43 protein-coding genes are annotated in these 47,189 nt (G+C 67.5%); 23 read left to right on the top strand and 20 right to left on the bottom strand.

All coding sequences use genetic code 11. The features are described 5' to 3' along the window. Positions 1 to 140 precede the first annotated feature (140 nt). From AAC997_RS03875 to rlmN, 3 genes are all read right to left on the bottom strand, one after another. Complete coding sequence (locus tag AAC997_RS03875) at positions 141 to 974, bottom strand: serine protease (RefSeq protein ID WP_340644384.1); 834 nt, start codon at positions 972 to 974, stop codon at positions 141 to 143. Positions 975 to 982: 8 nt separating this feature from the next. Continuing rightward, entirely contained in the window at positions 983 to 1,411 is a 429-nt protein-coding gene (locus AAC997_RS03870) for a DUF350 domain-containing protein (protein ID WP_340644383.1), read from the bottom strand. Positions 1,412 to 1,480: 69 nt separating this feature from the next. Next, a complete protein-coding gene (gene rlmN, locus AAC997_RS03865) occupies positions 1,481 to 2,659 on the bottom strand; it encodes a 23S rRNA (adenine(2503)-C(2))-methyltransferase RlmN (RefSeq protein WP_340644382.1) in 1,179 nt (392 codons plus the stop codon). Positions 2,660 to 2,831: 172 nt separating this feature from the next. On the opposite strand from rlmN, the gene AAC997_RS03860 reads away from it, so the two are divergent. From AAC997_RS03860 to AAC997_RS03845, 4 genes are all read left to right on the top strand, one after another. Then, positions 2,832 to 3,833, top strand: coding sequence for an NADPH:quinone oxidoreductase family protein (locus AAC997_RS03860; RefSeq protein ID WP_340644381.1), 1,002 nt, complete (start codon positions 2,832 to 2,834; stop codon positions 3,831 to 3,833). A gap of 66 nt (positions 3,834 to 3,899) precedes the next feature. After that, a complete protein-coding gene (locus AAC997_RS03855; protein ID WP_340644380.1) occupies positions 3,900 to 4,754 on the top strand; it encodes a glucose 1-dehydrogenase in 855 nt (284 codons plus the stop codon). 5 nt (positions 4,755 to 4,759) lie between these two features. Continuing rightward, on the top strand, positions 4,760 to 5,476 hold the full coding sequence (locus tag AAC997_RS03850) for a 2OG-Fe(II) oxygenase family protein (RefSeq protein WP_340644379.1): 717 nt from the start codon (positions 4,760 to 4,762) through the stop codon (positions 5,474 to 5,476). A gap of 49 nt (positions 5,477 to 5,525) precedes the next feature. Beyond that, positions 5,526 to 6,395, top strand: a complete 870-nt coding sequence (locus AAC997_RS03845) for a DMT family transporter (RefSeq protein WP_340644386.1) — start codon at positions 5,526 to 5,528, stop codon at positions 6,393 to 6,395. On the opposite strand, the gene AAC997_RS03840 is transcribed toward AAC997_RS03845, so the two are convergent. After that, positions 6,392 to 7,693, bottom strand: coding sequence for a cation:proton antiporter (locus AAC997_RS03840; RefSeq protein WP_340644378.1), 1,302 nt, complete (start codon positions 7,691 to 7,693; stop codon positions 6,392 to 6,394). The genes AAC997_RS03845 and AAC997_RS03840 overlap by 4 nt on opposite strands. A 201-nt stretch (positions 7,694 to 7,894) precedes the next feature. After that, positions 7,895 to 8,317, bottom strand: a complete 423-nt coding sequence (locus AAC997_RS03835; protein ID WP_340644377.1) for a YkvA family protein — start codon at positions 8,315 to 8,317, stop codon at positions 7,895 to 7,897. A gap of 60 nt (positions 8,318 to 8,377) precedes the next feature. Here AAC997_RS03835 and AAC997_RS03830 point away from each other — a divergent pair, with 60 nt between their 5' ends. Together AAC997_RS03830 and AAC997_RS03825 are read left to right on the top strand one after the other, a co-directional pair. Further along, positions 8,378 to 9,160 carry an SDR family NAD(P)-dependent oxidoreductase gene (locus AAC997_RS03830; protein WP_340644376.1) on the top strand — a complete coding sequence of 261 codons (783 nt, stop codon included), beginning with the start codon at positions 8,378 to 8,380 and terminating at the stop codon, positions 9,158 to 9,160. A 114-nt stretch (positions 9,161 to 9,274) separates the two neighbouring features. Then, on the top strand, positions 9,275 to 11,989 hold the full coding sequence (locus tag AAC997_RS03825; protein ID WP_340644375.1) for a PAS domain S-box protein: 2,715 nt from the start codon (positions 9,275 to 9,277) through the stop codon (positions 11,987 to 11,989). Positions 11,990 to 11,992: 3 nt separating this feature from the next. Here AAC997_RS03825 and AAC997_RS03820 read toward each other — a convergent pair whose 3' ends face one another. Together AAC997_RS03820 and AAC997_RS03815 are read right to left on the bottom strand one after the other, a co-directional pair. Then, entirely contained in the window at positions 11,993 to 13,186 is a 1,194-nt protein-coding gene (locus tag AAC997_RS03820; RefSeq protein ID WP_340644374.1) for a DSD1 family PLP-dependent enzyme, read from the bottom strand. Beyond that, a complete protein-coding gene (locus tag AAC997_RS03815) occupies positions 13,183 to 14,685 on the bottom strand; it encodes a helicase HerA-like domain-containing protein (RefSeq protein WP_340644373.1) in 1,503 nt (500 codons plus the stop codon). The genes AAC997_RS03820 and AAC997_RS03815 overlap by 4 nt, the downstream gene beginning before the upstream one ends. 231 nt (positions 14,686 to 14,916) lie before the next feature. Between AAC997_RS03815 and AAC997_RS03810 the strand changes: the two genes are divergently transcribed. Both AAC997_RS03810 and AAC997_RS03805 read left to right on the top strand, forming a co-directional pair. Next, positions 14,917 to 16,038: an AI-2E family transporter gene (locus AAC997_RS03810; RefSeq protein ID WP_340644372.1), complete on the top strand. Its 1,122-nt coding sequence runs from the start codon at positions 14,917 to 14,919 to the stop codon at positions 16,036 to 16,038. Between the two features lie 201 nt (positions 16,039 to 16,239). Next, complete coding sequence (locus AAC997_RS03805) at positions 16,240 to 21,084, top strand: NAD-glutamate dehydrogenase (RefSeq protein WP_340644371.1); 4,845 nt, start codon at positions 16,240 to 16,242, stop codon at positions 21,082 to 21,084. 4 nt (positions 21,085 to 21,088) lie between these two features. Here the strand turns inward: AAC997_RS03805 and AAC997_RS03800 are convergent, their stop codons facing one another. The 4 genes from AAC997_RS03800 to AAC997_RS03785 all read right to left on the bottom strand — a co-directional run bounded on the left by AAC997_RS03800 (position 21,089) and on the right by AAC997_RS03785 (position 26,249). After that, the gene (locus AAC997_RS03800; RefSeq protein WP_340644370.1) at positions 21,089 to 22,396 is read right to left on the bottom strand and encodes an Hsp70 family protein; all 1,308 of its coding nucleotides are present in this window, start codon (positions 22,394 to 22,396) and stop codon (positions 21,089 to 21,091) included. A 90-nt stretch (positions 22,397 to 22,486) separates the two neighbouring features. After that, positions 22,487 to 24,769 carry an NADP-dependent malic enzyme gene (locus tag AAC997_RS03795; RefSeq protein ID WP_340644369.1) on the bottom strand — a complete coding sequence of 761 codons (2,283 nt, stop codon included), beginning with the start codon at positions 24,767 to 24,769 and terminating at the stop codon, positions 22,487 to 22,489. A gap of 119 nt (positions 24,770 to 24,888) precedes the next feature. Then, positions 24,889 to 25,533 (bottom strand): glutathione S-transferase family protein, encoded by a 645-nt coding sequence (locus AAC997_RS03790; protein WP_340644368.1) that lies wholly within the window; start codon positions 25,531 to 25,533, stop codon positions 24,889 to 24,891. A 95-nt stretch (positions 25,534 to 25,628) separates the two neighbouring features. After that, a complete protein-coding gene (locus tag AAC997_RS03785; protein ID WP_340644367.1) occupies positions 25,629 to 26,249 on the bottom strand; it encodes a TetR/AcrR family transcriptional regulator in 621 nt (206 codons plus the stop codon). Between the two features lie 216 nt (positions 26,250 to 26,465). Between AAC997_RS03785 and AAC997_RS03780 the strand changes: the two genes are divergently transcribed. The 3 genes from AAC997_RS03780 to AAC997_RS03770 all read left to right on the top strand — a co-directional run bounded on the left by AAC997_RS03780 (position 26,466) and on the right by AAC997_RS03770 (position 29,528). Further along, positions 26,466 to 27,086 (top strand): glutathione binding-like protein, encoded by a 621-nt coding sequence (locus tag AAC997_RS03780; RefSeq protein ID WP_340644366.1) that lies wholly within the window; start codon positions 26,466 to 26,468, stop codon positions 27,084 to 27,086. A 192-nt stretch (positions 27,087 to 27,278) separates the two neighbouring features. Further along, positions 27,279 to 28,046 (top strand): 4-hydroxy-tetrahydrodipicolinate reductase, encoded by a 768-nt coding sequence (dapB, locus tag AAC997_RS03775; protein ID WP_340644385.1) that lies wholly within the window; start codon positions 27,279 to 27,281, stop codon positions 28,044 to 28,046. 36 nt (positions 28,047 to 28,082) lie between these two features. Beyond that, positions 28,083 to 29,528, top strand: a complete 1,446-nt coding sequence (locus tag AAC997_RS03770; RefSeq protein ID WP_340644365.1) for an amidase family protein — start codon at positions 28,083 to 28,085, stop codon at positions 29,526 to 29,528. Here AAC997_RS03770 and AAC997_RS03765 read toward each other — a convergent pair. From AAC997_RS03765 to coaBC, 3 genes are read right to left on the bottom strand one after another with little or no spacing between them, the layout of a single operon-like run. Beyond that, positions 29,525 to 29,707, bottom strand: a complete 183-nt coding sequence (locus tag AAC997_RS03765) for a hypothetical protein (protein WP_340644364.1) — start codon at positions 29,705 to 29,707, stop codon at positions 29,525 to 29,527. The two genes, AAC997_RS03770 and AAC997_RS03765, sit on opposite strands and share 4 nt — an antisense overlap. A gap of 21 nt (positions 29,708 to 29,728) precedes the next feature. Next, positions 29,729 to 30,178 carry a dUTP diphosphatase gene (gene dut / locus AAC997_RS03760; protein ID WP_340644363.1) on the bottom strand — a complete coding sequence of 150 codons (450 nt, stop codon included), beginning with the start codon at positions 30,176 to 30,178 and terminating at the stop codon, positions 29,729 to 29,731. Further along, complete coding sequence (coaBC, locus tag AAC997_RS03755; RefSeq protein WP_340644362.1) at positions 30,175 to 31,368, bottom strand: bifunctional phosphopantothenoylcysteine decarboxylase/phosphopantothenate--cysteine ligase CoaBC; 1,194 nt, start codon at positions 31,366 to 31,368, stop codon at positions 30,175 to 30,177. The genes dut and coaBC overlap by 4 nt, the downstream gene beginning before the upstream one ends. A gap of 158 nt (positions 31,369 to 31,526) precedes the next feature. Between coaBC and AAC997_RS03750 the strand changes: the two genes are divergently transcribed. The 4 genes from AAC997_RS03750 (at position 31,527) to AAC997_RS03735 (ending at position 34,315) form a co-directional block, all read left to right on the top strand. Beyond that, positions 31,527 to 31,922, top strand: a complete 396-nt coding sequence (locus tag AAC997_RS03750) for a hypothetical protein (RefSeq protein ID WP_340644361.1) — start codon at positions 31,527 to 31,529, stop codon at positions 31,920 to 31,922. Continuing rightward, positions 31,915 to 32,205, top strand: coding sequence for a hypothetical protein (locus tag AAC997_RS03745; RefSeq protein ID WP_340644360.1), 291 nt, complete (start codon positions 31,915 to 31,917; stop codon positions 32,203 to 32,205). Before AAC997_RS03750 ends, AAC997_RS03745 begins: the two co-directional genes overlap by 8 nt. Before the next feature lie 172 nt (positions 32,206 to 32,377). Next, complete coding sequence (locus tag AAC997_RS03740; protein WP_340644359.1) at positions 32,378 to 33,304, top strand: hypothetical protein; 927 nt, start codon at positions 32,378 to 32,380, stop codon at positions 33,302 to 33,304. 162 nt (positions 33,305 to 33,466) lie between these two features. After that, positions 33,467 to 34,315 carry a DUF3800 domain-containing protein gene (locus tag AAC997_RS03735; RefSeq protein ID WP_340644358.1) on the top strand — a complete coding sequence of 283 codons (849 nt, stop codon included), beginning with the start codon at positions 33,467 to 33,469 and terminating at the stop codon, positions 34,313 to 34,315. Between the two features lie 205 nt (positions 34,316 to 34,520). Here the strand turns inward: AAC997_RS03735 and AAC997_RS03730 are convergent, their stop codons facing one another. Further along, positions 34,521 to 35,462, bottom strand: a complete 942-nt coding sequence (locus AAC997_RS03730) for an IS1595 family transposase (protein WP_340644357.1) — start codon at positions 35,460 to 35,462, stop codon at positions 34,521 to 34,523. A 90-nt stretch (positions 35,463 to 35,552) separates the two neighbouring features. On the opposite strand from AAC997_RS03730, the gene AAC997_RS03725 reads away from it, so the two are divergent. Both AAC997_RS03725 and AAC997_RS03720 read left to right on the top strand, forming a co-directional pair. Next, positions 35,553 to 36,101 carry a hypothetical protein gene (locus AAC997_RS03725; protein ID WP_340644356.1) on the top strand — a complete coding sequence of 183 codons (549 nt, stop codon included), beginning with the start codon at positions 35,553 to 35,555 and terminating at the stop codon, positions 36,099 to 36,101. Then, complete coding sequence (locus AAC997_RS03720) at positions 36,094 to 36,591, top strand: cupin domain-containing protein (protein ID WP_340644355.1); 498 nt, start codon at positions 36,094 to 36,096, stop codon at positions 36,589 to 36,591. The genes AAC997_RS03725 and AAC997_RS03720 overlap by 8 nt, the downstream gene beginning before the upstream one ends. Here the strand turns inward: AAC997_RS03720 and ubiB are convergent. After that, positions 36,588 to 38,090, bottom strand: a complete 1,503-nt coding sequence (ubiB, locus tag AAC997_RS03715; protein WP_340644354.1) for a 2-polyprenylphenol 6-hydroxylase — start codon at positions 38,088 to 38,090, stop codon at positions 36,588 to 36,590. The genes AAC997_RS03720 and ubiB overlap by 4 nt on opposite strands. Positions 38,091 to 38,093: 3 nt before the next feature. Then, entirely contained in the window at positions 38,094 to 38,852 is a 759-nt protein-coding gene (locus tag AAC997_RS03710; protein WP_340644353.1) for a class I SAM-dependent methyltransferase, read from the bottom strand. 81 nt (positions 38,853 to 38,933) lie between these two features. On the opposite strand from AAC997_RS03710, the gene mutM reads away from it, so the two are divergent. The 6 genes from mutM (at position 38,934) to dnaA (ending at position 44,510) form a co-directional block, all read left to right on the top strand. Continuing rightward, a complete protein-coding gene (gene mutM, locus AAC997_RS03705; protein ID WP_340644352.1) occupies positions 38,934 to 39,797 on the top strand; it encodes a bifunctional DNA-formamidopyrimidine glycosylase/DNA-(apurinic or apyrimidinic site) lyase in 864 nt (287 codons plus the stop codon). A 79-nt stretch (positions 39,798 to 39,876) separates the two neighbouring features. Beyond that, on the top strand, positions 39,877 to 40,737 hold the full coding sequence (locus AAC997_RS03700) for a TraB/GumN family protein (protein ID WP_340644351.1): 861 nt from the start codon (positions 39,877 to 39,879) through the stop codon (positions 40,735 to 40,737). A 31-nt stretch (positions 40,738 to 40,768) separates the two neighbouring features. Further along, positions 40,769 to 41,545 carry an enoyl-CoA hydratase gene (locus AAC997_RS03695; RefSeq protein ID WP_340644350.1) on the top strand — a complete coding sequence of 259 codons (777 nt, stop codon included), beginning with the start codon at positions 40,769 to 40,771 and terminating at the stop codon, positions 41,543 to 41,545. A 143-nt stretch (positions 41,546 to 41,688) separates the two neighbouring features. Beyond that, a complete protein-coding gene (locus AAC997_RS03690; RefSeq protein ID WP_340644349.1) occupies positions 41,689 to 42,273 on the top strand; it encodes a GDSL-type esterase/lipase family protein in 585 nt (194 codons plus the stop codon). 104 nt (positions 42,274 to 42,377) lie between these two features. Further along, entirely contained in the window at positions 42,378 to 42,647 is a 270-nt protein-coding gene (gene rpsT, locus AAC997_RS03685) for a 30S ribosomal protein S20 (protein ID WP_215337696.1), read from the top strand. Between the two features lie 411 nt (positions 42,648 to 43,058). After that, the gene (gene dnaA / locus AAC997_RS03680) at positions 43,059 to 44,510 is read left to right on the top strand and encodes a chromosomal replication initiator protein DnaA (protein WP_340644348.1); all 1,452 of its coding nucleotides are present in this window, start codon (positions 43,059 to 43,061) and stop codon (positions 44,508 to 44,510) included. Positions 44,511 to 44,618: 108 nt separating this feature from the next. On the opposite strand, the gene AAC997_RS03675 is transcribed toward dnaA, so the two are convergent. The 3 genes from AAC997_RS03675 to pnp form a co-directional block, all read right to left on the bottom strand. Beyond that, a complete protein-coding gene (locus tag AAC997_RS03675) occupies positions 44,619 to 44,981 on the bottom strand; it encodes a VOC family protein (RefSeq protein WP_340644347.1) in 363 nt (120 codons plus the stop codon). Positions 44,982 to 45,020: 39 nt separating this feature from the next. Further along, the gene (locus tag AAC997_RS03670) at positions 45,021 to 45,245 is read right to left on the bottom strand and encodes a DUF6471 domain-containing protein (protein ID WP_340644346.1); all 225 of its coding nucleotides are present in this window, start codon (positions 45,243 to 45,245) and stop codon (positions 45,021 to 45,023) included. A gap of 144 nt (positions 45,246 to 45,389) precedes the next feature. Next, the coding region (pnp, locus tag AAC997_RS03665) for a polyribonucleotide nucleotidyltransferase (RefSeq protein WP_340644345.1) at positions 45,390 to 47,189 on the bottom strand (1,800 nt) is incomplete at its 5' end.

The raw sequence follows: 47,189 nt of genomic DNA, 5'->3' as shown, positions 1-47,189 counted from the left end.
GCAGCCCTCGGCTCGGGCTATGTGGTGTTCTTCGTCTATTCGGCCCTGTTGGGGGTGTTGGGGATCGTGCTGGTCTTCATCGTCGCCGCGCGCACCGCCGACATGCCGGCGGGCGGGGCGGAGCCTGAAGCCGAGGCCGCCTAGGTCGTCGACAGGCAGATCACCTGGGCCACCCGCAGGTCGCGGCGCAGGGCGTCGGCCACGCGGCCGTAGTTGTCGGTGGTGACGGTCTCGCCCACCGCGAAGCTGGCGGGACGTTCGTGGGCCTCGGACATGGCCGCGCCAAGGGTTTCCGGCGCGGTGGTGTAGATGCGGCCCCGGCGCGGCGCCTCGGCCACCGTCACCCCGATCACCCGGCCCGCGCGATCCAGGGCCGGCGCCCCCGAAAGTCCGGCAAGCGTCCCCTTCAGGCCGTCGGTGCGGCCGGTTTCGGCCCAGACCAGCACCGGCTCGGTCCGCGCGCCCCGGCCGCGCACCACCAGGTTTTCACGCCCCAGCAGCCGCGAGGTGGCCTCCCCCGACTGCCCCTGGGGGAAGCCAGGGTGATAGGCGCGGTCGCCGCGGCGCAGCTTCAGGTCCAGGCCCAGCGGCAGGGGCGGCGCCCCGCCCTCGGTGGTGAGGATCGCCGCCTCGCCGCGCTGGTCGATACTGACCTTGGCGGCCACGCCCCGACCCTCGGCCACCACGATGGCGGCCTGGGTGCAGCCGTCCACGACGTGGCGGGCGGTGACCCAGACCCCACGCTCGGCCACCGAGAAGGCGGTGCCCAGGCCCGGCTCGGCCATCGCCGGAACATCCACCACAATGGACGGGTCAAAGGGCGAAGCGGGCCCCAGGGGCACCCCTTCCTCTCCCGGCACCGGCGGCGGGGGCGGCGGGGCGTCGGCGCGCTCCTGCCGGCCCACGGCGGCGATCAGCAGCGCCAGGACCACAGCCGCATAGACCAGCCAGTCCGGCAGCTTGGGGAAATGCATCGGCCCGCTCAGCCCGCCACAGCGGCGGCGAGGATCAGGGCGGTGGCGAGCTTGGCGCCCACCAGCAGGGCGGCGGCGGACATCTCGCCCTCCTGGATTCTCTGGGGCAGGCCGCGCAGGATCATGTCGACGATGCGGAAGATCAGCAGCTGCACCACCACCGTGGACGCGCCCCAGATGCCGATCTCGATCAGCGAGGTCGACGCCGTCAGCGACACGGCCAGCGGAATGGCCAGACCCACCATCACGCCCGAAAGCGACAGGGCGGCGGCGGAATTGCCCTCGCGGATCAGGGCGATCTCGCGGTGCGGCGTCAGCAGAATGTAGAGCGCGCTGCCCAGGAACAGGATCAGGACCGTCATCCCCGCGTGCAGCAGGGTGATGGGAAAGCCGGTGGCGAAGGCCTGGATCTCAGGGGACTGAAGTTCGGGCGGCATCGGGACCCTTGGGCAAGGAACTGGGGGTCGCCATCGTTAGCACGGACTTTTCGCCGAGGCGAAAGTCGTTCAGGCGACGGGCGAGTCCTCGGCCACGGTCTCCTGAACCGCCTTGCGCCGCGCGCTGGCGCGGACCTTCTCGCTCTCGCTCTTCAACTGGCCGCAGGCGGCCAGGATATCGCGCCCGCGCGGGGTGCGGATCGGCGAGGCGTAACCGGCGCGGTTGAGGATGGCGGCGAATTTCTCGATCGCCCCCCAGTCGGAACAGACATAGTCGGTCCCCGGCCAGGGATTGAACGGGATCAGGTTGATCTTGGCCGGCAGGCCCTTCAGCAGCTTCACCAAGGCCAGGGCCTCGGCCGGGCTGTCGTTGACGCCCTTCAGCATCACGTATTCGAAGGTCACCCGCCGGGCGTTGGACAGCCCCGGATAGGCGCGGATGCCCTCGATCAGCTGGGCGATCGGATACTTCTTGTTCAGCGGCACCAGGACGTCGCGCAGGGCGTCGTTGGTGCCGTGCAGGGAGATGGCCAGCATCGCCTGGGTGCGATTGCCCAGGGCTTCCAGTTCCGGAACCACGCCGGAGGTGGAGACCGTGATCCGGCGGCGCGAGATGGCGATGCCTTCGCCGTCCGAGATGATGTCGATGGCGTCGGCGACATTGTCGAGATTGTAGAGCGGCTCGCCCATGCCCATGAAGACGATGTTGGAGAGCCTGCGGTCCTCCTTCGGCGACGGCCATTCCTCCAGGTCGTCGCGGGCCACCTGCACCTGGGCCATGATCTCGGCGGCGGTCAGGTTGCGGACCAGGGCCTGGGTGCCCGTATGGCAGAAGGTGCAGTTCAGCGTGCAGCCGACCTGGCTGGAAACACAGAGCGCGCCAGCCCGGCCGACGTCAGGAATATAGACGGTCTCCACCTCGATGCCCGGCGCCATGCGGATGAGCCACTTGCGGGTGCCGTCCTTGGACACCTGGCGCTCGACGATCTCGGGCCGGGTCAGGGTGAAGGCCTGCGCGAGCACCGCGCGGGTCTCCTTGGCGATGTCGGTCATCGCCTCGAAATCGGTGACCCCGTAGTGGTGGATCCAGCGCCACATCTGGCCCGCACGCATCCTGGCCTTGGGGGCAGGGACCACGTCGGCGGCGATCAGCGTCTCCACCAGCCCCTTGCGGGTCAGGCCGCAGAGGTTCGGCTTCACGGGCGCGGCCGGGATGGTGGCGCGCGAAAGATCGAGGGTGACGCCCAAGGGGAGGAACTCGCTGGATGGAAGGCCGACCAATATAGGGCCACGCGGCCTCCGCGCCAAATCGCTCAGACGCCGACCCGATCCAAACAAATGTTCGGCGGCGGACTTCCGCCCAGGGAAGGCCTGCGCTAGCGTCCGCCAACTTTCGAAAAACGATGTCCGGGAGACGACGATGAAGGCGCTGCTGAGCAAGACCACCGGGGGTCCTGAGACCCTGTCCTACGAAGACGTGGCCTCTCCGGAAGTCCGTCCCGGCTTCGCCGTGATCAGCACCAAGGCCGTGGGGATCAACTTCCCCGACGTGCTGATGATCGAGGACAAGTACCAGATGAAGCCGCCCCGGCCCTTCTCCCCCGGCGGCGAGCTGTCGGGCGTGGTCAAGGCGATCGGCGAGGGCGTCACCAATGTGAAGGTCGGCGACCGCATCCTGGCCAACACCGGCTGGGGCGGCCTGGCCGAGGAGGTCCTGCTGCCGGCCAACCGCCTGTGGCACATCCCCGACAGCATGCCCCACGACGTGGCGGCGGCCTTCATCCTCACCTACGGCACCAGCTATCACGCCTTGAAGGACCGCGGTCATCTGAAGGCCGGCGACACCATGCTGGTCCTGGGCGCGGCCGGCGGCGTCGGCCTTTCGGCGGTGGAACTTGGCAAGGCCATGGGCGCCCGCGTCGTGGCCGCCTGCTCATCCCAGGAAAAATGCGACCTGGCCATCAAGCACGGCGCCGACGAAGGCATCGTCTATGGCCGCGGGCCCTTCGACCGCGACGGCCAGAAGGCGCTGGGCGCCCTCTTCAAGGAAGCCGGCGGCGCCGAGGGCTTCAACGTGATCTATGACGCCGTCGGCGGCGGTTATGCCGAGCCCGCCCTGCGCTCCATCGCCTGGGAAGGCCGCTATCTGGTGATCGGCTTCGCGGCTGGCGACATCCCGAAGATCCCGCTGAACCTCACCCTGCTGAAGGGCTGCGACATCGTCGGCGTCTTCTGGGGCACCTGGACCACCAAGAATCCCGAGCTGTTCGCCCAGTCGGTGGACGAGCTGCTGGAGCTCTATGCCCAGGGCAAGGTCAAGCCGCACGTCTCGGAGCGCTTCCCGCTCTCCAAGGGCGCCGACGCCATCGCCCACCTGGGCAGCCGCAAGGCCATGGGCAAGGTCGTGGTGACGGTCGACTAGCCCCTCGACGCAGGGGGCGTCCCGCTTTAGTGATCGCCGATCAGTTACAAGACACGGGGAAGCGAAATGGCGGGACGTCTCGAGGGCAAGGTCGCGGTCATCACCGGGGCTGTCTCCGGCATTGGCCTGGGCACGGTCGAACTGTTCGTGTCCGAGGGCGCCTGCGTCATCGCCGCCGACATCCAGGACGAAAAGGGCGCCATGCTGGAGAAGCGTTTCCCCGGCAAGGTCGCCTACGCCCACTGCGACGTCACTCTGGAAGCCGAGATCGAGGCGGCCATGAAGCTGGCCAAAAGCCAATTCGGCGGTCTCGACATCCTGTTCAACAACGCCGGCATCTCCGACCGGATGAGCTCCATCGCCGAGATCACCGCCGACGGCTGGAGCTGGATCTTCGACGTCCTGGTGCGCGGCCCGGCCCTGGGCATGAAGCACGCTGTCCCGCTGATGCTGGAGCGCGGCGGCGGTTCGATCATCAACACCGCGTCCATCGCGGGGCTGCAGGCCGGCTGGGGGCCCATCGCCTATTCCAGCGCCAAGGCCAGCGTCATCCACATGAGCCGCTCGGCCGCGGCCCAGCTCTCGCCGCAGAAGATCCGCGTCAACGCCATCTGCCCGGGCCTGATCGCCACCTCGATCTTCGGCGCCTCGCTTGGCCTGCCCCGCGAGGTGGCCGACCAGATGGCCGCCCGGGTCGCCGACAACGCCGCCAAGGTGCAGCCGGTGCCCAAGGCCGGCATGCCCGACGACATCGCCAAGGCGGCCCTCTACCTGGCCTCCGAAGACTCGGCTTTCGTGTCGGGCACCCACATCGTCGTGGACGGCGGCATCACTGTCGGCAGCCGCCATGCCTGGGACGCCACCGCGGGTTCGCCCTTCGCCGCCCTGTTCGGCGACGCCCTGCCCGGCGCCCCGGGCTAGGGTCGATGAGCCAGGCGCTGGAACTCTCGCGGGGCCTCGACCCCACGAAACTGCGCCCGGCCTTCGAGCGCTTCGGCCGTCTGCATCTGCCCGGAATTTTCCGGGACAAGGATGCGCAGGCCATCCATGCCGCCCTGGTCGCCGCCCCTTACCACCGCTCGCTGACCGCTTCGGGGAAGAGCTACGACATCGCCCTGGACACCCTGGCCGCCATGCCGGCCGAGCGGCGGGCGGAGCTGGAGGCGGCGATCCTGGAGGGTGGCAAGACCGGCTTCCAGTATCAGTTCGACGCCTGGCGGCTCTCGGACCGGATGGAGGCCGGCGAGCGGTCAGGCGGCGCGCTCGATGGGGTCTATGACCTGCTGAACAGTCCCGCCTTCCTGAGCTTCGTGAGGACGCTGACCCGCGACGATCGCTGCGCCTATGTCGACGCCCAGGCCACCCGCTACCGGCCGGGCGACTTCCTCACCGCCCATGATGACGACATCGCCGGCAAACACCGCCTCTACGCCTATGTGCTGAACTTCACGCCAAGCTGGCGGCCCGACTGGGGCGGCCTGCTGGCCTTCCACGACGCCGACGGCCATGTCAGCGAGGCCTACACGCCGACCTTCAACGCCCTGAACATCTTTCGCGTCCCCCAGCAGCATGCGGTGACCCAGGTCGCCAGCTTCGCGGGCGCGCAGCGGCTCTCCATCACCGGGTGGATTCGTGAGCGCTGACGCCGCGGCCAAGCCCGGCCTTTCTCCGAACCTGCACGGCGCTCTGTGGATGGTGGCGTCCGCACTCGGCTTCACGGCCATGACCACCCTGATCAAGTATCTCGGGGACGACTACGCCGCCTCGCTGCAGACCTTCTACCGGCAGTTCTTCGGCTTCCTGATCATGCTGCCGGTGATCGCGCGCCATCGCGGCGCGGCCTTCGCCACCACCCGCCCCGGAATCCTGATCTTCCGCTCGGCGGCGGGCACCATCGGGATGATCCTGTCCTTCTACGCCTTCCAGAAGATGCCGCTGGCCGACGCCAATGCGCTCTCCTTCACCCGCACCCTGTGGCTGGTGCCCCTGGCCTTCTTCGTGGTGCGCGAGCCTGTGGGGCCGCTGCGGATCGGGGCCGCCGTGGTGGGCTTTCTCGGCGTGCTGATCATGCTGCGGCCCGGCGCGGGTCACAGCTTCGCCATCGGCCTGCCGGCCCTGGCCATGCTGGCCTCATCCTTCCTGTTCGCGCTCACCATCACCGGCATGAAGGTGATGACCCGCGACCACGCCCCCATGGTGCTGCTGGTCTGGTCAGCGAGCCTGGGTCTGGTCCTGGCCCTGCCCGGCGCCTTCCTGGCCTGGCGCTGGCCCGAGCCGGTCGACCTGGCTCTGCTGGCCGCCATGGGCGTGCTCGGCACCATCACCCAGGGCTGCTACATCAAGGGCATGTCCATCGGCGACGCCGGGGCCATGGCGCCCATCGACTATATCCGTCTGGTGTTCACGGTGATCGTCGGCTTCGCCCTCTTCCACGAGGTCCCAGGCCTATGGACCGTGGTCGGCGCGGCCGTGGTGGTGGTCTCCACCCTCTTCATCACCTGGCGCGAACATCTGGCCAACCGGGCGAAGGTGGCTGCGGCGGTGATCGTCGAACCGGTCTAGGCGCCGGGTCGCGACGGCTCCGCCCCACGACTTGCGTCCTCGCCCTCTTCCTCGGCGTCGGGATCGCGGCCCTGGCTGCGGTCGAACCATCGCATCACCGGCGTGACCGTGACGCCGTGCAGGAGAATGGACAGAAGGCAGATGAGGCCGACGATGGCCCAGAGGCGGTCTCCTCCTTCGAAGGGCGCGGCGTTGAGTCCGTGGGCCAGATAGTAGAACGAGCCGACCCCCCGGATCCCGAAGAAGGCCAGGATCAGCTTCTCGCGCAGAGGCCTCCGCCATCCGACCAGGCCCAGCAATCCCGTTAAGGGACGAACCACCAAGACGATGAGGAGCGCGGCGGCGACATCCATGGGTCGCAGCGACGCGAGCAGCCCCGAGACCAATGCACCCCCAAACAGCACCAGCACCACCATCATCCCCATGCGTTCGATCTGCTCGATGAAGTCGTGCATCTCGACGTGGAACCTGTGGTCGCGATCCGCGTGCCGGAAGGCGAGCGCGGCGATGAAGACCGCCAGGAAGCCATAGCTGTGCAGCATCTCGGCGACGGCGTAGGAGAGGAAGGTCGCCGCCAGAACGATGAACCCGTCGCGGGTCCCGGCCAGGCGCGAACTGACCGGGAGCGAAAAGGTCAGGCGGCCAAACAGCCAGCCGAGGATCCAGCCGGCTCCGAGGCCCGCCAGCACCTTCCACAGAACACTGACGGCGAGCCATTGGGTCAGCCAGTCGGTTGTCTGGCCCGACGCCGCGAGGGCCAGGGCTATGGCCAGGTTCACGAAGGGAAACGCCAGGCCGTCGTTCAGGCCTGCCTCCGACGTCAATCCGAAGCGGACCTCGTCCTCTCGCCCTTCCTGCGGCGCGCCGACCTGGATGTCGGCCGCCAGCACCGGGTCGGTGGGCGCAAGGCTGCCCGCCAGCAGGATCGCCCCGGCCAGCCCGAGACCCAGGAGGGTGAACCCCAGCAAGGCGATCGCGGCGATCGACAGCATCATGGTGATGCCGAGCAGTCGCCAGGTGACCTGCCATCGCTTCAGATTGAAGATGCGGTCGATCTTCAGGCCCGCCCCCATCAGGGCGATGATCACCACGAACTCCGTCAGCCTCTCGGTGACCGACGGATAGGCCTGGGGCAGGGGGTTGAGCCCGACCTGCGGCAGACTGAAGAGACCCGCCCCGAGGACAATGCAGACGATCGGCAGGGACAGCGGAGCCCGTCGGATGACGAGGGGCAGCCAGGCGACCAGCGCCACCAGGGCCCCGATGACAAACAGGACGAGGATGTAGGGGTCAGGCATCGAGGTCCGAACGGCTGGGCGGAAGGTGCACTAATGCGTGAGCAGCCCCGAGGTCGCGAGCCGGGCCTCGATCTTCCGCCGGGGCGCGGCGGGCCCCTGCCTGTGGGATCGGGCGATGTCGATGGCTCAGGTCATGGGGAAATCGGCGCCGGCGCAGGGAAGACCGCCATTGCGGCCGGGGGCAGGCTGTCGGCCTTGAGCTTAGCCGCCCTTCATCCGCTCGAGAAACCCCTTGGCCGCCTCACGGTGCCTGGGCTTCAGGTTCTTTCCCACCACCGCCATCATGGCGGCGAACACCGCGGCGTCATCTGTGAAGCCGATCACGCCCAGGATGTCGGGGATCGCGTCCGTCGGCAGGACGAAATAGGCGAGCGCCGCCATCATCAGGCCCTTGGCCGCCTTCGGCGTCGCCGGGTCGCGGGCGCAGTACCAGACAGAGAGCAAGTCGTCGGCGAAGGGGACCTGGGCGGCCACCCTGCGGAACTTGGGCCAGAAGCCCTCCGCCACCCGCTGCTCGTTCACCTTCTGCACCGCCGGGACCAGGGCGTGCTTCGGGTCGATCGCCGCGCGGGCGTCGAAACCCTCGCCATTGACGTGGCGTGACGCTTTTGACTTGCCGCTCATCGGTCTAAAGCCTCGGGGGAAACAAGACCTAGTCTAATCAGAACCGGGAGCGACGCGTCCATGAAACTCAATTCCTCTATCGCCGCGGTTGTCACCGGCGGCGCCTCGGGCCTCGGTGAAGCCACGGTCCGCCAGTTGGCGGCCCAGGGCGTCAAGGTGGCCATCTTCGACATGAACGAAGCAACCGGCGAAGCGGTCGCAAAAGATGTCGGCGGCGTCTTCTGCAAATGCAACGTCACCTCCGAAGAGGAAGTCGACGCGGCCTTCGCCAAGGCCCGGGCCGCCCACGGCCAGGAACGTATCCTGGTCAACTGCGCCGGCACCGGCAACGCCATCAAGACCGCCGGCCGCGACAAGGCCACCGGCGCCACCAAGCACTTCCCCCTCGACGCCTTCAACCTGATCATCCAGATCAACCTGGTGGGCACCTTCCGCTGCATCGCCAAGTCGGCCAAGGGCATGCTGGACCTGGAGCCCCTGGAAGACGGCGAGCGCGGCGCCATCGTCAACACCGCCTCAGTGGCGGCCGAGGACGGCCAGATGGGCCAGGCGGCCTATTCGGCCTCCAAGGGCGGCGTGGTCGGCATGACCCTGCCCATCGCCCGTGACCTCGCCAGCGAAGGCATCCGGGTCAACACCATCCTGCCCGGCATCTTCGACACCCCGCTGATGCGCGGCGCCCCGGAAGCGGTGAAGCAGGCCCTGGCCAACTCCGTGCCCTTCCCCAAGCGCCTCGGCCAGGCCGAAGACTATGCTCAGCTGGCCCTGACCATGATCACCAACGGCTATTTCAACGGCGAAGACGTCCGTCTGGACGGCGCGATCCGGATGGCCCCGCGCTGATCTCACCCACCCGCGGCGGAGGGAACCTAAGGCCACGCTTTACGTTCCCTCCGATTAGGGGTTCGGTATGACCGGAACCCTGAGTGGGGGCGTTGTCGCGTGATGATTGGTCGGTTGGCGCAGCGTTTCGCAGTCGCGATCGAGCGCCCCGCTGTGGGCTATCTGGCCGCCACGGCCGCTGTCGCCGTCGCCGTCGTGCTGCGCGGTCTGGCGGGCCTGTTCATGGTCCTGCCCCCCAACTACATGGCCTTCTACCCCGCCATCCTGTTCGCCACGCTGGTGACAGGGCTGCGAGGCGGCCTGCTCGCCACAGCCTTGAGCGCCGGCGCGGTCTGGATGCTCTGGCTGCCCAAGGCGGGCGTGGAAGAGTCCTGGCGGCTGCAGCATGTCCAACTGCTGCTCTTCGTCGTCACCGCCGCCCTGACGGTCGTCATCGCCAAGGCGCTGCGCCTGGCTATCCAGGAGGGTGCGGCGGTGGAGGCGCGGTTCCGCGCCTTCCAGGAACAGGCTCTCGACGGTTTCGTCATCATGGAGCCCGTGCGGGAAGCCGGCCGGGTCGTTGACTTCAAGTGGGCCTATGCCAACCCCGCGGCCGACCGCATGGCGCCGGGGGGCCAGGGCCTGACCGGTCGCCGGGTCACCGAAGTCTTCGTGGGCGAGACGGCCGCCGACATGGTTGAACGTCTGCGCCTGGCCCTGAACGCCACCGCGCCCGACGAGATGGAAGTCCGCCGGGTGATCGACGGCGCGGAGCGTTGGATGCGATCCTCGGCCATGAAGCTGGGAGACGGCCTGGCGGTCAACTTCCATGACATCACCGACCAGCGCCTGGCCGCCCAGGCCGTGCGCGAGGCCGAGGCTCAGGCCCGCCGCAGCCGCGACGAGTTCGAGCACATCGCCAACGCCGCCCCTGTGATGATCTGGATGAGCGGTCCCACCAAGGGCGCCGTCTGGTTCAACGCTTCGTGGCTGGCCTTCACCGGCCGGGCCATGGAGGAGGAACTGGCCCGCGGCTGGCTCGAGGAGGTTCACCCCGAGGATCGCGCCCGGGTTCTGGCGACCTATGACGAGCACTTCGCGGCCCGCAACCGGGCGCGCCTGGAGTACCGCATCCTGCGCCACGACGGCGTCTATCGCTGGATCGACGAGGCCGCCGCCCCGCGCTTCGACGACGAGGGCCGGTTCCTCGGCTATATCGGATCCTGCTCCGACATCACCGAGCGCAAGACCGCCGAGACGCAACTTCGCGGCGGCGAGGCCCGGGTCCGCGCCCTGGTGGACTCCCTGCCCCAGCTCCTGTGGTCGGCCCGCCCCGATGGCGACTTCGACTATTTCAGCCCGCAGTGGATCGACTTCACCGGCGTCCCGGCGGCCCAGCACCTGGGCGAAAAGTGGCTCGACGCTGTCCATCCCGACGACCGCGACGACCTGCGGGACGCCTGGTCCCAGGCCCTGCAGGGCGGCCTGCCGTTTGACCTGGAACACCGGCTGCGACGCCATGATGGGGTCTGGCGCTGGTTCAATGCGCGCGCCTCAGCCATTCGCGACGAGGACGGCACGATCCGGCGCTGGTTCGGGTCGTCCTCCGACGTCACCGAGATCGTCGAGGCCCGCCGCCACCTGGAGGAACGCGTCGCCGAGCGAACCCGCGAGCTTGAGGCCAGCCTGGAGGAACGCGCCCGCACCGAGGCGGCGCTGGCCCAGGCCCACCGTCTGGAGACCGTGGGCCGACTGACCGGCGGCGTGGCCCACGACTTCAACAATCTGCTGACCGTGGTGATCGGCGGCCTGGACATGATCCTGAAGAATCCGGCCGACACCGCCCGGGTCAAACGCCTGTCGGAAGCGGCCCTGGCCGCCGGCCGGCGCGGCGAACGCCTCACCCGCCAGTTGCTGGCCTTCTCACGCCGCCAGGAGCTGAAGCTGGAGGTGATGGATGTCGGCGCCCTGATCGAACAGGTCGAGCCCCTGGTCCGCCGCGCGGTGGGGGAGGCCATCGACCTCACCGTCAACTGCGAACCCGGCGTCGGCGCCACCCGCCTGGATCCGGCCCAGTTCGAGGCCGCGCTGCTGAACCTGGTGGTCAACGCCGCCGACGCGGTGGAGGACGGCGGCAGGATCGACATCCTCACCCGCCGCGTGACCCTTGCCGGCGGCGAGATTTCGGGGGCCTCGGCCGGCGACTATGTGGCCGTCAGCGTCGCCGACACCGGGCCCGGCATGAGCCCCGAAGTCATGCAGCGCGCCTTCGAGCCCTTCTTCACCACCAAGGAGGTGGGCAAGGGCACCGGCCTGGGCCTGGCTCAGGTCTACGGCTTCATGAGCCAGTGCGGCGGAACCGTCACCATCGAGTCCGCGCCCGGCGAGGGCGCCACCGTCACCCTCTATGTCCCCGCCATCGACGCGGTCCCCACGGTGGAGCCTGTCCGGGAGCTTACCGACGACAGCTGGGCGGCGGGGACCACCATCCTGCTGGTGGAGGACGACGCCGCCGTGCGCGCCGTCACCGAAAGCCTGCTGCAGGAGATGGGCTGCAAGGTCACCACCGACGTCGACGGGCCCTCGGCCATGGCTCGCCTGAAGACCGGCCAGGCCTTCGACCTGCTGATCTCCGACATTGTCATGCCCGGCGGCATGAACGGGGTGGAGCTGGCCAGCTGGACCCACGCCCAGCGCCCCGACCTGCCCATCGTACTCACCACCGGCTATGCCGGCGACCAGTTCGGAGACGGCGCCGCCGAGATCACCTGGCCCGTGGTCCGCAAGCCTTTCCGAGCAGAACAGCTCAGCGCCGCCGTGCGCGACGCCCTGGGTCGCAGCCAGGCCTGAGGCCTATTGCGACGCGCCCCGGCCCTCGACCCTGACGACATCCACCAGCACGTCGCCGCGCACCAGATGCAGCAGATCATAGCGGTCGATCGTCGGGTCGCAGTGCGGCGCGGTGAACTCGACGCGTTCGCCCCGCGCCACGGTCCTGTGCCGGGGCCGCGTGACCATGCCGTGCTCGTCGCCGAAGAAGCGATACTTGGCGCCGGCCCAGTCCTCCCCCAGGGGTTCTGGCTCCGGGCCGTCGGTGGCGAAGGCCTTCAGGCCGGCGTCCACCGTCACCCAGCGCTCGGCGTTGGCGCTGATCACCCGGCCCTGGACCATCAGGCTGGTCTCGAAGGCGCCGTCGTCGTCCGACCCCAGCGCCTCGCGGTACTCCCGGTCCATGAAGGCGTAGGACCCGGCCTGGATCTCGTTCAGCACCCCCTGGGCCGCGTCAGCGGAGAAGGTGCCGGTGCCGCCGCCCGTCACCAGGCGGATTTCATGGCCCTGGGCCCGCAGCGCCTGAACCACATCGGAGAGTTTGACGATGCCGTCGGCCACGGCGGCGGTGCGTTCATTGGCGCCGGCCATGTGCTGCCAGTGCCCGCCATAGCCCTGGACCCCGATCAGGGTCAGCGACGGCTGGGCGCCGATCGCCGCCCCCACCGCCACCGCCTGGTCGACACTGGAGACGCCGGTGCGTCCCATGCCCAGATCCACATCGAGCACCACCTGGACGGTGACGCCGGCCGCCTGGGCGGCCTGGCCGATCTCGGTCGCGCCATCGGGATGGTCGACGGTGATGGCGAAGTCGGGGTCGATCCCGGCCAGCTTGGCGGCGCGCGCCGCCGAAGGTTCGCCGGCCAGGGACGAGGTGATCAGGATGCCGCGAATACCCGCCGCCGACAGAGCCTCGGCTTCAGCCAGCTTGGCGCAGCAGACGCCCACCGCGCCGGCCGCGATCTGGCGCCGCGCCAGGGCCGCGCACTTGTGGGACTTGGCGTGAGGTCGAAGGGCCAGGCCCGCCGCCTTGGCGCGGCCCGCCATCCGCGCCACGTTGCGGTCGAAGGCGTCGAGGTCGATGATCCCCGCCGGCGTGGGAATTCGCCAGCGCGACCCGGGCTGGCCGATCAGCGCCAGGGACAGGGCGGTGGAGGGTCGGTCGGCCAGGCCGCCGAGCTCAGCGGTGATGGTCTCCAGGGGGCGTTCGGCGCTCATCGGCGGCTGCGTTTCAGGCCGCCCATCAGGCCGCGCATGATCTCGCGTCCCGCGGTGCTGGCCACGGTGCGAAGAAGCTGTTTGGCGAAGGTCTCGCCCATGGACTGGCGGTTCGAGGCGCGGGCCGTGGGTCGACGCGCGGGCGCCGGCTCCTCGCCCCAGGGCGCCGGGGTGGGTTGGGCTCGGCGTTGCTGAACCGGCGCCGCCGCGGCTTCGGCGGCCGCGGCCGTGCGGGCCGCCAGCTTCTCGAAGGCCGACTCCCGATCCTGGGCCTCGTCATAGAGACCCCGCACCGGGCTCTGCGCCATCACAGCGGCGCGTTCGGCGGGGGTCAGCGGGCCGAGCCGGGAATTGGGCGGCCGGATCAGGGTCTTCTGCACCACGGTGGGCGCCCCCTTCTCGTCCAGCATCGAGACCAGGGCCTCGCCGACCCCCAGGGCCTGGATCGCGTCGGCGGTGTCGAAGGCGGGGTTGGTGCGGAAACTGTCGGCGGCGGCCCGCAGGCCTCGCTGCTCGACGGGGGTATAGGCGCGCAGGGCGTGCTGGATGCGGTTGCCCAGTTGGCCCAGCACCGTCTCGGGGATGTCGGCCGGGTTCTGGGTGACGAAATAGACCCCCACGCCCTTGGACCGGATCAGCCGCACCACCTGCTCGACCTTCTCCAGCAGCGGCTTGGGGGCGTCGCGGAACAGCAGGTGGGCCTCGTCGAAGAAGAAGACCAGTCGAGGCTTCTCCGGGTCCCCCACCTCGGGCAACTCCTCAAACAGTTCGCTCATCAGCCACAGCAGGAAGGTGGCGTAGAGCCGGGGGCTGGCGATCAGCTTGTTGGCGGCCAGGATGTTCACATAGCCCCGGCCCGAGCCGTCGGTGCGCATCAGGTCGGAAAGCTGCAGGGCCGGCTCGCCGAAAAGGTTGGCCCCACCCTGGTCCTCCAGGGTCAGCAGCTTGCGCTGGATGGTGGCCACCGTGGCGGCCGAGACGTTGCCGTACTTCGCCCCCAGCGCCTTGGCGTTGTCGGAGGTGTAGGTGAGCGCCGCCTGCAGGTCCTTCAGGTCGAGCAGCAGCAGGCCTTCCTCATCGGCGGCGCGGAAAACCACCGTGAGAACGCCCTCCTGCACATCGTTGAGCTCCAGCATGCGGGAGATCAGCAGCGGCCCCATCTCGGAAACCGTGGCGCGGATCGGGTGGCCCTGCTCGCCGAACAGGTCCCAGAACACCACGGGCGCGGCGGCAGGGCGCATTTCCAGGTTCATCACCTTGGCGCGAGCCAGCATTTTTTCGTTGGGTGTTCCCGCCGCGGCGATCCCACAGAGGTCGCCCTTCACGTCGGCGGCGAAGACCGGCACGCCCGCGTCCGACAAGCCTTGCGCCAGGGCCTGAAGAGTCACTGTCTTGCCTGTGCCCGTCGCGCCGGCCACCAGGCCGTGCCGGTTGGCGCGGTCCAGCCGCAGGCTCTCGATATGATCGGAAAACCCGATCAGGACACCGTCGTCGGCCATGGGAACGCTCCTTGGAACTGTCGCGCCACGCTATCGCCAGCCGCCCCGTGTCGCCACGGGCAAGCGCAAACAATTGTCACGCGCGAGATCATTTCGCCAAACCCCGGAGATTTGGCTCAGCCTTGCCGGCCCAACCGAAATTCCCATGAACTACGCAGCATCGTCCCGGCGAAATCAGCGTACTGCTGACGCTGATTGACGCCGCCCGCGACCCCAAGGACAGTCGGCCCCATGCCCGCCGCCGTACAGACTTCAACCGTTTCCCGCACCTGCCTGGTCATTCTGGCCGTTATCGCGACAGGGGCCGCCATCTTCTGGCTGGCCGACATCCTGACCCCGCCGGCCATGGCCATGTTCCTGGCCATCGTGATCGACGGCTTCGCCCGGGTCCTGAAGCGACGCCTCCCCTGGATTCCGGGCCGCGCGGCCCTGCCCTTGGCCATCATGGTCTCCATTCTGCTGTTCGGCACGGCTCTGTTCGTGATCGCCGACAATGGCGTCAGCTTCGCCACCCAGCTGGTCACCTACACCCCAAAGCTCAACAGCCTGATCGCCCAGGTGGCCGCCGCCGCCGGAACGGGTGTCGCCCCCACCATCGACCAGTTGTTCATGCGACTGGACCCCAGCAAGTACATCGGCGACGTGGCGCGCGGGTTCCAGAACTTCGCCTCCAACGCCCTCTTCATTCTGATCTATCTGGGCTTCATCATCGCCTCTCGGCACGCCTTTGAGCGCAAGCTGGTCGGGCTGTCGGACAACCGAGCCGCGCGCCGTGAGGCCGTCGAGGCCTTCCAGCGCATTCGTGACGGGGTGGAGCAATATCTCTGGGTCCAGACCGTCACCGGCCTGATGATCGCTGTGGCCTCCTGGGTCGTCATGGCGGTGATCGGCCTCGACAATGCGGTGTTCTGGGCCTTCCTGATCTTTATCGCCTCGTACATTCCGATCATCGGCGGCGCCGTGGGCATCCTGGCGCCGCCGATCTTCGCCCTCATCCAGTTCGAGCCGTTCTGGCCGGCCCTCGTGCTCCTGGGCGTTCTGCAGTTGATCCAGTTCGTGGTGGGCAATGTGGTGTTGCCGCGCATGCAGGGCGACAGCCTGAACATAGACCCGGTGGTGGTCCTCCTCAGCCTCGCCTTCTGGGGCGCCATCTGGGGTGTGGCCGGCATGTTCCTTTCCACGCCCCTGACGGTGATGGCCATGGTGATCCTGGCCCAGTTCGATGGAACCCGCTGGGTCGCCGTCCTGTTGTCCGCCGACGGGGAACCCGAGAAACTGCGAGACCGGACGGCGCCGTTCGCAGCCGACGAGAAGTCAAAACCGAAACGCAAGCCTGCCGTCACGCAAGCGTGAGACGGGCTGCAACACCGGGGTCTTAAACTTGGCCGTTCAATGCCTATCTGAGTGTGGCTCGGGCAAGACCCGACACCTCGACGCCCGCTTTCTCAGCCCCCGGGTGACGCGAGGACCGAGTGTTTCGCCACCCCCCCTAGGCGGAACCAGGCGCCGCCGGACACTCTCCTCCGGCGGCGTTCTCGCGTCCGGAGCCCGTCGATGACCCGCCGCACGAAATTCGCCAACGCCCTGATCAAGGCCTTCCTGGCCCTGGTTCCGGAAACCGACGCCTGCCGCACCTTCGTCGAGCAGGCGGCCGCCGACGCCGCGCCCGACGAACTGCCCGAGCTGCAGACCGAGGATCTGGCCGCCGCGCTCGCCGACTTCTGGACCTTCGCGGAAACCCGCAAGGGCAAGGCCCCGGCCATACGCCTGGTGCATGGCGAGGGCGGTCTCGACCTGCTGGAAATCGTGCAGAACGACGCGCCGTTCCTGGTGGACAGCGTCATGGCGGAGATCGCCGATCAGGGCCTGTCGGTCCGGGCCATGTTCCACCCCATCGTCGCCGTCTCGCGCGACAAGAAGGGGGTCCGCGCGGCGACCGGAACGCCGCTCCGCGAATCCATGATCCAGGTGCTGCTGGAGACCGTGGGCAAGGACCGCGAGGCCGCTCTGCTGACGGGCCTCAAGACCACACTGGCCGATGTGCGCGCCGCGGTCGACGACTTCCCGGCCATGCTGGACCTGATGGCCCGCGCCATCGCCGAACTGCAGGCCGCGGCCCGGAGCGAGGTTCGCGATGAGGAGATCGCCTTCCTCTCCTGGCTGCACAACGAGCACTTCGTCTATCTCGGCGCCCGGGTCTACGAGTACCCCCGCCTGAAGAATGGCGACTACGCGCCGGAAGAGCCCCTCTTCCAGCCGCAGGACGGCCTGGGCGTGCTGCGAGATCCTGCGCGCACCGTGCTGCGCCGCTCCTCCGAGCCCGCCGTGCTGACCGCCCAGATCCGTTCGCGCCTGACCGATCCGCCGGTGACGGTGGCCAAGGCCAATCTCCGCTCCCGGGTCCATCGGCGCGGCTACATGGACTATGTGGGGGTCAAGCGCTACGGCGCCGACGGCAAACCCAGCGGCGAAATCCGCTTCGTCGGGCTGTTCACATCAGAAGCCTATGACGAACCGGCGCACGACGTGCCTCTGCTGCGGGCCAAGGTCGCCCACATCCTGGCCAAGGCCGGCGCCGCGCCGGGCAGCCACAACGAAAAGCGCCTCCGCAACATCGTCGAGAACCACCCGCGCGACGAGCTCTTCCAGGCCAGCGAGGCCGACCTGCTGGCCGCCTCGCTCGCCGTCCTGCACCTCTATGACCGTCCGCGGGTCCGGGTGTTCGAACGTCGCGACCCCTATGACCGCTTCGCCTCGATCCTGCTCTACGTGCCGCGCGAGCGCTACGATTCGGAGCTGCGGGCCAAGGCCGGCGAGATGCTGGCCAGGGCCTATGCCGGCCGGGTCTCGGCCTACTACCCCTATTTCTCCGACGCGCCTTTGGCGCGGGTCCACTTCATCATTGGCTTCACGCCAGGCGACCATCTCGACCCGGACCTGAGGCTGGTGGAAGCCGAGATCGCCCAGGCCAGCCGCACCTGGGAGGATCGGTTTGACGCCGCGACCCGCGCCAGCGGCCGGCCCACGGCGGAGGTCGCCGACATCCTGGGCCGCTATGCGAACGCCTTCCCGGCCGGCTACCGAGACCGCTATGACGCCGCCGAGGCCCTGGCTGACCTGGCGGTGATCGACAGCCTGGAGCCTGAGGAACCCGTCCGCGTCCGCGCCTATCGCCGGCCCGGCGACGGCAAGACCCGGTTCCGCTTCAAGCTCTATCGCCCCGGCGCCCCGGCGCCCCTCGCCGATGTCCTGCCGATCCTGGAGAACATGGGCCTGAAGGCCATGGTGGAGACCGGCTTTCCGGTCACCCGCGCGGGCGCCGATCCGGTCTGGATCCACGACTTCGAACTCGACGACGAGCGCGGCGAGCACCTGATCTTCGCCGAGGTCAAGGCCGCCTTCGAATACGCCTTTGTCGCGGTCTGGAGCGGCAAGACCGAGAACGACGGCTTCAACCGCCTGGTGCTGGAGCTTTCCATCACCTGGCGCGACGCCGCCCTCATCCGGGCGCTGGCCCGTCACCGCCAGCAGTCGGGCCTCGACCCCAGCCAGCGGGTGCAGGAAGAGGCGCTGTCAGCGCATCCGGGCGTCGCCCGCCTGATCCTGGATCTCTTCCGCACGAAATTCCATCCGGCGATCAATGTCAGTCTGGAGGCCCGCCAGACGCAGGCCGCCGCCGTGATGGCCGAGATTGTCGAGGCCCTGCAGCTGGTTGAAAGCCTGGACGACGACCGAGTGCTTCGACGCCTGGCCCTGCTGGTGGGCGCCATCAAGCGCACCAACTACTACCAGCCCAATCCCGACGGCTCGTCCAAGCCCTATATCAGCTTCAAGGTGGCGTCGGGCGAACTGGCCGACCTGCCCCTGCCCAAGCCGTTCCGCGAGATCTTCGTCTGGGCCACCCATGTCGAGGGCGTCCACCTGCGCTTCGGCCCCGTGGCCCGCGGCGGCCTGCGCTGGAGCGACCGGCGCGACGACTTCCGCACCGAGGTCCTGGCGCTGGCCAAGGCCCAGAACACCAAGAACGCGGTGATCGTCCCCGTTGGCTCCAAGGGCGGCTTCTATCCCAAGCAGCTTCCCAAGGGGGGCGCGGCCGACGCGATCCGTGCGGAAGGCGTCCGCGCCTACACGACGTTCCTGCAGGGCCTGCTGGACATCACCGACAACCTGACCCCCGACGGCAAGGTCATCCACCCGGAGAACGTCGTGGTCCACGACGCCGACGACCCCTATCTGGTGGTCGCCGCCGACAAGGGCACCGCCACCTTCTCCGACATCGCCAACGGCGTCGCCGAGTCCTACGGGTTCTGGTTGGGGGACGCCTTCGCCTCGGGCGGGTCGGCGGGCTACGACCACAAGGTCATGGGCATCACCGCGCGCGGCGCCTGGGAGGCGGTGAAGCGTCACTTCCGCGAACTGGGCAAGGACATCCAGAGCGAGCCCTTCACGGTGGTGGGGGTCGGCGACATGTCCGGCGACGTGTTCGGCAACGGCATGCTGCTGTCGCCGGCGACCCGGCTGCTGGCGGCCTTCGACCACCGGCATATCTTCCTCGACCCCGATCCGGACACTGCCGCCAGCTATGCCGAGCGGGCTCGCCTGTTTGAGCTGCCGCGCTCCTCCTGGGACGACTATGACCGTCAGCTGATCTCCAGGGGCGGCGGGGTCTTCCCGCGCAGCTTGAAGTCCATCCCGCTCTCCGCCGAAGTCCGCGCCATGCTGGAGATCAGCGCGGAGACCGCGACGCCGGCCGAACTGCTCTCAGCCATCCTCAAGGCGCCCGCCGAACTGCTCTATCTCGGCGGCATCGGCACCTATGTGAAGGCCCACGCCGAGGGCCACCTGGAGGTCGGCGACAAGACCAACGACGCCTTGCGGGTCAACGGCTCGGATCTGCGGGTCAAGGTGGTGGGCGAGGGCGCCAATCTGGGCCTGACCCAGGCCGGCCGCATCGAGTTCGCCCTGGCGGGCGGCAAGATCAACACCGACGCCATCGACAACTCGGCCGGGGTCGATAGCTCCGACCACGAGGTCAACATCAAGATCGCCACCGGCATCCTCGAACGGACCGGCGTCCTGACCCGGCCCCGGCGCGACAAGCTGTTGAAGTCGATGACCGACGACGTGGCGGCCCACGTCCTGGCCCATAACTACGACCAGACCCTGGCCCTCTCCCTGATGGACCTGGACGCCCCCGGCGAGCTCGAACCCCATGCCCGCTTCATGTCCAAGCTGGAATCCGAGGGTCGGCTGGACCGCACGGTGGAGGGCCTGCCCGATCTCGCCGTCATCGCCGCCCGCGCCGAGGCCGGCCTCGGCATGACCCGCCCCGAGGAGGCTGTCCTGCTGGCCTATGGCAAGCTGGAGCTGTCCCACGACATCGTGGCCTCCCGAGCCCCCGATGATCCGCACTTCGAGGCGGTGCTGGAGGGCTATTTCCCGAAGGGCCTGCGCAAGTACGACGACGCCCTGCGCCGCCACCGCCTGCGCCGCGACATCATCGCCACGGTGGTCGCCAATGACGTGGTCAATCGGTGCGGCCCGAGCTTCCCCTCGCGGCTTATGGCGGCGGCGGCCTGCGACATCCGCGCCTTCGTCGCTGGCTATGAGGCCGCCAAGGCGGTGTTGGAGCTGCCGGCCCTCTGGGACACGGTCGCCGCCCTGGATCCCACCATCCCCGGCCAGACTCCCGCCGCCGGCCAGATGGCCCTGTTCCGCCGGCTCGCCTACACGCTGCGGGGCGAGAGTTTCTGGCTGGCCCGCCGCGCGGCCCGCACCGGCGCCGGTGTGGCCGACCTCGTCAAACGCTACGGCCCCGGCACCGCGATCCTGCGCAGGCTAGGCGCCGACGTGTTGTCGGACGTCGAGCAGACCCGCACCCAGGCCCAGATCGACCGGCTGGTGGAGGCCGGCGCTCCGGAGGCGCTCGCCGTCCAGGTGGCCAACCTGCAGCCGCTCACCACGGCGGTGGACCTGGTGGACCTGGCCGAGGCCTCCTCCTGGGCCCTGCCCAATGTGGCCCGGCTCTATCACCAGACCGGGGCGGTCTTCGCCTTCGATCGCCTGCGCGCGGCGGCCGGCGGGTTCACGGCCGGCGACGGCTTCGAACGCACCGCCGTGCGCCGCCTGCTGGAGGACCTGCTGGCCGAGCAGGCGGTCCTGACCCGCTCGATCATGGCCTTCGCCGCCGGCGCCCAGGCGGGCGAGACGCCGGAGGCCGCCCGCAAGGCCATCGCCTCCTGGACCGCCCTCCGCCGCGAAGCCGCCGAGGCCGCCACCAGGTCCATCGCCGAGATCGAGGCGGCCGGCGGCGGTTGGACCTTCGCCAAGCTCACCATCGCCAACGCCGCCTTGCGGGAGCTCGCCGCCAACGCCACGGAGGGGGTCGCCAAGCGGTAAGAAATTATGCGGCGAGCTCGGCGCGGCGGCACCAGCGGTCGAGGTCCCGCTCCCGGCCCATCAGGGCCAGGCCCGAGGCGATGGACTCCAGTTCGCTGCCGCTCTCGATCCGGCTGGGATCAAAGCGACGGTGGAAGATGGCCCGGACCGCCGGCACCAGGGACGAGCCGCCGGTCAGGAAGATGCGGTCAATCTGGTCGGGCCGCAGGCCCGCGTCTGCCAGGGCCTCGTCGACGGCGGTCTCGATCAGGCCGAGCTCCGGCGCGATCCACCCCTCGAACTCGCTGCGCGCCACGTCGCGCACGATCTCGATGCTGCCGGCCGCGAAGCGGAACGGGGCCGAGCTGTCGCGCGACAGCGCCTCCTTCAGCCGGCTCACCGAGCGGTACAGCAGGTAGCCGTAGTTCTCGTCCAGGGTCTCCACCAGGCGGGCGATCTTGTCGGGCTCGACGGCCTCGCGCACCAGTTTGCGGATCTCGCGCATGTCGCGGCTGGCCCGCATCAGGGCCAGCTGGTCCCAGCGCGCGAAGGTGGAATAGTAGCGGTTGGGGATCGGCAGGGTCTTGCCGAAGGAGGTGTAGCTCGACCCCTTGCCCAGTTCCGGCGACACCAGGTGGTCGATGATCCGGTAGTCGAAGGCGTCGCCGGCCACGCCGACGCCTGAGCGCCCCAGCGGCGTCGACTGGATCTCGCCGCCCTCGCGCGAAAACCGGATGATCGAGAAGTCGCTGGTGCCGCCGCCGAAGTCGCCCACCAGCACCGTGGCGTCCGCCTTCAGCTCCCGGGCGAAGAAGAAGGCCGCGCCAACGGGCTCATAGGCGTAGAGAATCTCCTTGAAACCCAGCCGCGCGAAGGCCGTGTCGTAGCGGCGCAGGGCCAGTTCCGGATTGGGCGCCCCGCCGGCGAAGGTCACCGGCCGGCCGACGATCACCCGGTCGGGCAGGCTCGAAAGCCCCGCGCCGGCATGGTCGCGCATCTTCAGCAGGAAGGCCGAGAGCAGGTCCTCGAACTGATAGCGCCGCCCGATGATCTGGGTCTCGGTGAAGCTCTCCGAGGCCGCGAAGCTCTTGAAGGACTGGATGAAGCGGGTCTCCAGCGGGTCCTCGACATAGGCGTCGATGGCCCAGGGCCCGGCCTCCACCGTGCGGTCGTTGGGCCGCTCGGCCGGCGCGTGGAAGCTGATCGCCGAGCGGAAGGCGAACAGCTCGCCCTCCGGCGCCGGGAAGTTGACCAGGCTCGCCGCGCCGCTGTCGCCGGCCAGCGCCACCACCGTATTGGTGGTGCCGAAATCGATGCCGATCGTCCCGGCCATGGCGCGTTCCTTTGAGAGGGTGAGAGGCGACGGATCCCCACCCACCCGAACGGCGCGCGATCCGCTAGTTCGTGAGGCAGGCCCGACGCATCAGGCCTCCACCAGGTCCTGCTCGTAGGCGGCCACGGTGGCCATCTGCAGGATGCGGCTGACCGAGGCCGAGAGCGGGCAGATCTGCACCGACTTCGACAACCCCAGCAGCAGGGGCCCGATCACCGTGGCCCCGCCGACCGCCTTGACCAGCTGGGTGGAGATGGCGGCCGAGTGGATGGCCGGCATGATCAGCACATTGGCCGGGCCGGTCAGGCGCATGAACGGGTAGTTGACCCGCTTTTCCGGATCGAGCGCCAGCTCCGGCGGCATCTCGCCCTCGTACTCGAAGTCGACGTCCATCTCGTCGAGCATGGCCACGGCGTCGCGCACCTTCTCGCTGCGCAGCCCCATGGGGTTGCCGAAGGTGGAATAGGACATGAAGGCCAGGCGCGGCGTGTAGCCCAGCGAGGTCACCGTGCGCGCCGCCTGCAGGGCGATCTCCACCAGTTCGTCGGCCTCGGGCATCTCCGTGACGTTGGTGTCGGCGATGAACAGGGTGTGGCCCTTGGCCAGCACCACGCTCATGCCCATGACCCGGCCGTCCGGCAGCGGGTCGATCACCTGCAAGACCTCCTCCAGCACCTGGTCGTAGGAGCGCGTGACCCCGGTGACCATGCCGTCGGCGTGACCGAGCGCCACCATCGAGGCGGCGAAGGAGTTGCGGTCCTGGTTGATCAGCCGCTGCACGTCACGCTTCAGGAAACCCTGCCGCGCCAGCCGACCATAGAGATAGTCCACATACTGCGGGTTCTTGTCCGACAGCCGGGCGTTGATGATCTCCAGCTTGACCACGTCCGGGTCGAGGCCCGCCAGGGTCATGTTCTCGCGGACCAGGTCCTCGCGGCCCACCAGAACGGCATGGCCCAGGCCCTGGCTCTCGAAGGCGTAGGCCGCCCGGATCACGCTGGGTTCCTCGCCCTCGGCGAAGACGATCCGCTTCTTGGGCGCCGCCTGCACCGTCCCCTGCAGCTTCTGCAGGAAGGCCGCGGTGGGATCGAGCCGCTGGGCCAGCGAAGCGCGATAGGCGTCCATGTCCTCGATCGGCTTGCGGGCGACACCGGTGTCCATGGCCGCCTGGGCGACGAAGGGCGGGATGTACCAGATCAGCCTGGGATCGAAGGGCGAGGGGATGATGTACTGCGGGCCGAACTTCAGCTGCACGCCGTGATAGGCGGCCGCCACCTCGTCGGGAACGTCCTCGCGGGCGAGCTGGGCCAGGGCGTTGGCGCAGGCGATCTTCATCTCCAGGTTCACCCGGCGCGCGCGCACGTCCATGGCGCCGCGAAAGATGTAGGGGAAGCCCAGGACGTTGTTGACCTGGTTGGGATAGTCGCTGCGCCCGGTGCCGACGATGGCGTCGGGGCGCACGGCGTGGACCTCTTCGGGGAGAATCTCAGGGTCCGGATTGGCCATGGCGAAGATCAGCGGATTGGGCGCCATCTTCATGATCATCTCTTGGGTCAGCACCCCCTTGGCCGACAGACCCAGGAAGACGTCGGCCCCCACCAGGGCCTCGGCCAGGGTGCGGGCGTCGGTGTCGACGGCATGGGCCGACTTCCACTGGTTCATGCCCGCGCTGCGGCCGCGATAGATCACGCCGGTATTGTCCACGGCGATGCAATTTTCGCTGCGCACGCCCATGGCCTTGATCAGGTCCAGGCTGGCGATCCCCGCCGCCCCGGCCCCGCACAGCACCACCTTCACGTCCTTCAGGGCCCGGCCGGTGATGTGGCAGGCGTTGATCAGGCCGGCGGCGGAGATGATCGCCGTGCCGTGCTGGTCGTCGTGGAACACCGGGATATCCAGCAGTTCCTGCAGTTCGGTCTCGATGCGGAAGCACTCGGGGCTCTTGATGTCCTCGAGATTGATGCCGCCGAAGGTCACGCCGATGTTCTTGATCACCGTGATGACCTCGTCCGGGTCGGTGGCCGAGACCTCGATGTCGATGGAGTCGACGTCGGCGAAGCGCTTGAAGAGCACGCTCTTGCCCTCCATCACCGGCTTGGAGGCCAGGGCTCCCAGATTGCCGAGGCCGAGGATCGCGGTGCCGTTGGAGATCACCGCCACCAGGTTGCCCTTGGACGTATAGTCGTAGGCCAGCTCCGGGTTCTCGGCGATGGCCAGCACCGGCACCGCGACGCCCGGCGAATAGGCCAGGCTGAGGTCACGCTGCGTCGCCATCGGCTTGGTGGCGACGATCGCGATCTTCCCGGGCGTCGGGTACTTGTGGAAGCTCAGGGCTTCCTCATCGGTGAAGGTGCGTTTTTCAGCGTCGCTCATAGGGGCGGCGGGTCCTTGGGCGCTAAGGTCTTGGGAACGAAGGGCGCCAACCTACAGAGGCCGGCGCCCTGAAACAACCTGCCCTGGGCCAAAGCTTGGCCGGGCGAGGGAATGGCAGATCAGCCCGCGCGGCGGGCGGCCAGGGCGGCCTGCATTTCGCCCAGCACCTTGGCGGCGCCCGGCTCCTGCTGCACCCGGCCCCAATAGGCGGCGACCTTGGTGTGCTTGGCCAGCTGGTCGCCCTTGCCGAACACCATGCCGAACACGCCCACGAACATCAGCACGGGAACCAGGGCGCAGTCGGCTGTGGTGATCGCGTCACCCACCGCGTACCGATCCTCGGTCATGAAGACATTCAGGTGCTCCAGGCCGCTCTCCAGCTTCACGAAGGCGTCGTCCACCACGGCCTGATCACGCGTTGCGGGATTCATCTGACCAAAAAGCGCGCCACCGCTGGCCATCACATAGAGCTCGGCCACCCGGGCGATCAGCCGGCCGCGGGCGATATCGACGGGCTTGGCGGCGCGCAGGCCGGCATCGGGGAAGGCGTCGGCCAGATACTCGACAATGGTGTCGCTCTCCGGGATCACCGTGCCGTCGTCCAGCACCAGGGCCGGCAACTTGCCCATCGGATTGATCGCCAGATACTCGGCGCTCTTCAGGTCCGCGGGGTGCGGCAGAATCTCGACGGGCAGGTTCTTGGCGTAGATGGCCACCCGGGGACGTGCGGCGAACGGCGAGAGTTCGGCGGAATAGAGCTTCATGGCGTTTCCTGATGAGGTTCGGCGCGCCTCCTCGAAGCGGGCGCGCTGAGGGGGGAACCCATAGTCGTCGCCGTCGCCGGAAACCAGGGCCTGGCCTACCGCCCCGCCCGACCGCAGATCAGATCCACCACCGAGGCCCCCATCGCCTTGAGGGTCGCGAGATCGGCCCCGGACCTCGCCCGCACCGCCATGCCGTTCAGCACCCCGGTCGCCACCCGCGCCATGCCCGCCGCATCACTGGAGCCCGGCAGGTTGCCAACCTCCATGGCGCGGGAGATTCGCGCCTCGAAGGCCGCGTCGATCTCGGAGAGCGCGTTCGCCAGCACGGCGCGGATGTCCGGATCGTCCACCGCCTCGGTCACCGCCGTGCCGATCAGGAAACAGCCGCGCGGCCCGGCCTCTCCGCGCCTGTAGATCGTCGCCGCGGCCTCATAGACCCGGGTCAGGGCGGCGCGCAGGTGTTCCTCGGGCGCCATGGCCGCCGCGAGGCCGGCATTGGTTTCGGCCCGGGACTTCTCCAGGGCCTGGAGGTACATGGCCTTCTTGTCGCCGAACGCCCCGTAGAGGCTGGGCCGGTTCAGGCCGGTGGCCGCCGACAGGTCATCCAGGGACGTCGCCGCGTAGCCGGTGTTCCAGAAGGCGGCGCGCGCCTGGTCCAGCGCCACGTCGGGGTCATAGCTGCGCGGGCGGCCGCGAGGCCGGGGCTTCTGTACCACTTCGAATCAAATCCCAGAGGCGATTAATTTACTACCGTTAAGGACTTTATTGCCGGGCGCCAGCAGGTATTTGGCCCCTCTGCAGGTATGCGGCCCCTCTGCAGGTTGAGGAACTCGCGCTGTGCGGGAAGCTCTTTTCATACCAAATCGCATATAATGATTGACCGCTTTTATTTTGTATCAGACGGTATGTAAATCAATGGACCGGAGGACGTCATGGAACTCTATTTCTCACCCCTCGCCTGCTCGCTCGCCTCGCGCATCACCGTCTATGAGGCCGGCGCGGAGGCGCAAGTCGCCCTCCAGCGGGTCGACACAAAGACCCAGACAACCTCTGACGGCGCCGACTACCGGGCCATCAACCCCAAGGGCATGGTCCCGGCCCTGCGCACCGCGGGCGGCGACATCCTCACCGAGAACGCCGCCATCCTGCCCTTCATCGCCGACCAGTTCCCGGCGGCGAACCTGGCCCCGGCCAGCGGCCTCGAGCGCTCGCGCCTGGCCCAGTGGCTCAGCTTCATCGGTTCGGAACTCCACAAGAGCGTTTTCACCCCGCTGCTGAGCCCCAAGGCCAATGACGGCGCCAAGACCTATGCCCGCGAGGCCGCCCCGGCCCGCCTGGCCTATCTCGACGCCCATCTCTCAGGCCGCGACTATCTGCTGGACCGCTTCAGCGTCGCCGACGCCTATCTCACCGCCGTGCTGAACTGGGCGCAGTTCGTGGGGATCGACCTCAAGGCCTGGCCCTCCGTCGCCGCCTACTACGCCCGCGTCACCGCCAGGCCTCACGTCGCCCGCGCGATGCAGGAGGAAATGGGGCTGCTCCAGGCGGCGTAAGAGCTCACGCCAAACCAACGTCATCCCGGCCGCAGCGTAGCGGAGAGCCGGGACCCAGGGGCCACGCTCTCCGCCCCTGGGTCCCGGCTCGGCCTGACCTCCGTCCGGGATGACGGCAAGGGTTCTTGACCCAACCCTCACCCACGCGGGACAAGCGATGTCAGGCCACACCCTGCATCTGGAGAGACCCCGCTGACCGCTCCCATCCGCATCGCCATCGCCGGCGCCCTGGGCCGCATGGGCCAGGCGATCGCCGCCGTGGTGGAGGCCCGTGACGACGTGGTCCTGGTCGCTCGCTTCGATCGCCCCGACATCACCGCCGAGGGCCTGGTGAGCCGCGACGCGGCCCTGGCCGCCTGCGACGTGGTCATCGACTTCACCACGCCCGCAGCCTCCTTGGCGCTCGCCCAGCACTGCGCCCAGCGCGGCGGCCCGGCCCTGGTGATCGGCGCCACCGGCATTTCCGACGCCGAAGGCGCCCTTATCGACGCCTGCGCGGCGAAGATTCCCATTGTCCGGGCCCGCAACTTCTCACTCGGGGTCAATATGCTGATGAGCCTGGTCACTCAGGCCGCCAAGGCCCTCGCCGCCAGCGACTACGACATCGAGGTCTTCGAAGCCCACCACCGCCGCAAGGTCGACAGCCCCTCGGGCACCGCCCTGATGCTGGGGGAAGCCGCCGCGGAGGGCCGGGGCGTGACCCTGAACGACGTCGCCGACCGTGGCCGCGACGGCGTCAATGGGCCGCGCAAGACCGGCGACATCGGCTTTTCCGTCATGCGCGGCGGTGACATCATCGGCGAGCACTCGGTCATCTTCGCCGCCGAGGACGAGATCCTGACGCTGAGCCACTCGGCCCGCGACCGTGGCCTTTTCGCCCGCGGCGCCGTCCAGGCTGCCCTTTGGGTGGGAAGCAGGCCTGCGGGCCTCTATGACATGCAGGACGTCCTCAAGGGCTAAGGCGAAGAGTTTTTTATCGTTTCAGGGGCGATTTGCATGGCCGAAGACATCCTCATCCAGGACGCCACGAGCCAGCTCGCCGCCCTGCAGAGCAAGCGGATCTCCGCCGAGGAGCTGCTGAAACTGGCCCTGGGCCGGCACGAACGCCTGCACAAGCGCCTCAACGCCGTGGTCCATGCCGACCTGACCCACGCCCTCGAGCGCGCCCGCTCCATCGACGACACTCGGGTGAAGGACGGCCACCTCGGCCCCCTGGCGGGCCTGCCCATGACCATCAAGGACACCCTCGACGTCCAGGGCATGCCGGCCTCGGCGGGCCTCGACAGCTTCCGCCACCGAGTCTGCGAGGACGCCGACGCCGTGAACGGCGCGCGCCGGGCCGGGGCGGTGATCTGGGGCAAGACCAATGTCCCGGTCATGGCCGGGGACTGGCAGAGCTATAACGACCTCTACGGGACCACCAACAATCCCTGGGACGTCGAGCGCACCAGCGGCGGCTCCTCGGGCGGCGCGGCGGCGGCCCTGGCGGTCGGCATCACGCCCCTGGAGATCGGCTCGGACATCGGCGGCTCCCTGCGGGTCCCCGCCAGCTTCTGCGGCGTCTTCTCTCACAAACCCACCTGGGGCCTGGTCTCCCAGATCGGCCACATCCCGCCCCATCCGGGCGCCCATGCCGAGCGCGACCTCAACGTCATCGGCCCCATGGCGCGCTCAGCCCGTGACCTGCGCCTGCTGTTGTCGCTGATCGCCAACGGACCGGTGGCGGCCAGGGCGCCCGCCGCCGACCTCACCAAGACGAAGATCGGGGTCTGGATCGAGGAGGAGGGTTTCCCGTTGGACGGTGAAATTCTCACCGTTCTTGAGGGCTTCGTCACCCAGCTCGCCGAGGCCGGCGCCGAGATCGAGATCATCTCCAGCCCGGTCCCCACCGACCAGCTGATGGCGGCCTATCAGGTGCTGCTGGGGTCCTTGGTGGGGACCGACCTGCCCGAGGCCCAGCGCCGGCAGATGGCCTCCCTGCGCGGCGTCGCCAAGCTGGCCGTGACCCTCGGGGCCGACGAGCGGTCTTCCCTCGCCCAGGTGCGGGCCTATACCGCGACCCATGCCGAGTGGCTGGAGGCCGACGAGATCCGCTGCCGCCTCCGCGACGGCCTGAGGACCGTGTTCTCCAAGTACGACGTGATCCTGGCGCCGGTCAGCCCCACCGTCGCCTTCCCCCACAATCACAAGACCTTCAACAGCCGAAAGCTGACCCTGTCGGACGGCAAGACCATCCCCTACGACTCCATGTTGAACTGGATCGCGCTCGCCACCGCCTGCCACCTGCCGGTGACCACCGTCCCCGCCGGCCACGCCGCCTCGGGCCTCCCCGTCGGCGCCCAGATCATCGGCCCCCAGGGCGGCGACGCCAAGACCCTGGCCATCGCCCAGGCCATCGACGAGAACATCCGCGGGTTTGTGGCGCCGGCGATGGATTATTAGACGGGGTCGCCTGCGCCGAGGGCCCGCTTACGACAGGTCTGGATCAGATCGTCTTCGTCCGTGTCGATCTCCACCCACTCTTCGCCATGCGATCCTGATGCTGCGGCCCGGAAAACGCCGGCCGAAACCTCTCGGATGTCGAACCTCCAGCCTGGCAAGTCGTCGAATAGCTCGATCATCTCCGATCCTCCAGGTCGAGTCTAGACCGCGCCCGTCGAGCCGAACCCACCGGCCCCACGCGCCGTCTCGTCGAGGTCGCTGACCTCGGCCACCGCCGCCTGGATCACCGGGGCGATCACCATCTGGGCGATGCGGTCGCCCCTGCGGACGGTAAAATCTTCTGCGCCCAGGTTGATCAGGATGACCTTCACCTCGCCTCGATAGTCGGAATCCACGGTGCCTGGCGTGTTCAGACAGGTGATCCCCGACTTCAGCGCCAGGCCCGAGCGAGGGCGCACCTGGCCCTCGAAGCCGCGGGGGATCGCCATGGCCAAGCCGGTGGGCACGGCGAACCGGTCGCCCGGCCGGATCACCACCGGCTCGCCCTGCGGCACCGCGGCGCGCAGGTCCATGCCGGCGGAGTCGGCGGTCTCATAGGCCGGCAGAGGCAGTTCCAAATTATGCGCCAGGCGCTTGATGGGCAGGTTCACGAGAGCTCCTTCGCCATGCGCGCCGCCAGCTTGCGGGCGACGTCGGACTTTGCGGTCCGCTCCCATCGCTCGATTCCCTGGGCCGTGACGATAGAGACCGCGTTGTCGTCGCCCCCCATGGTGCCGGCGATGCTGACATCATTGGCCACGATCCAGTCGCAGCCCTTTTTCGCCAGCTTGGCCTGGGCGTAGGCCTCGACATTGTCGGTCTCGGCGGCGAAGCCCACCACCAGCTTGGGACGGGGGAAGCCCTTGGCGAGCGTCGCCAGGATGTCGGGATTCTCCACCAGCGTCAGCGACGGGGGACCGTCCGCGCCCTTCTTCATCTTCGAGCCGGCCTGCGTCTCGGGCCGCCAGTCGGAGACCGCCGCCACACAGACGCAGATATCGGCGGGCAGGGCCGCTTCGCAGGCGCTGAGCATCTCGCGGGCCGTCTCCACGTCCACGCGCCTGACGCCCAGCGGGGTGGGAACCGCCACGGGGCCAGCCACCAGGGTGACCTCGCAGCCCAGTTCGGCCAGGGCGGCGGCGATGGCGAACCCCTGCTTGCCGCTGGAACGGTTGGTGAGCACCCGGACCGGGTCGATGGGTTCGGCGGTGGGGCCGGCGGTGACGATGGCTCTGCGTCCGGCGAGCGGCTTCGCCGCGGGGCCCTGCAAAGCCTTCATGATGGCGGCGAAGATCTCCGGCGGTTCGGCCAGGCGGCCAGGGCCGAACTCGCCGCAGGCCATGGCCCCCTCGTCGGGCCCCACGAAGGTCACGCCGTCGGCGGCCAGGGTCTTGAGGTTCCGCTGGGTGGCCGGGTGGTTCCACATCCGCACGTTCATGGCCGGCGCCATCAGCACCGGCTTGTCGGTGGCCAGCAGGGTCGTGGACGCCAGGTCGTTCGCCAGTCCGCCCGCCGCCTTGGCCATCAGGTCGGCGGTGGCCGGCGCCACCACCACCAGGTCTGCGGAGCGGGAAAGCTGGATGTGGCCCATCTCCGACTCGTCATCCAGGGAGAACAGCTCGGAATAGACGCGGTCTTCGCACAGGGCCGAGAGGCTGAGCGGGGTGACGAATTGGGCGCCGGCGGCCGTCAGGATCGGCCGCACCGCGACGCCTGCCTTGCGCAGCAGCCGCACCAGTTCGAGGCTCTTATAGGCCGCGATCCCGCCGCCCACGATCAGGAGAATCCGCTTTTCCGACAAGGCTTCGCGCCTCCCTTGTGAAGGTCCCCGGTCATAGGCCAAACAGACCCGCTGGACAAACCCGCCAATCTGTTCTTAATTTGTTCCAGCTTCACTTGGGCGATTATATACTTTGCAAACCGCCTTCCCAGCCGGAGCGCTGGTGATATGGTGAAGGCATGGGAGAGTCGGGGCCGACAGATCCGAACGAGATCATCCGCAAGGTGGCGGAAGCGGGTATGGGCATCCGCTTCGGGCGGGGCGTGGTCGCGAAGACTGGCTACGCAATGCTAGCCCTCCTCGCCATTTGGCTAGGAATAGTCTGGAAGCTTGGCCCAGACCTAATGCAGAATCTGTTTTTGGTTGGGACCGGCCTCGTCGCGAGCGTTCTAGTTGTGTGGTGGATTTCGGCGACCCAACGATTCGCTGAGCGAAATCCGGCTCAAGCGATGTTAGATGGTGCGGAATTTGTTGAGTACAAGCGATTTGAAGCTCAAGTGAAGGGCGGGACGCTTACACTACCGCTCAATAGCGCGCCTCAGATTATCCAGGCGGATGCGTCTGAAAATGGCTAGCTATGTTCTCATTGCTGTCCACTACGGCACTCAAACAAAGAGAAACGAAGAGATTTCGGCAAAAATCGGCCGCGCAAAAGACTGGGCGAAGTTCATGCCGAGTACGTGGTTGATATGGACCGGCCTTTCTCCGGCGGCTTGGTTTGATAGAATCTCTCCGTTGTTAGCGAAAAACGACACGTTGTTTGTCGCGGAAGTGACTTACAATTGGAAGGGTCGCGTCCCGCCCAATGTCGCGGAATGGGTGGAGCGAGGCCGCACCGACGATATGGACGGCGAGTGACCGACTTTAGGGCTTGCTGCGATCCGGTCCTGGCGGCGTCTTCGTTGCGATAAAGGTTGTATAGCCCCGGTTGGCGAATCGGAGGTTGTATTGCATTGTGGGTTTTGGCGCGCTTGATGCCTCTAGTTTTGGCCCAACTCCGGCCACCCATTTCCTTCAGGAAAACAGCAGCTTGACTCCGAAAAACGCCTTAACTCCGGCCACCTCCATACAGCTAAAGTTCGACTTCGGGATTGAGGTCGAGAAGGTCGTCGGCGGCGTTGAGATGGGGATTCTGGGGAATGGTATCCCCTACCTCACCCAGCGCGGCTTGGCCGCAATGACGGGCGCCGCACGTTCGACCATTCAAGAGCTTACGACGGAGTGGGAGCAGGCCCAAAAGACGGGCGTCTTTCCAAAAGGGAGGATGCAGTTTTTCAGTGAGTATCTAAGCCCCAAGGGGTTTGATGAGCAGCAGCTTTTCCTTGAAATCAACAAGGACGGCACGCCGCACTACGCTTATCCAGACATCGTCTGCATGGCGATGTTGGAGTACTTCGCGTTCGAGGCTCAGCGTACCAACGAAACGGCGATTAAAAACTACAGGAGCCTCGCTCGATTCGGGCTTCAGCAGTTCATCTACGAGGCGCTCAATTACACGCCCGAGGATAAGTGGAAGCTCTTTAACGCCCGCGTTTCCATCCTCAAAGATAGCGTTCCATTCGGGTATTTCAGCATCTTCAAGGAATGCAGCGGCCTAATGGTCGACCTTATTAACGCCGGCCTGACGGTGAATGAGCACACAATGCCAGACGGCAGCGTGGGCACGACATGGGGGCCATACTGGACGGCAAATGGTCTTGAGGAGAGGTTCGGGGCACGCATCCAGTACCCCCACTACTTTCCAGCAGAGATGCCCCAGAGCGCGAGCAATCCGCAACAAGCGTGGGCTTACCCCGACGAGGCTCTACCGGAGTTTCGAAAGTGGTTTCGAGCGGTGTACCTCAGGACCAAGTACCCGTCCTACATCCTTAGAAAGGCCAACCTTCTGCCGGGCGGTAAGATGGAGGCGGCGAAGCTCGCTTCAATGTATGAGGCCAAGCAGATCGGCGACCGCTAGTCACCGAGCGGCTCTGGCGGCGTAGGCGTCTTCGTCGCGATCTTCTTCAGCGTCTCTTCGAAGTGGGCGGGGTCTTCGTCGGCCTCTAGCTGGCGGGCGAGGTCTTCGAATTTATCCCGCTGTGGTTTCGGCGGTGATTCGTGTGCCATAGCTGCACCATCCATGCCTGAGCGCTTCATAATCTTCTGTGACGAGTCCGTTGAGAAGGGCCGATATTACTCTCACTTCTACGGGGGCGCACTTGTTCGTGCCGACGACCGCGAGGCGCTAGAGCGCGAGATTACCGCGAAGAAGGAAGAGCTAAATTTCCGCGGCGAAGTGAAGTGGACGAAGATAACTGCCAACTACGCTGACAAGTACGTTGAGCTAGTCGATTTCATATTCGACCTCATTGCGTCAGGCCGCATCAAGATGCGGATCATGTTTACGCAAAACTTGAATGTGGCGCCGGACTTCGACGAGGAGAGAATCGGAAACGAATATTTTCTCCTGTACTATCAATTCATCAAACACGCCTTCGGTCTGCGGTACTGGCGGCAGGAAGACAACCACGAGACAGCCGAGGTTTCCGTCTACATCGACGACCCGCCCCAGGCGGAAGCCAAGTTTGATGAGTTCAGGAATTACATAGCGTCACTCTCGTCTTACCCGGTGTTCAGCCAGGGCGGTGTTTCGATTAGCAGGTCGGAAGTCGCGAAAATCGACTCTCACGCCCACGGCATACTCCAGGCCTTGGATATCGTGCTGGGCGCGGTCCAATCGCGGCTCAATGAGGTGCATACGAAGCCTGCTCCGCCGGCAAGACGCCGAAGCAAGCGCGCACTCGCGAAAGCGATGGTTTACGCTCGGATCAAAGATCGGATCTGGGAGACGATGTACCCGCACTTCAATGTGGGCACGAGCACGGCCTCACCGAACAAAGTGGAGCGCTGGAACCACGCTTACCGTCACTGGTGCTTCATCCCTTCGGGGAGCACTACGGATCGAACGCGAGGTAAAAAGAAGAAGTGAGCCCCACCAGAGCTCAGGCAACCCCAAGTGGAACTCAGGGCTTAACACCGGCAGGGCTCTTGACAATGTAACGATTCGGCGCCTGTAGCGCCAGCTATCTTTTGTCGAACAAGTGGACTACAGCGACGATTCGCGCTTCCTGTTGCGGTGCGGCTTAGTTCGCCACCGGGACCGTCTGCGGCGCTTTCGTTTCTTGGGTTTCGGCTCAGTGGGCCGTGTCAGTTCCCCCTCGGTACGTCAGGCGCTTGCCGACCACACCTTGCAGCGCCGTCATGGCGCGGGCGGTGTCGTCCACACCCAGCGCCGCACGGTTCGAATAGCGGAAGTCGAACTCAGCCAGATAGCGGTGCATGTGCTTCTTGGAGGCGTGTTGATAGACGCCCTTCATGCCGCGCTTGAAGATCGAGAAGAAGCCTTCGACCGTGTTCGTGTGGATCGTGGCGTCCAGCTTGGAGACGTACTCGCCCTTGCCGTGGTGGGTGTGGCCGTGTTGGGCCAGCGTCTTACCCACGCGGGTGTAGATGCCAGCTTCGTCGGTCATGAGGCGCGCTTCCTTGGAGAGGTTTGCGCTCACGATCTCAGTGATGATCTTGGAGTTCACGAACTCGACCACGCGGCTGCTGGCAGCGCCGGTTTCACGGTCCAGCAGGGTCAGCACCTTGATCTTGTGATTGTAGCCGCGCGTCTGCTTCGGCTCGGCGGGGTCAAAACCGATGTAGGTTTCATCAGCTTCCACCGCGCCGCCGCCCTGGCCGAACGGCGCCAGCTGGCCGGTACGCATGGCCTCGCGGATACGATGGCTGAGGAACCACGCCGTCTTGTAGGTGACCTCAAGCGTGCGGTGCAGCTGGTGAGAGGAAACGCCCTTCTTGCTGGCCGTCATCAGGAAGATCGCCTGTAGCCACTTCGTCAGGGGCAGCTTGGACTCCTCGAAGATCGTGCCCATGCGAACCGTGAACTGGCTCTTGCATTGGCCGCACTTCTTGAGGCCGTAGCGGACGCGCTTCTCAGGGTTCGGCTTGATCGCCGTGATGCGCTCGAAACCGCCGCACTTGGGGCACACCGGACCTTGCGGCCAGATGGTCGCTTCCACCAGGTCGAAGGCGGCTTGTTCGTCGTGGAAGTAGGGGCGGGCGAGAACGGACATGAGCTTGATTCCTTGTAGGAATCTTGTAGCTCAGATCATCGGGTTTGCAAAGTATATAATCGCCTTCACTTGGCCGTGCAGGGAGAGAACATGATGGCTGGGTTCAAACGGTGGATGAGCGCGGCCGCCGCGCTGCTTTTGCTGGCCGCCTGCGAGCGCCCCTCGGCGGTGGCGAGTAAGTCCTCCGACAGTAGCGGTTCTTCGGCGGCTTCGGCCTCCGACAGCGGGGAACATGCCTCGGCGACCGTCAGCGCCAACCGCCGCGACGAGGCCGTGCCGCAGGTGGATGGCAAGCCCATGTGGTCCTCCAGCCGCAAAGGATCGGCCCAGGAGAACGCCGCCAAGAGCTTCGAGCGCAACGGCGAGGATTTCGCCGCCAAGGACCTCGACGCCTTCGTGAAGAAGGCCCACGCCTTCGTCGACCATCCGCCGGCCGGGACCCAGACCCTGAAGCGGTCCAATGGCGACACCCTGTTCTATGACGCCAAGGGCAATGTCTTCGCCGTGGCCAACAGCGAGGGCGCGCCGCGCACCATGTTCAAGCCCGACGAGGGCGCGGCCTACTGGGACGAACAGAAGGCCCGAGAGTCCCGGCGCCAGTCAGCCAAGTCTGACCGCCGCAGCGGCGACGATGGATAAGCACATCATCCGCACCCGCGACCTGGACTGGTCGGCGCTGCAATCGGGTCGGCATCCCTTCAACCCGGACTCCGAGATGAAGATGGCCCGGCTGGGGGACCAGACCGGCATGAAGCGGGTGCTGACCAACCTCGTCCGCCTGCCGCCCGGCAAGGAGAGCTTCATCGCCCACAGCCACGCCGTGGAGGAGGAGTTCATCTTCGTGCTGGAGGGCGCGGGCCAGGTGATGCTGGACGGTGAGGCCCATCAGGTGGGACCCGGCGATTTCATCGGCTTCCCCACTGACGGCGTGGTGCACGGCTTGCGCAACACCGGAACCGCCGACCTGCTCTATCTGGCCGCCGGCGAGCGTGCGCGGGTGGAGGTGGCCGAAATGCCCAGCATCGGCAAGACCGCCGTCTTCCGGCCGGGACGGATCACGATGTTCGGAGATGACGGCGTCGAGGAACTGACCCCCGAGGAATGGGGCGCCAGGTCCCGCCTGCCCTAGAGGCGGCTCGCGAGCCAGAAGGCCATCGTGGCCACCAAAGCCCCGATGGCGAACCAGCGGGCCGGGTGCGCGTCTTCGGCCTCCACCACCGCCACGGCGGGCTGCGGCGGGTTTTCCAACAGCCGGGCCAGATTGCGCAGAGCGCTGAGACCCTCATCGGCGAACCGTTTGACCTTGGCGGCCGGCGACAGCTCCCGAAGCATCCAGCGGCGCACCACCGGATCGGCGGCGGCCCAGATGTCGTGATCGGGACAGATGCGGCGGGCGACCCCCTCCACGGTCATCATGGTCTTCTGCAGCAGCACTAGTTCAGGCCGCAGCTTCATGTCGAACAGCGCGGTGATCTCGAAGAGTTGGATCAGCACCCGGCTCATGGAAATCTCGTTGGCTGGCCGCCCGAACACCTGCTCGCCCACCGCCCGCAAGGCCTGGGCGAAGGCCGCGGGACTGTGGCCGCCGGGGACGTAGCCGGCTTCGAAGTGAACCTGGGCGACCCGGTCGTAGTCCTTTTCCAGGAACCCCCAGAGGATCTCGGCGAGATACCGCCGCTCCGGCGCGCCGAGCCGGCCGATGATACCGAAGTCCACGGCGGTGACCTTGTCCGGCGCGGAGACGAACAGGTTCCCCTCGTGCAGGTCGGCGTGGAACACCCCGTGGTCCAGGGCCTGGGCCAGGAAGGCGCGGATCAGATTGTCCGCCAGGGCCTGGCGGTCGAGCCCCGGCAGGGTCAGGGCCGCGTCGTCGGACAGGGCCGTGCCGGGCGCCCATTCCTGGGTCAGGACCCGCTTGCCGACCCCCTCCCAGATGATCCTCGGGGTCGACATGTAGCCGTCGCGGGCCATGACCTGGGCCAGCTCGTCGGCCCCGGCGGCTTCCAGGCGCAGATCGAGTTCCAGTTCCGTGGCCCGGATCACCGTAGCGGCCAGGGCCTGGGGTTCAAGCCGCCGCGCCATGAGGCTCCAGCGCTCCGCCAGGCGGCCGGCCAGGGCCATGACCTCGGAGTCCTGGGCGACCCGCAGGCTGATGCCCGGGCGCAGGACCTTTACCGCCACACGACGGCCGTCCAGCAGGATCGCCTCATGGGCCTGGGCCAGGGAGGCGGCGGCCACCGCGGACCCGAAGCTGGAGAACAGACTCTCCACCGGGCGGCCCAAGGTCAGCTCCACCTCGCGGCGGGCCTGGTCGGTGGGGAAGGGATCAAGCTTGTCCTTCAACCGGGCGAGGTCGAGGGCGAAGGGCTCGCCGAAGATGTCGGCCCGCGTGGAGAGAAGTTGACCCAGCTTTATCGCCACAGGGCCGAGGCGTTCCAGGGATCTGGCGAGGCGTTCGCCCGGGCGACCGACCTTGGAGGACGGTCCGGCCACCATCCGCGACAGATTTGCGAGGAATTTCAGGCCCGGCGGGTAGAGGGCGTCCAGTTCACGGGGCAGCAGCGCATCGTTGCGCGCCAGCAGAAGACCGGCCGACATCAGCCGACAAGTGGCCGTCAGGGTCCCCACCGATCAGACAGCCCAACCGTGGTGCAGGGCCGCGACCCCGCCGGTGAAGTTGGTGTAGCCGGCCCGGCTGAACCCCGCCCGGGTGATCAGATCGACGAAGCTCTTCTGGTCGGGAAAGCGACGGATGCTCTCCACCAGGTACTGATAGGAGGCGCGGTCCTTGGCCACCAGCTCGCCGATCGCCGGGATCACCTTGAACGAATAGGCGTCATAGGCCTTCCGCAAGGCTTCCGTGGCCGGCTGTGAGAACTCAAGGCACAGGAACCGGCCGCCAGGCTTCAGAACCCGGCGCGCCTCGGCCAGGGCCTTGGAAATGTCGGTGACGTTGCGGATCCCAAAGGAGATCACATAGGCGTTGGCGCTGGCGTCGGGCAGCGGCAGGCGCTGAGCGTCGCCGACGGTCCAGGTGATCTCCGGCTCCCCGCCGCGCTCGCGGCCGGCGGCGATCATCTCGGCATTGTAGTCGATGATGTGGATCGCCGCATCGTCGCCACCCCGGCGCAGCTGGGCGGCCCGCGCCATCTTGGCGAAGCGCCGGGCCATGTCGCCGGTGCCGCCGGCGCAGTCGACGATCACCTCTCCCGGCTGCGGGTTCAGGCGCGCGGCGGTGGCGTCCTTCCACAGGCGGTGTACGCCGGCGCTCATCAAGTCGTTCATCAGGTCATAGCGGCCGGCGACCTTGTCGAAGACCCCGCGCACCAGGCGCGGCTTCTCGGCGGGGTCCACGTCGCGGAAACCGAAGGTGGCGGCAGGTCCTGTCATGGCTCTGGGTCTTAGACCGCAAGCCCCGCCCGCGCCAGCCTCGCGCTTGAGCCCCAGGGCGACCCATGCCACTTCAGGGCCATGCCTGAACTTCCCGAGGTCGAGACTGTGCGGCGCGGCCTGGCGCCCGTGCTGGAGGGCCAGAGGCTCTCCCGCGTGGAGGCCCGCCGCGCCGACCTGCGCTTCCCGTTTCCCGAAGGCTTCGTCCAGCGCCTGACCGGCGCGACGATCCAACGCCTTGAGCGCCGGGCCAAGTACCTGATGGGGGTGCTGGACCGCGGCGAGACCCTGGTGATGCACCTGGGCATGAGCGGCCGCTTCGAGATCGCCCGGCCCGAGGGCGCGATCCGGCCCGGCGAGTTTGTCTATGCCCAAGACCCCGATCCCAAGCACGCCCATGTGGTGCTCGACACGCAGGCGGGGGGCCGGGTCACCTATTATGACCCCCGCCGCTTCGGCTACATGGCGCTGATCGAGACCGACAAGCTCCAGGACCATCCGTGGTTCGCGGGCCTCGGCCCCGAGCCCCTGTCGGCCGCCTTCAACGCCGAGGGTCTGGCGGCGGCCTTCGCCAACCGCAAGCAAGGCCCCAAGACTCTCTTGCTGGACCAGCGCGTGGTGGCGGGGCTGGGCAATATATATGTCTGTGAGGCGCTTAACCGCGCGCGCATCTCGCCCTTCAAGCCGGCGGGTGGGATCGCAGCGAAAAAACTGCCGGGCCTGGTCACCATCATCCGCGAGGTGCTGGAGGAGGCGATCGAGGCCGGCGGCTCCACCCTGCGGGACTATGCCAGCGCTGATGGGGCCCTGGGTTATTTCCAGCACCGCTTCCGCGCCTATGGCCGGGAGGGTCAGCCCTGCCTCAATGACGGGTGCACCGGCGTCATCGCCCGCGAGGTCCAGGCGGGCCGCTCGACCTTCTTCTGCCCCGTTTGCCAGAAATAACATCCGCTCATCCCGGCGGAGGGTCGGGTTGATTGGCGAGCCATTCCACTGCGCCGGAAAGCCTCCTAGGTTTCCACCCATGTTCAAGCTTGGCCTGCTCGCCCTGACGGCGCTCCTGTCCGCAAGCCCCGCCCTGGCCAAGCCGCCGATCTGGGTCGTGCGGGACGCCGATTCCGAGATGGTGATCTTCGGTTCGGTCCACGTCCTGCCCCCCGGCCTGGACTGGCGGCCCGCCGAACTGGATGGCGCCTTGGACACGGCCGAGGACCTTTGGTTCGAGCTCCCCATGGGCCAGGCCACCGAGACCGAGATCGCCGGACTGGCGGCCTCAAAGGGCGTCCTGCCCCCAAGTCAGACCCTCAGCGCCCTGCTCTCGCCGGCCGGCGCCAAGGCGCTGGCCAAGGCCAGCGAGAAGTATGGGCTGGCCCCCGGCTTCCTCGACCGGCTGGAGCCCTGGTTCGCCGAGGTGGCCCTGGCCGGGGCGGAATTCCGGGCCGAGGGGGCCAATACGGACTCCGGCGTGGAAAAGTCGGTCAACGGCGCCGCGCCGGCCCGCGCCCAGAGAATGGCCTTCGAGACCGCCGCCCAGCAGATCGCCCTTTTCGACGAGGCGCCGGTCGCCGCCCAGATCGCCTCCCTCGAGGACAGCCTGGCGCAGATGGATAGGGATCCAGACGCCTATGACCGGCTGATCGCCGCCTGGATGGCCGCCGACACCGCCGCCCTGGAAAAGGACGCCCTGACCCCGCTCAGGAGAGCCTCGCCGGTGCTTTACGCCCGCCTGGTCAGCGAGCGGAACGCCGCCTGGACTCAGGTTCTGGATCAACGCCTGAAGGGCCAGGGCCGCACCGTGGTGGTGGTGGGCGTCGGCCACCTGCTCACCGCCGACGGGGTGCCGGCCCGGCTCAGGGCGCTTGGCTATTCCGTCGAGGGGCCGTAATCCGGCTCTCTACTCTTGGAAGGAGCCGGCCATGGCCTATGAGACCCTGATCGTCGAGACCACGGACGCTGTCACCCTGATCCGGTTGAACCGGCCAGAGGCGCTGAACGCCCTGAACAGCCAGCTCCTGGCCGAGTTGACCACCGCCCTGGACGCCGCCGAGGCCGACGAGACCGTCCGTTGCCTGGTGCTGACCGGTTCCGACCGCGCCTTCGCCGCCGGCGCCGACATCAAGGAGATGTCGGACAAGACCTACGCCCAGATGTTCGCGGCTGATTTCTTCGGCGCCTTCGCCCGAAGGATGGAGCAGTTTCGCAAGCCGATCATCGCCGCCGTCGCCGGCTACGCCCTGGGGGGCGGCTGCGAACTGGCCATGCTGTGCGACTTCATCATCGCCGCCGAGACCGCCAAGTTCGGCCAGCCCGAGATCAACCTGGGCGTCGCACCCGGCATCGGCGGCACCCAGCGCCTGACGCGCTTCGTCGGCAAGTCAAAGGCCATGGACATGATCCTGACCGCCCGGATGATGGACGCCGCCGAGGCCGAGCGCTCGGGCCTGGTCTCCCGTGTGGTGGCCCCCGACAAGCTGATCGAGGAGGCCATGGCCGCCGCCGCCAAGATCGCCGCCCAGTCGCCCCTGGCGGTGATGATGAACAAGGAACTGGTGGAGGCGGCCTACGAGACCACTCTGGCCACCGGCGTGGCCCTGGAGCGGCGCCTGTTCCACTCTCTCTTCGCCTTCGACGATCAGAAGGAGGGGATGGCCGCCTTCGTCGAGAAGCGGAAGCCCGCCTTCAAAGGGTCGTAAGACCCCGCTCATCCCGGCGAAGGCCGGGACCCAGGTGAAACCCCTTCCGGTTTCAGATGAGGCCATGTTGGAATGACGGATCACGCACCACCTTCCAGAGTGAATCTGGATCCCGGTCTTCGCCGGGATGAACGGTGTTTCAAATGCGGCTGATCGCATTCGGCGAGAGCTTTGTCGTCGGGGCCGGCGATCCCGACCATCTGGGCTGGGTCGGGCGGGCCATCCTGGGCCGCCGCGAGATCAGTCTCTATAACCTGGGCATCCGGCGCGAGACCTCTGACATGCTGGCCGCCCGCTGGGAGGGCGAGGCGCGCCTACGGCTGGTGGACTACGAGCCCATGCGGATCGTCTTCTCCTTCGGCTGCAACGACAGCCACCTGCTGGACGGCGCGCCGAGGGTGACGGTGGCGGAGAGCCTGAAGAACGCGCGCGTCATGCTGACCGGCGCCCGGGCCCTGGCGCCGGTCCTGATGGTTGGGCCGCCGCCGGTGGCCGATCCCGGGGTCTGCGCCCGCACAGAAGCGCTGAACGCCGCCCTGCTAGCCCTTTGCGCCCGGTTGCAGGTCCCCTTCATCGATGTGTTCCAGCCCCTGGAAGCCGGCGGCCTGTGGCAGGCGCAGGCCGCCGCCTGGGATGGCGCCCACCCCGGCGCGGCGGGCTATCAGCAGATGGCCGACCTGGTGGCGGCCCACCCTGCCTGGCGGCGTTTCACCGAACCTGCGGAATAGCGTCCGAGCCGCATTGACCCGCAAGGAACCTTCCCGTATATCCGCGCCTCCAATTTACCCGCCCGAGCAAAGGTTCGGGCGCGAGCCGTTTTGAGAGCTGAAGCATGGCCAATACGCCTGGCGCCAAAAAGGCCGTTCGCAAGATCGAACGCCGCACCGAAGTCAACAAGGCCCGCCGTTCGCGCGTGCGGACCTATCTGCGCAAGTTCGAAGAGGCCCTGACCTCGGGCGACGCCGCCGCCGCCAAGACCGCCTTCGTCGAGGCCCAGTCGGAGCTGATGCGCGCCGTCACCAAGGGCGTCGTTCACAAGAACACCGGCTCGCGGAAAGTGTCCCGCCTGGCCGCCCAGCTCAAGAAAATGGCCGCTGCCTAAGCTTGCGGCGCCGAGCTTCTAGCTCTGAAGCTAAACGTCTGAAATAGTTCGATATTCTGACACACCCGCTGGTCGAAAGACCGGCGGGTGTTTTCGTGCGCTGCAGCATTTCATCCACACCCCTGCGACGAATCTTCTCAGTTGGCGGAAGGTGAAAACCGGGATTCCCTTGCCGCGCGAGGGGTCGATTTGAGTCAACGAAAATATCCACTTGAGCTGCGAAGAATCTGCGTTGACCCCCCCGGCTCCCTGACTAGTGTTCAGGTCTTAAGCGCGTTCTTCCATCCCATCTCGGATGAAAAACAGCGGCGGGGGGACTCTACCCTCTCGCCGGCTAAGAACTTGTGTTTGTTGAACAAAGATCCGGTAAGGCGCGGGGCCTCAGACCGGACGGGCAGGTGATGGTTGGTGATGACGATGACGACCGGGGGCATTGCGGGCAACATGGCCGAGGCTGGCGCCAGCGCGGTCTGGACGAAGACCTGCGTGGCGCTGAAGCGCGAGTTGGGCGAAGCCACGTTTGGCTCATGGCTGGGCCAGGCGGCCCTGCGCGAGCGCGGTGAGGACGTGTGCCTGGTGGCCGCCACCGGCGTGGCGCGGGACTGGATCCGTCGGCATGCCTGGCGCCGTATCGGCGAGCTGTGGGCCCAGAACGACCCCATGGGTCGCGCCCTGGACCTGAAGTCACGCATGGAATTCGAGCAGGCGGCTCCCGCGTCGCCCGTGGTCTCGGTTTCGTCCCCTGCGGCGGCTGTCGCCGTCGCGGCGGCGGAAACCGGTGTCATCGAAATCGAGGTCGACTTGACCGCGCCCCGTGCGGCGCGTCAGCAGGGCCTGCAGGAACGCTTCTCCTTCGACACCTTCGTCGCCGGTCCGGCCAACGAGTTCGCCTTCGCGGTCGCCCGCCGGGTGGCGTCCTGGGCCGACGGCCACTTCAATCCCGTGCTCTTCCACGGCCCCTATGGCTTTGGGAAGACCCACCTGCTGAACGCCATGGCCTGGGAGGCCATGCGGACGGCCCCGGGCAAACGGGTGGTCTATCTAACGGCCGAGCGCTTCACCTCCACCTTCGTCAAGGCCGTGCAGGACCGCCAGACTGCGGCCTTCAAGGACGAGCTGCGCAACGCCGACCTGCTGCTGATCGACGACGTGCAGTTTGTGGCCGGCAAGACCTCCACCCAGGAAGAGCTGTTCCACACCCTGATGGCGCTGATCGAGGACGGCCGTCGCGTGGTGATGACCGCCGACCGCTCACCGGCCGAACTGTCGGAGATGGAGCCGCGTCTGCGCAGCCACCTGCAGGCCGGCCTGGTCTGCGGCATCGAGCCCGCCGACCGCACGCTGCGTCTGGGCATCCTGGAGCGGAAGCTGGCCACCCTGGCCGGACAGGGCCGCTTTGTCCCCTCGGCCAAGGCCGAGGTGCTGGAATTCCTCGCCGACCGCTTCACCGACAGCGTGCGTGAGCTGGAGGGGGCCCTGAACACCCTGGTGGCCCGGGTGGGCGGCGAGATCGCCAAGCTCTCCCTGGACGAGGCCCAGGCCATCCTGCGGCCCAACCTCTCCTGCACCGAGAAACGGGTGACGGTGGATCAGATCCAGAAGGCCGTGGCCGAGCACTACGGCCTCAAGCAGGCCGACATGATCTCCGAGCGCCGCGCCCGCGCCGTCGCCCGGCCCCGCCAGGCGGCCATGTGGATCGCCAAGCAGATCACCACCCGCTCCCTGCCCGACATCGGGCGGCGGTTCGGCGGCCGCGACCACACCACCGTCCTGCATGCCGTGCGCCGGATCGAGGCTCTGAAGGCCGATGATCCGGTCCTGGCGCGCGATCTCGACACCCTGCTCCGCAAGCTGCGCAGCTAGGCTTCAGTCCACATCCCAGATTGAAACGAAGGCCCGCCACCCCCCGGCGGGCCTTTCGCTTTGGGGATCAGCGGCTCCCGCGTCCGCCGGTGAATTCCGTCCCCGCCTTCACGAAGGAGATGGGGTTTCCGAAGGGTCGAGGGCGTAGAACATCGTCTCGCCCCAGGGCTGGCTCTCGATCCCGGTGATCTCCGTAGCGCCGGCCGCCGCGCAGGCGCCGCGTGCGGCCTCCAGGTCGTCCACAGCGATGTAGACGTACTGCAGCGGGTGCATGAGCCACGCGGCCTTCCCCGAACCGTGCTCGCCGCGCGGATCGCAGCACGCCAGGATCGCCCCGTCCGCGCCCGTCCCGAAATAGTGGCGATTGACCGCGACGCGCTCGCCGGGTTCCCCGATCACCGCCCCATAGAATTGCGCGGCCGCCTCGATGTCGGTGACAGGCAGGATGACGCGGAACAGACGGACGGTCATGGGCGGGCCTCCTTGGCGACCCATGCTGCGCGGCCGAGCCTAGAAGTCCAGATGGATGAGCGGGGCGCCTATGGCCTCGCAGCACAGGACGAAGAAGGCGCCGGAGATTTCACCGCGGTCAATCGTGTCGGTCACCTCGGCTTCGCTGAAGGTTGTCCCCAACCGCCCCAGCAGGGACGCCAGTTCCCGATAATCGATCCTGCGCTCCTCCAGAGCCGCCTTCAGCAGACCGCGCACCTGTTCCGTCGTCTGGGCGTCCGACATGATGGACCTCCTCGTCTTCCTGAGAGGGTCTCCATCTCCGCCGCCTCCGTGGCCGCATTGGGGCGGCGAGATGGGCTGGGCGACAGGCCAAACAAAAAGGGCGGCCGCATCGCTGCGGCCGCCCCTTCGATGTCTCAGGGTCGCTTACGCGTCTTCGCCCTGCTTGGCCGAGAGGTCTTCGCCGGTTTCCTGGTCGACGACCTTCATGGACAGGCGGGTCTTGCCGCGATCGTCGAAGCCCAGGAGCTTCACCTTCACGGTCTGGCCTTCGACGAGGACGTCTGAGACCTTGGCCACGCGGTCGCTGGAGATCTGGCTGACGTGAACCAGGCCGTCCTTGGCGCCGAAGAAGTTCACGAAGGCGCCGAAGTCGACGATCTTCACGACCTTGCCGGTGTAGATGGCGTTCAGCTCGGGCTCGGAGACGATCGACTTGATCCACTCCTTGGCGGCGTCGATCTTGGTCTGGTCGGAGGCCGAGACCTTGATGGTGCCGTCGTCCTCGATGTCCACCTTGGCGCCGGTCTTTTCCACGATCTCGCGGATGACCTTGCCGCCCGTCCCGATGACTTCACGGATCTTGTCGACCGGGACCTTCATGGTCTCGATCTTCGGGGCGAACTCGCCGAGTTCCTGGCGCGGGGCTTCCATGGCCTTGGCCATCTCGGCGAGGATGTGCTTGCGGCCACCCTTCGCCTGTTCCAGCGCCTGCTTCATGATCGCTTCGGTGATGCCGGCGATCTTGATGTCCATCTGCAGGGAGGTGATGCCGTCCTCGGTGCCGGCGACCTTGAAGTCCATGTCGCCGAGGTGATCTTCGTCACCCAGGATGTCCGACAGAACCGCGAAGCCGTCCGATTCCAGGATCAGGCCCATGGCGATGCCGGAGACCGGCTTCTTCAAGGGGACGCCCGCATCCATCAGGGCCAGCGAGGAACCGCAGACCGAGGCCATCGAGGACGAGCCGTTGGACTCGGTGATCTCGGAGACCAGGCGGATGGTGTAGGGGAAGTCTTCCTGCTTGGGCAGCATCGGCCGGATGGCGCGCCAGGCGAGCTTGCCGTGGCCGACTTCGCGGCGGCCGGGGGCGCCCATGCGGCCAGTTTCACCCACCGAGAAGGGGGGGAAATTGTAGTGCAGCATGAACTTCTCGTAGTACTTGCCTTCCAGCGCGTCGATCAGCTGCTCGTCGTCGCCGGTGCCCAGGGTGGCCACGACCAGGGCCTGGGTTTCACCACGGGTGAACAGGGCTGAACCGTGGGCGCGGGGCAGGACGCCCACTTCCGAGACGATCTGGCGGACCTTGTCGACGGTGCGGCCGTCGATGCGGATGCCGGTGTCGAGGATGTTGCGACGCACGACGTCGGCTTCCAGTTCCTTGAACACGCCGCCGAGCTTGTCGGCGCCGATGCCGGCGGGATTGGCGTCGGACTTGCCGAACTTCTCCGTCGCCTTGGCCTTGGCCTTGCCGACCGCGTCCTGGCGTTCGCCCTTGGCCACGATCTTGTAGGCGGCGGCCAGGTCCTTGCCGATCAGCTTCTTCACGTCGGCCTTGATGGCGTCGGTGTCGTCGGGGGTGAAGTCGAAGGGCTCCTTGGCGGAGTGCTCGGCCAGTTCGATGATCGCGTCGATCACCGGCTGAATGCCGGCGTGGGCGAACATGACGCCCTTCAGCACTTCGTCTTCGCTGAGCTCCTGGATCTCGGACTCAACCATCATCACCGCCTCGTTGGTGGAGGCGACGACCAGATCCATGGTCGACTCCTTCATCTCGTCGAGGGTCGGGTTGAGGACGTATTCGCCGTTGACGTAGCCGACGCGGGCCGCGCCGATCGGGCCCATGAAGGGGGCGCCGGAGATCACCAGGGCGGCGGAAGCCGCCACCAGGGCCACGATGTCCGGATCGTTTTCCAGGTCGTGGGCCAGCACGGTGCAGACCACTTG

This window comes from Phenylobacterium sp., from assembly GCF_037968635.1.
GTDB lineage: Bacteria > Pseudomonadota > Alphaproteobacteria > Caulobacterales > Caulobacteraceae > Phenylobacterium.
Note: the sequence above shows the minus strand (reverse complement) of the source record. Positions and strands in the feature narration are given on the sequence as shown.

Excerpts from the sequence above, each read along its gene's own strand:
- AAC997_RS03875 (WP_340644384.1), bottom strand. The coding sequence starts at position 974 with ATGCATTTCCCCAAGCTGCCGGACTGGCTGGTCTATGCGGCTGTGGTC.
- AAC997_RS03870 (WP_340644383.1), bottom strand. The coding sequence starts at position 1,411 with ATGCCGCCCGAACTTCAGTCCCCTGAGATCCAGGCCTTCGCCACCGGC.
- AAC997_RS03860 (WP_340644381.1), top strand. The coding sequence starts at position 2,832 with ATGAAGGCGCTGCTGAGCAAGACCACCGGGGGTCCTGAGACCCTGTCC.
- AAC997_RS03855 (WP_340644380.1), top strand. The coding sequence starts at position 3,900 with ATGGCGGGACGTCTCGAGGGCAAGGTCGCGGTCATCACCGGGGCTGTC.
- AAC997_RS03850 (WP_340644379.1), top strand. The coding sequence starts at position 4,760 with ATGAGCCAGGCGCTGGAACTCTCGCGGGGCCTCGACCCCACGAAACTG.
- AAC997_RS03845 (WP_340644386.1), top strand. The coding sequence starts at position 5,526 with ATGGTGGCGTCCGCACTCGGCTTCACGGCCATGACCACCCTGATCAAG.
- AAC997_RS03840 (WP_340644378.1), bottom strand. The coding sequence starts at position 7,693 with ATGCCTGACCCCTACATCCTCGTCCTGTTTGTCATCGGGGCCCTGGTG.
- AAC997_RS03835 (WP_340644377.1), bottom strand. The coding sequence starts at position 8,317 with ATGAGCGGCAAGTCAAAAGCGTCACGCCACGTCAATGGCGAGGGTTTC.
- AAC997_RS03830 (WP_340644376.1), top strand. The coding sequence starts at position 8,378 with ATGAAACTCAATTCCTCTATCGCCGCGGTTGTCACCGGCGGCGCCTCG.
- AAC997_RS03820 (WP_340644374.1), bottom strand. The coding sequence starts at position 13,186 with ATGAGCGCCGAACGCCCCCTGGAGACCATCACCGCTGAGCTCGGCGGC.
- AAC997_RS03815 (WP_340644373.1), bottom strand. The coding sequence starts at position 14,685 with ATGGCCGACGACGGTGTCCTGATCGGGTTTTCCGATCATATCGAGAGC.
- AAC997_RS03810 (WP_340644372.1), top strand. The coding sequence starts at position 14,917 with ATGCCCGCCGCCGTACAGACTTCAACCGTTTCCCGCACCTGCCTGGTC.
- AAC997_RS03805 (WP_340644371.1), top strand. The coding sequence starts at position 16,240 with ATGACCCGCCGCACGAAATTCGCCAACGCCCTGATCAAGGCCTTCCTG.
- AAC997_RS03800 (WP_340644370.1), bottom strand. The coding sequence starts at position 22,396 with ATGGCCGGGACGATCGGCATCGATTTCGGCACCACCAATACGGTGGTG.
- AAC997_RS03795 (WP_340644369.1), bottom strand. The coding sequence starts at position 24,769 with ATGAGCGACGCTGAAAAACGCACCTTCACCGATGAGGAAGCCCTGAGC.
- AAC997_RS03790 (WP_340644368.1), bottom strand. The coding sequence starts at position 25,533 with ATGAAGCTCTATTCCGCCGAACTCTCGCCGTTCGCCGCACGTCCCCGG.
- AAC997_RS03780 (WP_340644366.1), top strand. The coding sequence starts at position 26,466 with ATGGAACTCTATTTCTCACCCCTCGCCTGCTCGCTCGCCTCGCGCATC.
- AAC997_RS03770 (WP_340644365.1), top strand. The coding sequence starts at position 28,083 with ATGGCCGAAGACATCCTCATCCAGGACGCCACGAGCCAGCTCGCCGCC.
- AAC997_RS03765 (WP_340644364.1), bottom strand. The coding sequence starts at position 29,707 with ATGATCGAGCTATTCGACGACTTGCCAGGCTGGAGGTTCGACATCCGA.
- AAC997_RS03750 (WP_340644361.1), top strand. The coding sequence starts at position 31,527 with ATGGGAGAGTCGGGGCCGACAGATCCGAACGAGATCATCCGCAAGGTG.
- AAC997_RS03745 (WP_340644360.1), top strand. The coding sequence starts at position 31,915 with ATGGCTAGCTATGTTCTCATTGCTGTCCACTACGGCACTCAAACAAAG.
- AAC997_RS03735 (WP_340644358.1), top strand. The coding sequence starts at position 33,467 with ATGCCTGAGCGCTTCATAATCTTCTGTGACGAGTCCGTTGAGAAGGGC.
- AAC997_RS03730 (WP_340644357.1), bottom strand. The coding sequence starts at position 35,462 with ATGTCCGTTCTCGCCCGCCCCTACTTCCACGACGAACAAGCCGCCTTC.
- AAC997_RS03725 (WP_340644356.1), top strand. The coding sequence starts at position 35,553 with ATGATGGCTGGGTTCAAACGGTGGATGAGCGCGGCCGCCGCGCTGCTT.
- AAC997_RS03720 (WP_340644355.1), top strand. The coding sequence starts at position 36,094 with ATGGATAAGCACATCATCCGCACCCGCGACCTGGACTGGTCGGCGCTG.
- AAC997_RS03710 (WP_340644353.1), bottom strand. The coding sequence starts at position 38,852 with ATGACAGGACCTGCCGCCACCTTCGGTTTCCGCGACGTGGACCCCGCC.
- mutM (WP_340644352.1), top strand. The coding sequence starts at position 38,934 with ATGCCTGAACTTCCCGAGGTCGAGACTGTGCGGCGCGGCCTGGCGCCC.
- AAC997_RS03700 (WP_340644351.1), top strand. The coding sequence starts at position 39,877 with ATGTTCAAGCTTGGCCTGCTCGCCCTGACGGCGCTCCTGTCCGCAAGC.
- AAC997_RS03695 (WP_340644350.1), top strand. The coding sequence starts at position 40,769 with ATGGCCTATGAGACCCTGATCGTCGAGACCACGGACGCTGTCACCCTG.
- AAC997_RS03690 (WP_340644349.1), top strand. The coding sequence starts at position 41,689 with ATGCGGCTGATCGCATTCGGCGAGAGCTTTGTCGTCGGGGCCGGCGAT.
- rpsT (WP_215337696.1), top strand. The coding sequence starts at position 42,378 with ATGGCCAATACGCCTGGCGCCAAAAAGGCCGTTCGCAAGATCGAACGC.
- dnaA (WP_340644348.1), top strand. The coding sequence starts at position 43,059 with ATGACGATGACGACCGGGGGCATTGCGGGCAACATGGCCGAGGCTGGC.
- AAC997_RS03675 (WP_340644347.1), bottom strand. The coding sequence starts at position 44,981 with ATGACCGTCCGTCTGTTCCGCGTCATCCTGCCTGTCACCGACATCGAG.
- AAC997_RS03670 (WP_340644346.1), bottom strand. The coding sequence starts at position 45,245 with ATGTCGGACGCCCAGACGACGGAACAGGTGCGCGGTCTGCTGAAGGCG.